55 protein-coding genes and 1 pseudogene (2 of these 56 cut by a window edge) are annotated in these 57671 nt (G+C 48.2%); 24 read left to right on the top strand and 32 right to left on the bottom strand.

The window, feature by feature from the left end; translation table 11 throughout:
• Positions 1 to 455 carry the final stretch of a ribosome biogenesis GTPase Der gene (gene der / locus B5E53_RS01480; protein WP_087312046.1) on the top strand. It extends 868 nt beyond the left edge of the window, so 455 of the gene's 1323 nt are visible here — the last part of the coding sequence; its start codon lies beyond the left edge, outside the window; its stop codon occupies positions 453 to 455.
• Complete coding sequence (plsY, locus tag B5E53_RS01475; RefSeq protein ID WP_242963469.1) at positions 452 to 1093, top strand: glycerol-3-phosphate 1-O-acyltransferase PlsY; 642 nt, start codon at positions 452 to 454, stop codon at positions 1091 to 1093. The genes der and plsY overlap by 4 nt, the downstream gene beginning before the upstream one ends.
• Before the next feature lie 430 nt (positions 1094 to 1523).
• On the opposite strand, the gene B5E53_RS01470 is transcribed toward plsY, so the two are convergent.
• Entirely contained in the window at positions 1524 to 3452 is a 1929-nt protein-coding gene (locus B5E53_RS01470; RefSeq protein ID WP_087312042.1) for an ABC-F family ATP-binding cassette domain-containing protein, read from the bottom strand.
• A 253-nt stretch (positions 3453 to 3705) separates the two neighbouring features.
• Between B5E53_RS01470 and B5E53_RS01465 the strand changes: the two genes are divergently transcribed.
• The 15 genes and pseudogenes from B5E53_RS01465 to B5E53_RS01395 all read left to right on the top strand — a co-directional run bounded on the left by B5E53_RS01465 (position 3706) and on the right by B5E53_RS01395 (position 16333).
• Entirely contained in the window at positions 3706 to 4368 is a 663-nt protein-coding gene (locus B5E53_RS01465; protein ID WP_087312040.1) for a redox-sensing transcriptional repressor Rex, read from the top strand.
• Positions 4369 to 4593: 225 nt separating this feature from the next.
• The gene (locus tag B5E53_RS01460) at positions 4594 to 6165 is read left to right on the top strand and encodes an NAD(P)H-hydrate dehydratase (protein ID WP_087312038.1); all 1572 of its coding nucleotides are present in this window, start codon (positions 4594 to 4596) and stop codon (positions 6163 to 6165) included.
• 243 nt (positions 6166 to 6408) lie between these two features.
• Positions 6409 to 6756, top strand: a complete 348-nt coding sequence (locus B5E53_RS01455; protein WP_087312036.1) for a type II toxin-antitoxin system PemK/MazF family toxin — start codon at positions 6409 to 6411, stop codon at positions 6754 to 6756.
• Between the two features lie 50 nt (positions 6757 to 6806).
• Complete coding sequence (locus tag B5E53_RS01450) at positions 6807 to 7979, top strand: aminotransferase class I/II-fold pyridoxal phosphate-dependent enzyme (RefSeq protein WP_087312034.1); 1173 nt, start codon at positions 6807 to 6809, stop codon at positions 7977 to 7979.
• A 215-nt stretch (positions 7980 to 8194) separates the two neighbouring features.
• Positions 8195 to 8926, top strand: coding sequence for a YebC/PmpR family DNA-binding transcriptional regulator (locus B5E53_RS01445; protein ID WP_087312032.1), 732 nt, complete (start codon positions 8195 to 8197; stop codon positions 8924 to 8926).
• Positions 8927 to 9229: 303 nt separating this feature from the next.
• Positions 9230 to 9901 carry a nitroreductase family protein gene (locus tag B5E53_RS01440; protein WP_087312030.1) on the top strand — a complete coding sequence of 224 codons (672 nt, stop codon included), beginning with the start codon at positions 9230 to 9232 and terminating at the stop codon, positions 9899 to 9901.
• A 30-nt stretch (positions 9902 to 9931) separates the two neighbouring features.
• The gene (locus B5E53_RS01435) at positions 9932 to 10381 is read left to right on the top strand and encodes a hypothetical protein (RefSeq protein WP_087312028.1); all 450 of its coding nucleotides are present in this window, start codon (positions 9932 to 9934) and stop codon (positions 10379 to 10381) included.
• 214 nt (positions 10382 to 10595) lie between these two features.
• Entirely contained in the window at positions 10596 to 11918 is a 1323-nt protein-coding gene (locus B5E53_RS01430) for a hemolysin family protein (protein ID WP_087312026.1), read from the top strand.
• A gap of 5 nt (positions 11919 to 11923) precedes the next feature.
• Positions 11924 to 12484 (top strand): GNAT family N-acetyltransferase, encoded by a 561-nt coding sequence (locus B5E53_RS01425; RefSeq protein WP_087312024.1) that lies wholly within the window; start codon positions 11924 to 11926, stop codon positions 12482 to 12484.
• Positions 12485 to 12499: 15 nt separating this feature from the next.
• Positions 12500 to 12997, top strand: a complete 498-nt coding sequence (locus tag B5E53_RS01420) for a GNAT family N-acetyltransferase (RefSeq protein ID WP_087312022.1) — start codon at positions 12500 to 12502, stop codon at positions 12995 to 12997.
• 19 nt (positions 12998 to 13016) lie between these two features.
• A complete protein-coding gene (locus B5E53_RS01415; RefSeq protein ID WP_087312020.1) occupies positions 13017 to 13472 on the top strand; it encodes a GNAT family N-acetyltransferase in 456 nt (151 codons plus the stop codon).
• A 135-nt stretch (positions 13473 to 13607) separates the two neighbouring features.
• Positions 13608 to 13832: pseudogene (locus B5E53_RS01410) on the top strand (flavodoxin family protein); the annotation flags it as partial.
• A gap of 28 nt (positions 13833 to 13860) precedes the next feature.
• On the top strand, positions 13861 to 14619 hold the full coding sequence (locus B5E53_RS01405; protein ID WP_087312018.1) for a nucleoside phosphorylase: 759 nt from the start codon (positions 13861 to 13863) through the stop codon (positions 14617 to 14619).
• A gap of 137 nt (positions 14620 to 14756) precedes the next feature.
• On the top strand, positions 14757 to 15434 hold the full coding sequence (locus B5E53_RS01400) for a helix-turn-helix domain-containing protein (RefSeq protein ID WP_087312016.1): 678 nt from the start codon (positions 14757 to 14759) through the stop codon (positions 15432 to 15434).
• A complete protein-coding gene (locus B5E53_RS01395) occupies positions 15431 to 16333 on the top strand; it encodes an IS3 family transposase (RefSeq protein WP_140401420.1) in 903 nt (300 codons plus the stop codon). The genes B5E53_RS01400 and B5E53_RS01395 overlap by 4 nt, the downstream gene beginning before the upstream one ends.
• A gap of 104 nt (positions 16334 to 16437) precedes the next feature.
• Here B5E53_RS01395 and B5E53_RS01390 read toward each other — a convergent pair whose 3' ends face one another.
• The 8 genes from B5E53_RS01390 to B5E53_RS01355 all read right to left on the bottom strand — a co-directional run bounded on the left by B5E53_RS01390 (position 16438) and on the right by B5E53_RS01355 (position 22814).
• Positions 16438 to 16809, bottom strand: a complete 372-nt coding sequence (locus B5E53_RS01390; protein WP_087312012.1) for an Hpt domain-containing protein — start codon at positions 16807 to 16809, stop codon at positions 16438 to 16440.
• 104 nt (positions 16810 to 16913) lie between these two features.
• Positions 16914 to 18119 carry a [FeFe] hydrogenase H-cluster maturation GTPase HydF gene (gene hydF, locus B5E53_RS01385; protein ID WP_087312010.1) on the bottom strand — a complete coding sequence of 402 codons (1206 nt, stop codon included), beginning with the start codon at positions 18117 to 18119 and terminating at the stop codon, positions 16914 to 16916.
• A 254-nt stretch (positions 18120 to 18373) separates the two neighbouring features.
• A complete protein-coding gene (locus B5E53_RS01380; protein ID WP_242963468.1) occupies positions 18374 to 18838 on the bottom strand; it encodes a transcriptional repressor in 465 nt (154 codons plus the stop codon).
• A complete protein-coding gene (gene feoB, locus B5E53_RS01375) occupies positions 18828 to 21020 on the bottom strand; it encodes a ferrous iron transport protein B (protein WP_087312008.1) in 2193 nt (730 codons plus the stop codon). Before feoB ends, B5E53_RS01380 begins: the two co-directional genes overlap by 11 nt.
• A gap of 91 nt (positions 21021 to 21111) precedes the next feature.
• Complete coding sequence (locus tag B5E53_RS01370; RefSeq protein ID WP_087312006.1) at positions 21112 to 21351, bottom strand: FeoA family protein; 240 nt, start codon at positions 21349 to 21351, stop codon at positions 21112 to 21114.
• A 52-nt stretch (positions 21352 to 21403) separates the two neighbouring features.
• Positions 21404 to 21616 (bottom strand): FeoA family protein, encoded by a 213-nt coding sequence (locus B5E53_RS01365; RefSeq protein WP_087312004.1) that lies wholly within the window; start codon positions 21614 to 21616, stop codon positions 21404 to 21406.
• A 168-nt stretch (positions 21617 to 21784) separates the two neighbouring features.
• Positions 21785 to 22216 (bottom strand): flavodoxin, encoded by a 432-nt coding sequence (locus B5E53_RS01360; RefSeq protein WP_087312002.1) that lies wholly within the window; start codon positions 22214 to 22216, stop codon positions 21785 to 21787.
• 4 nt (positions 22217 to 22220) lie between these two features.
• Positions 22221 to 22814 carry a DUF3793 family protein gene (locus tag B5E53_RS01355; protein WP_087312000.1) on the bottom strand — a complete coding sequence of 198 codons (594 nt, stop codon included), beginning with the start codon at positions 22812 to 22814 and terminating at the stop codon, positions 22221 to 22223.
• Positions 22815 to 23051: 237 nt separating this feature from the next.
• Between B5E53_RS01355 and B5E53_RS01350 the strand changes: the two genes are divergently transcribed.
• Positions 23052 to 23327 carry an AbrB/MazE/SpoVT family DNA-binding domain-containing protein gene (locus tag B5E53_RS01350; protein ID WP_087311998.1) on the top strand — a complete coding sequence of 92 codons (276 nt, stop codon included), beginning with the start codon at positions 23052 to 23054 and terminating at the stop codon, positions 23325 to 23327.
• An 18-nt stretch (positions 23328 to 23345) separates the two neighbouring features.
• Entirely contained in the window at positions 23346 to 23504 is a 159-nt protein-coding gene (locus tag B5E53_RS01345; protein ID WP_242963467.1) for a hypothetical protein, read from the top strand.
• 76 nt (positions 23505 to 23580) lie between these two features.
• Here B5E53_RS01345 and B5E53_RS19625 read toward each other — a convergent pair whose 3' ends face one another.
• Both B5E53_RS19625 and B5E53_RS19620 read right to left on the bottom strand, forming a co-directional pair.
• Positions 23581 to 24228 (bottom strand): MATE family efflux transporter, encoded by a 648-nt coding sequence (locus B5E53_RS19625; protein ID WP_242963476.1) that lies wholly within the window; start codon positions 24226 to 24228, stop codon positions 23581 to 23583.
• A gap of 35 nt (positions 24229 to 24263) precedes the next feature.
• The gene (locus tag B5E53_RS19620) at positions 24264 to 24584 is read right to left on the bottom strand and encodes an MATE family efflux transporter (protein WP_242963466.1); all 321 of its coding nucleotides are present in this window, start codon (positions 24582 to 24584) and stop codon (positions 24264 to 24266) included.
• Positions 24585 to 24755: 171 nt separating this feature from the next.
• On the opposite strand from B5E53_RS19620, the gene B5E53_RS01335 reads away from it, so the two are divergent.
• Positions 24756 to 25586: a MerR family transcriptional regulator gene (locus B5E53_RS01335; RefSeq protein ID WP_162611737.1), complete on the top strand. Its 831-nt coding sequence runs from the start codon at positions 24756 to 24758 to the stop codon at positions 25584 to 25586.
• 21 nt (positions 25587 to 25607) lie between these two features.
• Here the strand turns inward: B5E53_RS01335 and B5E53_RS20030 are convergent, their stop codons facing one another.
• From B5E53_RS20030 to B5E53_RS01290, 10 genes are all read right to left on the bottom strand, one after another.
• Positions 25608 to 25811 carry a hypothetical protein gene (locus B5E53_RS20030; protein ID WP_343215569.1) on the bottom strand — a complete coding sequence of 68 codons (204 nt, stop codon included), beginning with the start codon at positions 25809 to 25811 and terminating at the stop codon, positions 25608 to 25610.
• On the bottom strand, positions 25808 to 26944 hold the full coding sequence (locus B5E53_RS01330) for an MATE family efflux transporter (RefSeq protein WP_343215568.1): 1137 nt from the start codon (positions 26942 to 26944) through the stop codon (positions 25808 to 25810). Before B5E53_RS01330 ends, B5E53_RS20030 begins: the two co-directional genes overlap by 4 nt.
• Positions 26945 to 27285: 341 nt before the next feature.
• Positions 27286 to 29550, bottom strand: coding sequence for an EAL domain-containing protein (locus B5E53_RS01325; protein ID WP_087311994.1), 2265 nt, complete (start codon positions 29548 to 29550; stop codon positions 27286 to 27288).
• A 62-nt stretch (positions 29551 to 29612) separates the two neighbouring features.
• Positions 29613 to 30389: a heparan-alpha-glucosaminide N-acetyltransferase gene (locus tag B5E53_RS01320; protein ID WP_087312215.1), complete on the bottom strand. Its 777-nt coding sequence runs from the start codon at positions 30387 to 30389 to the stop codon at positions 29613 to 29615.
• A 61-nt stretch (positions 30390 to 30450) separates the two neighbouring features.
• Positions 30451 to 31932 carry a TrkH family potassium uptake protein gene (locus B5E53_RS01315; protein ID WP_087311992.1) on the bottom strand — a complete coding sequence of 494 codons (1482 nt, stop codon included), beginning with the start codon at positions 31930 to 31932 and terminating at the stop codon, positions 30451 to 30453.
• A gap of 11 nt (positions 31933 to 31943) precedes the next feature.
• Positions 31944 to 33332: a Trk system potassium transporter TrkA gene (trkA, locus tag B5E53_RS01310; RefSeq protein ID WP_087311990.1), complete on the bottom strand. Its 1389-nt coding sequence runs from the start codon at positions 33330 to 33332 to the stop codon at positions 31944 to 31946.
• A gap of 333 nt (positions 33333 to 33665) precedes the next feature.
• Positions 33666 to 34556 (bottom strand): Ig-like domain-containing protein, encoded by an 891-nt coding sequence (locus tag B5E53_RS01305; RefSeq protein WP_087311988.1) that lies wholly within the window; start codon positions 34554 to 34556, stop codon positions 33666 to 33668.
• Positions 34557 to 34679: 123 nt separating this feature from the next.
• On the bottom strand, positions 34680 to 35399 hold the full coding sequence (locus tag B5E53_RS01300; protein ID WP_087311986.1) for a hypothetical protein: 720 nt from the start codon (positions 35397 to 35399) through the stop codon (positions 34680 to 34682).
• A gap of 225 nt (positions 35400 to 35624) precedes the next feature.
• Positions 35625 to 36335, bottom strand: a complete 711-nt coding sequence (locus B5E53_RS01295; protein ID WP_087311984.1) for a response regulator transcription factor — start codon at positions 36333 to 36335, stop codon at positions 35625 to 35627.
• Between the two features lie 80 nt (positions 36336 to 36415).
• Positions 36416 to 38023: a HAMP domain-containing sensor histidine kinase gene (locus B5E53_RS01290; protein WP_087311982.1), complete on the bottom strand. Its 1608-nt coding sequence runs from the start codon at positions 38021 to 38023 to the stop codon at positions 36416 to 36418.
• A 204-nt stretch (positions 38024 to 38227) separates the two neighbouring features.
• Here B5E53_RS01290 and B5E53_RS01285 point away from each other — a divergent pair, with 204 nt between their 5' ends.
• Both B5E53_RS01285 and B5E53_RS01280 read left to right on the top strand, forming a co-directional pair.
• Positions 38228 to 38617 carry a BlaI/MecI/CopY family transcriptional regulator gene (locus B5E53_RS01285; RefSeq protein WP_087311980.1) on the top strand — a complete coding sequence of 130 codons (390 nt, stop codon included), beginning with the start codon at positions 38228 to 38230 and terminating at the stop codon, positions 38615 to 38617.
• Positions 38614 to 40416: a BlaR1 family beta-lactam sensor/signal transducer gene (locus B5E53_RS01280; RefSeq protein ID WP_087311976.1), complete on the top strand. Its 1803-nt coding sequence runs from the start codon at positions 38614 to 38616 to the stop codon at positions 40414 to 40416. Before B5E53_RS01285 ends, B5E53_RS01280 begins: the two co-directional genes overlap by 4 nt.
• A 15-nt stretch (positions 40417 to 40431) precedes the next feature.
• Here B5E53_RS01280 and B5E53_RS01275 read toward each other — a convergent pair whose 3' ends face one another.
• From B5E53_RS01275 to B5E53_RS01240, 8 genes are all read right to left on the bottom strand, one after another.
• Positions 40432 to 43212, bottom strand: coding sequence for a penicillin-binding transpeptidase domain-containing protein (locus tag B5E53_RS01275; RefSeq protein ID WP_140401419.1), 2781 nt, complete (start codon positions 43210 to 43212; stop codon positions 40432 to 40434).
• Positions 43213 to 43405: 193 nt separating this feature from the next.
• Complete coding sequence (locus tag B5E53_RS01270; protein ID WP_087311974.1) at positions 43406 to 45040, bottom strand: Na/Pi cotransporter family protein; 1635 nt, start codon at positions 45038 to 45040, stop codon at positions 43406 to 43408.
• Positions 45041 to 45088: 48 nt separating this feature from the next.
• Positions 45089 to 45778: a TrkA family potassium uptake protein gene (locus B5E53_RS01265; protein WP_087311972.1), complete on the bottom strand. Its 690-nt coding sequence runs from the start codon at positions 45776 to 45778 to the stop codon at positions 45089 to 45091.
• 14 nt (positions 45779 to 45792) lie between these two features.
• Entirely contained in the window at positions 45793 to 47091 is a 1299-nt protein-coding gene (locus B5E53_RS01260; RefSeq protein ID WP_087311970.1) for a potassium transporter TrkG, read from the bottom strand.
• Positions 47092 to 47122: 31 nt separating this feature from the next.
• Positions 47123 to 47830 carry a response regulator transcription factor gene (locus B5E53_RS01255; protein WP_087311968.1) on the bottom strand — a complete coding sequence of 236 codons (708 nt, stop codon included), beginning with the start codon at positions 47828 to 47830 and terminating at the stop codon, positions 47123 to 47125.
• Positions 47823 to 48881, bottom strand: coding sequence for a DUF4118 domain-containing protein (locus tag B5E53_RS01250; RefSeq protein WP_087311966.1), 1059 nt, complete (start codon positions 48879 to 48881; stop codon positions 47823 to 47825). Before B5E53_RS01250 ends, B5E53_RS01255 begins: the two co-directional genes overlap by 8 nt.
• 196 nt (positions 48882 to 49077) lie before the next feature.
• On the bottom strand, positions 49078 to 49764 hold the full coding sequence (locus B5E53_RS01245; RefSeq protein ID WP_087311964.1) for a carboxymuconolactone decarboxylase family protein: 687 nt from the start codon (positions 49762 to 49764) through the stop codon (positions 49078 to 49080).
• Positions 49765 to 49782: 18 nt separating this feature from the next.
• A complete protein-coding gene (locus tag B5E53_RS01240) occupies positions 49783 to 50223 on the bottom strand; it encodes a cupin domain-containing protein (RefSeq protein WP_087311962.1) in 441 nt (146 codons plus the stop codon).
• A gap of 318 nt (positions 50224 to 50541) precedes the next feature.
• On the opposite strand from B5E53_RS01240, the gene B5E53_RS01235 reads away from it, so the two are divergent.
• Positions 50542 to 50853: a metal-sensing transcriptional repressor gene (locus B5E53_RS01235; protein WP_087312211.1), complete on the top strand. Its 312-nt coding sequence runs from the start codon at positions 50542 to 50544 to the stop codon at positions 50851 to 50853.
• Positions 50854 to 50888: 35 nt separating this feature from the next.
• Positions 50889 to 53423 carry a heavy metal translocating P-type ATPase gene (locus B5E53_RS01230; RefSeq protein ID WP_087311960.1) on the top strand — a complete coding sequence of 845 codons (2535 nt, stop codon included), beginning with the start codon at positions 50889 to 50891 and terminating at the stop codon, positions 53421 to 53423.
• A gap of 176 nt (positions 53424 to 53599) precedes the next feature.
• On the opposite strand, the gene B5E53_RS01225 is transcribed toward B5E53_RS01230, so the two are convergent.
• From B5E53_RS01225 to B5E53_RS01215, 3 genes are all read right to left on the bottom strand, one after another.
• The gene (locus B5E53_RS01225) at positions 53600 to 55102 is read right to left on the bottom strand and encodes a hypothetical protein (protein WP_087311957.1); all 1503 of its coding nucleotides are present in this window, start codon (positions 55100 to 55102) and stop codon (positions 53600 to 53602) included.
• A 179-nt stretch (positions 55103 to 55281) separates the two neighbouring features.
• The gene (locus tag B5E53_RS01220) at positions 55282 to 56376 is read right to left on the bottom strand and encodes a hypothetical protein (RefSeq protein ID WP_087311955.1); all 1095 of its coding nucleotides are present in this window, start codon (positions 56374 to 56376) and stop codon (positions 55282 to 55284) included.
• Between the two features lie 66 nt (positions 56377 to 56442).
• Positions 56443 to 57671, bottom strand: the 3' portion of a protein-coding gene (locus tag B5E53_RS01215; RefSeq protein WP_242963465.1) for an amidohydrolase. It continues 370 nt past the right edge of the window; only the last 1229 of its 1599 coding nucleotides appear in the window; its start codon lies off the right edge, out of view; its stop codon occupies positions 56443 to 56445.

Below are 57671 nucleotides of genomic sequence, written 5' to 3'. Positions count from 1 at the left end.
GGATGATCATCGCCGTCAATAAGTGGGACCTCATTGAGAAAGATAATCATACCATGAAAGAGTTCACGGAAAAGATCTGGGAGAAGCTTTCCTACATGCCGTATGCGGAACTGATCTTCCTCTCGGCAAAGACCGGGCAGCGTCTGCCGAAGCTCTTTGATCTCATTGACGCAGTGATTGCCAACTGTGCGCTTCGGGTGCAGACCGGCGTGTTAAATGAGATTCTGACGGAGGCCATGGCCATGAAACAGCCGCCTTCCGATAAAGGAAAGAGACTTCGCATCTACTATATTACGCAGGTTTCTGTGAAGCCGCCGACCTTTGTAATGTTTATCAATGACAAGAATCTGACCCATTTTTCTTATACAAGATACATCGAGAATCAGATTCGTACCACATTTGGTTTCCGAGGAACACCGCTTAAGTTTATCTACCGGGAAAGAAAGGAGAAATGATGGCAGGGTATATAGGTTACTTCGTAGCAGCGATAATCGTGGGTTATTTTCTGGGATGTATTCAGACCGGATATTTTGTGGGAAGACTCTGCGGACTGGATATCCGTCAGTATGGCAGCGGTAATGCGGGGACGACCAACGTCCTTCGTACCCTTGGCAAAAGCCGTGCGCTGATCACCTTTCTCGGAGACGCATTAAAAGGTATGATCCCTGTGCTCATTGTGAAGCTGGTGATCGGACCGGCAATTCCGGGACTGAATTCTGAACTTCTGCAGCTGGTTCTTGGTTTTGCTGTGGTTCTCGGTCATGATTTCCCATTCTTCCTGCATTTTAAAGGCGGAAAAGGAATCGCTACTTCTGCGGCAGTGATGATGGGTTTTGACTGGAGAATGGGTCTTTGCTGCCTGGTTATTTTTGTGGTGGTCGTAGCCATTACAAGATACGTCTCTCTGGCGTCCACGCTGTTATCCGCGGCACTGATCGTGGAGATTCTTTTCTTCTACCCGGGACGCTGGGAGCTGTTTGTGATGATTCTTCTCTATGCGGGATTTGCCATCTACCGTCACCGGGCCAACATTAAGCGTCTGCTGTCCGGCACGGAGAGTAAATTGGGACAGAAGGTGGAAGTGAAAAAGTAAGGATTTGTAAAGGTGGTAACAGCTATCTGCTCAGACAGACAATGACGTAAGGACACATACGGATTCGCCCGGCTCGACCCTCAGTCGGACTGACCAGAGATATCCTTGTAAAATGACTATGTCAGTCCTCCCTCACAGCTCGCGGTCGAAAGCCGTATGTGTCCAAAACGTCATTTGCCTGTTGAGAAACCTTTGTTTCACCTTTACAAAAATCCTATGCTACGTTGACAAAACAGCAGGTTATGGCTACAGACGAATAGCTGATACCAAAATTTACGGTCGTATCTGTCTGGCATGAATCTGCAGAGCCAGCCACACAGGTAGCTTCCCTGACTACGTTTTTCTATGATATATACAAAGCTGCAAATCCCGTCTCTATGTCCATACCCGAATGATTTCAAAATCTATAGATTCCAATCGACAAATCTTATTATTCTTCAGAGAGTTCCTCCCATTTATCGTAAAGTTCCAGCAGAGCCGCTTCGTTCTGCTCGTATTGAGTGGAAAGTTCCATGAGCCGGCTTACGTTGCTGGATATCTCCGGATCGTTCATTTCATTTTTGATCTTTTCATTTTCTTCTTCCAGCCGGCTGATCTCGGCTTCAGTCTTTTTCAGTTCATTGGCACGTTTCCTCTGTCTGGCAGCTTCTTCCCGGGAACGTTTCCAGTCTTCTTTGGAAGAGGTGGAGGATACGGGTGTTTCTTCTGCTACTTTTATGTCAGCGACAGATTCGCTGTCCGCGGCGATATTGCCGGCTTCTTTTTGTTCCAGATAGTAAGTATAATTGCCTTTATAATTAACGATGCCCTCCGGTGACAGATCGAGAATCCGGGTGGCTGTCTGATTGATAAAGTACCGGTCGTGGGAGACATAGAAAACGGTTCCTTCATAATCGTTGATGGCGTCCTCCAGGATTTCTCTGGACTGGATGTCCAGGTGGTTGGTGGGCTCATCGAGGATGAGAAAATTGGCGTTGGAGAGCATCAGCTTGGCCAGGGATACCCGTCCCTTCTCGCCGCCGCTTAAAGTGCCGATTTTCTGGAACACCCGGTCTCCTGTGAACAGGAAGGCTGCCAGTACATTGCGGATGCGGGTGTTGGTCAGTTTCGGATATGCGTCGGAGATTTCGTCAAAAATAGTTTTCTCATCATTTAACACATGCTGTTCCTGATCATAGTATCCGATGGATACCTTGGCGCCGTAGTGGATTTTTCCACTGTCAGGACGCAGATGGCGGTTGATGATTTTCAGGAGCGTGGTCTTTCCGGTGCCGTTGGCGCCCAGAAGTCCGACCACTTCTCCCCTTTGGATGGAGAGATTCAGGTTGCGGAAGAGCGGTTTGTTCTCAAAAGATTTGGAAAGATTTTCAATGGTGAGAACATCATTTCCGCTGATAACCTCCGGCTCCAGGGAAATCCGCATTCGGCTGTTTAACACCACCGGTTTTTCGACCCGTTCGATTTTATCAAGCATTTTTTCCCGGCTTTCCGCCCGGCGGATGGATTTCTCCCGGTTGAAGGAACGGAGCTTTGTGATGACTTCCTCCTGGTGTTTGATCTCCTGCTGCTGGTTCAGATAAAGCTTCATCTGTGCGTCCCGCTGCGCTTTCTTTTTCTCCGCGTACTGGCTGTAATTGCCCAAAAAGGTCTGGCTGTTTCCACCCTCGATCTCAATGACCTTGGAGACCACCCGGTCCAGAAAATAACGGTCATGGGATACGATGAGCACGGCTCCGCGGTAATTGGAGAGGAAGGTTTCCAGCCACCGGATGGCTTCCATATCCAGGTGGTTGGTGGGCTCATCCAGAAGAATGATATCCGGCTGTGTCAGCAGAATCCGGCTTAATGCCACCCGGGTTTTCTGTCCGCCGGACAGCGTGTGAATGGGAGTGTCAAACTCTGATTCGGTGAAGCCGAGACCTTTCAGGACGCCCACGATCTCACTTTTCCAGGCGTATCCGTTGGCTTTCTCAAACCGGTCTGTGAGCCGGGAATAATTTTCCATGGTCTTTTCCAGTTCCTCGCCGGACAGACGGCTGATGTCCTGTTCCAGCGCATGTATTTTCTGTTCCATGTTGATGATCTCTTTTTTGGCGTCAAGCATTTCCTCGTAGATGGTGCGGTGGGAGGTCACATCGATGACCTGAGAGAGATATCCCATGCTGGCTCCCTTTTGCAGTACCACTTCGCCGCTGTCGGCCTCATATTCTCCGGTGATGATTTTTAGGAGGGTGGTTTTGCCGGCTCCGTTGATGCCGATGAGCGCGGCCTTTTCCCCCTCGTTTATGAGAAAGTTTATATCATTCAGGACAGTGTCGCCGCCAAAGGCTTTCGTTATCTTTTGACATGCTAAAATCATTAAAAAAACCTCCGTATATGTCATACATTTTCTATAAAAAATGTGAAATATTTATCTTTCACAGAATCAAAAAAAGATACAATACTTCCTTATTATATGGGAAAGAAAGTGAAAACCAAACATTGGCTATTTTATCATGAAAGAAATAAGAAGGAAAGAGGAAAAACGTATTTGACAAACCAATAAAATCTGGGTATAATTGACTTGCTGTGTAATAAATAGAATGCGAAAGTTTTGTCAAAGGAAGGATTATATGGAAGCCAAAAAAGTAAAGACGAAATCCGCCAATGAGAAAGTGATTTCGCCTGCTGTTATAAAAAGGTTGCCAAGGTACTATCGTTATCTGGGCGATTTGTTAAAAAATGATGTTGTCCGTATTTCCTCAAAAGAGCTGAGCCAGAAGATGAATGTGACTGCTTCGCAGATTCGTCAGGACCTGAATAACTTTGGAGGATTTGGCCAGCAGGGGTATGGATATAATGTAGAATTTCTCTATAACGAGATGGGAAAAATACTTGGCCTTGACAAAACGAATAATGTAATTATTCTAGGGGCCGGTAATTTGGGACAGGCTCTGGCTAACAATCAGGAGTTTGAAGAGAACAGTTTTAAGATTATCGGTCTTTTTGATGTGAATCCTCGCCTGGTGGGAATGACTGTGCGCGGCGTGGAAGTGTATGATATTGATATGCTGGAAGATTTTCTCTCGAAGCATGAAGTACGAATCGCCGCTCTGACTCTTCCGAGGAATAAAGCTCCGAAGATTGCCAGAGAACTGGTCGAGCTGGGAGTGAAGGCGTTTTGGAACTTCGCACCGGTGGATTTGAATCTGCCGGAGGATGTCATCGTCGAAAATGTACATTTGTCAGAAAGTATTATGACACTTTCCTATCGTATTCATAGCATAAATGACTAGCAGGCAGAAAGATGGAGGACTGAGGTTTTTCATCTTTCTTTTTATTTACAGGTAACGATTCAGCCATGCGCGATCCAGTGCAAAAAACAACGATAGTTGCGAATCCGGAGTGTATGGCTGAATAGTTACGTTTACGGGAAGTGACATGGTGCGTTTACCGGCCGGTATCTGAAAGCGCCGGAAGAAACGGCGGTGTGAAAGAAAACGGCAGTGAGGAGGGAAAGTATGCAATATATTGGTTCGGGAGATGAGATGCAGCGCATTGATGGGTACAGTATTGAGACCGTAGGGATACCGGGGATTGTTCTTATGGAAAAGGCGGCTCTTGCCATGGAGGAAGAAATTATCCGCCGGTTCCCGTCTCCCGTCTCCGTGACCATCATCGCGGAGCGGGGAAATAACGGAGGGGACGGACTGGCTCTGGGAAGACTTCTTCTTGCCCGGGGGTATGAAGTGTCCTTCTATGAGATCGGAGGCGTCCGCCACGCTTCGGAGTCCTATCAGACCCAGAGAAAGATTCTTGAGAATCTGGGCGTCCGTTTTTCTGATGGGCTGCCAAAGACAGACAGTGATATCTGGGTGGACGCCGTGTTCGGCGTGGGATTAAAACGTGATGTGGCAGGCGTGCAGCGGGAAGTACTCGAGGAGGTGAACCGCAGGAACGGTTTTAAGATTGCTGTCGATATCCCTTCCGGAGTGGATGCATCCAGTGGAAAGATATTGGGCTATGGTTTTCAGGCAGATCTGACCATCACCTTTGGTCTGTCAAAGATTGGACTGGTTCTCTATCCGGGGGCTTCTCTGGCGGGAGAAGTGGTGGTAAAAGACATTGGATTTCCCAAAAAGGCGGTGGAAGCTGTCCGGCCGGGGACAATAGTCTATACAAAGGAAGATCTGTGCCGTCTTCCAAAGAGAAAGCCATGGTCCAATAAGGGTTCTTACGGAAAGGTGCTCCTCATCGTGGGTGCTAAAAATATGGCTGGGGCGGCCTGTCTGTCGGCGTCGGCGGCTTACCGTACAGGAAGCGGTTTGGTGCGGATTTTTACCTGTGAAGACAACAGGGAAATCCTGCAGAGCCGGGTGCCGGAGGCCATTATGACCACCTACAGATCAGAAGAAGAAGCCCTTTTAAAGCTGCCGGAAGCCCTCGACTGGGCCAGTGTGGTGGGTATCGGTCCGGGCCTTGGGCAGAATGCTTTTACCGGAAAGCTGCTGTCCATGGTGCTTGACAGAGGACATTGTCCACTGGTCATTGACGCCGATGGTCTTAATACGCTGGCGGCATTGAAAAAAGAAGAGATGGGATCTGACGCAGAACTTAGGCGGGAGGAATCAAAAATGGCTGCGGCTTCAGCTGAAGATGAGCCGCGAACCATTACGGAGCTGTATGATTCCTACAAAGCGCCGATGATTTTGACGCCGCATCTGAAAGAAATGGAACGGCTCACCGGAAAGAAGGTGGCCGATATTCAGGTTTCCCTCATGGAGACGGCAAAAGAAGAGGCGGACGCGGCGCACATTTTTGTGCTCAAGGACGCCAGAACTGTTGTGTCTGACGGCAGCCTTCCCACATATATTAATATGAGCGGTAATCATGGCATGGCTACCGGAGGAAGCGGCGATGTGCTTACAGGTATCATCTGCGGTCTGCTGGCAGGCGGGCTGACGGCTCTGGAGGCCGCCCGGCTGGGTGCATACTGCCATGGCCTTGCGGGAGATCAGGCGGCCAAAGAAAAGGGATGCTACGGACTTATGGCCGGGGATCTGGTCCGGCATCTGAATGATGTGATCCGGTAACAGGCAGATACGGTGCCGCATACACCTGCAGAGCAGAGCGTCTTATTGCATGGAGAATCTCTGAGAAAACAGAGTATTCATCGAAAAGAATACTTACGGAAACAGAATACTCACGACATTTTTGGGAAATACTTCAATTAGCATACGTGAAGGATTTATCGGAAAATGATTTCCATATGATAAATGTTTTCGGAACGATGCAGAAAATACGAGTTGAAAAAATGTAAAATGGAGTGAGTGAAATTGATGATAAAAAGAGGCGATATCTATTATGCAGATCTCCGGCCGGTGGTCGGGTCCGAGCAGGGAGGCGTGCGGCCCGTGCTCATCATTCAGAATGACGCCGGAAACCGCCACAGCCCGACGGTAATCTGCGCGGCCATCACCAGCCGTATGAATAAGGCAAAGCTTCCGACTCATGTGGAACTTTCCGCGGCAGAGTGTGATATCAGCAAGGATTCGGTCATTCTTCTGGAGCAGATTCGGACCATTGACAAACAGCGGCTGAAGGAGAAAGTCTGTCATCTGGATATGAAAACGCTGCGCCGGGTGGACCGGGCGTTGAAAATCAGTCTGGAGCTGGTTACATAGGGGAAATCCTATGATACACAATTGGAGAAACAGGAAGAGAGGAAATACATATGATTATTGAGGCAGCCGACAAAATGAAGAATTTTGAGGCAGGAATCTTCAACATTCTTGATGATAAGAAAAAAGAACTGGAGAAACAGGGACGAAAAATTTATAATTTTTCTGTGGGAACGCCGGATTTTGAGACGGAGGAACACATCATGAAGACGGTGGCGGAAGCCTGTCTGCATCCGGAAAATTACCGGTATGCCTTAAGTGACCGGGACGAGCTTCTGGAGGCGGTGATCCGCAGATATAAAGATCGTTACCATACAGATATTGAGAAAAATGAGATCATGTCCGTCTACGGTTCCCAGGAGGGGATGACGCATATTTTCCTGCCGCTGATCAATCCGGGGGATGTGGTACTTCTGCCCAACCCGGGCTATCCGATTTTTAATACGGGAGCCTTTGTGGCAGAGGCCAGCCAGTGGCTGTACCCTCTGACGGAGGAAAACGGCTGGCTGCCGGATCTGGCAGCGATTCCGGACGAAGTGAAGAAGGCGGCTAAGGTCATGGTGGTATCTTATCCGGCCAATCCGATCTGCAAGACTGCACCGGATTCTTTCTATGAGGAACTGATCACATTTGCCAGAGAAAATCAGATTCTGATCATCCATGACAACGCCTATTCGGATATCATTTATGACGGCAGAGAGGGAAAATCCTTCCTCTCCTTCCCGGGAGCAAAAGAAGTGGGCGTGGAGTTTTATTCGCTGTCTAAAAGCTACAACTATACCGGGGCGAGAATGTCCTTTGTCATCGGCAATCCGGATGTGATCGCACTTTTTAAAAGGTTCCGTTCCCAGATTGATTACGGTATCTTCCTGCCGGTGCAGATGGGAGCCATCGCAGCCCTCTCCACCGATGACGCCGTCATCAAAGAGCAGTGCCGGAAATATCAGGAGCGTAGGGACGCTCTGTGCGGAGGCCTCCGCGAGATCGGCTGGAATATTCCGGACAGTGAGGGAACTATGTTTGCCTGGGGACCGCTGCCGGAAGGCTACACAGATTCCAACGCCTTCGTGATGGAGTTAATGGAGCGTACCGGCGTCATCTGTACACCGGGCAGCAGTTTCGGAAGTCTCGGGGAAGGACATGTCCGTTTTGCACTGGTGCTGCCGCCGGAGGAGATCCGGGAAGCCATCGCCAGTATCAAGGCCTCCGGAATTCTTGAAAAATAGACAGGGATATCTTCCGGAATTCATCCGGGCAAATGCTTGACGCTGGCGTAAAACGGTGATACACTTTAAAAGTATGCCATTTTCCCGGGAGTGCGTACATACAGGCAGCGGATGAGAGGAAAAGGCAGAGAATGGACACCTTTCCGGATTTCCACGGAAAGCGGGAAGGGTGCGGAAAAAGCAAAGAATACTATATAGAAGCGAGGAGATAAAAGATGTCTGGACATTCCAAATTTGCAAACATTAAGCATAAAAAAGAGAAAAACGATGCGGCTAAGGGTAAGATTTTTACCGTCATCGGCCGTGAGATTGCCGTAGCGGTAAAAGAGGGAGGACCGGACCCGGCCAACAACAGTAAGCTTCGTGATGTTATCGCCAAGGCAAAAGCCAACAACATGCCAAACGACACCATCGAGCGTGGTATCAAGAAGGCAGCCGGTGACGCGGAATCTGTCAATTACGTACAGAATACCTACGAAGGTTACGGTCCGAGCGGTATCGCCATCATCGTGGAGACCCTGACCGATAACAAGAACCGTACCGCGGCCAACGTTCGTGCTGCTTTCTCCAAAGGGAAAGGCAATATCGGAACCAGCGGCTGTGTGTCTTTCATGTTCCAGAAGAAGGGGCAGATCATCGTGTCCAAAGAGGATTATGAGACAGACCCGGATGAGTTCATGATGCTGGCACTCGATGCAGGAGCAGAGGATTTCGTGGAAGAGGAAGACAGCTATGAGATCACCACCGATCCGGATTCCTTCGGTGAAGTGCGTGAAGCTCTTGAGAAAGAAAATGTTCCGATGGCTTCTGCGGAAGTGACCATGATTCCGGATAACTACGTGAAACTGACCAGCGAAGACGATATCAAGAACTTAAACCGTATTCTTGACCTCCTGGACGAGGATGACGACGTGCAGGCTGTGTATCATAACTGGGAAGAAGAGTAGGCGGAAGAGTTTCGGTGTACGTCTCGTTTTAAATAATCAAAACTAAAATATAACTGATAAGGGTTGCTGCAAGACGATCGTTCTGTACTGCCACCGTGTATGCCCACTGAGAGATATATGGTGTTTTCTGAGACAGACAGTTTTACAGCAGCCCTTTTTTTAGATTATATAGGAAATTCCGCTCATTTCTGCGGGATATGGCGGATTTCTTGATAAATAAAGTTTTCTGGGCGGTTTTGTTCTGCCCTGGAGTTGATTTTTTCGGCAAATGCAATTATGCTGTATAAAGGAGGAATCATAAAAATGACAATATTAGAAGCTATAAAGAAAAGACATTCTGTGAGAAGTTATATTACCAAAAAGATTCCGGAGGATATCTGGCAGGAACTGACGGCGGCTATCAATGCCTGCAACAATGAAGGAGGGCTGCATATGCAGCTGGTCACCGATGATGCCGACGCCTTCCATACATTGCTTGCCCATTACGGAAAGTTTCGTAACGTGCGAAATTACATTGCCCTCATTGGTCCGAAAACTGCCGATCTGGACGAGAAAATCGGTTATTACGGCGAGAAAATTGTCCTGCAGGCGCAGATACTGGGCCTTAACACCTGCTGGGTGGCGCTGACCTTCGGAAAGGGCGCCGTCAGGAAAAAATGTGAGATAAAGAGAGGAGAGAAACTGGTGTGCGTGCTGGCCCTCGGGTACGGCGAGACCCAGGGAGAGTTCCATAAAGTAAAGAAGATCAGCGAAATCTGTAAAAACGAGATGGAAATGCCAAAGTGGTACAAAACAGGGCTGGAGTGTGCCCTTCTGGCTCCGACAGCCATGAATCAGCAGAAGTTTGCGTTCGCCAGGGACGGCAGTACCGTATCTGTGAGGTCCACCGGCGGTGTGTATTCCAAGATTGATCTGGGTATCGTAAAATATCATTTTGAGATCGGCGCAGGTATGAAAAACTTTCAATGGAAATAATAATAAAACAATAACAGAAGGAGAGCAGATATGAAAATCGATAAAATGATAGAAAAACTTATTAAAAAAACAGTGTATGTCGTTGATCCTCTTCCGGAAAAGGTTTCCAAAAAGAGCAGGGGACAGTTTCTGGAAATAGAGAACTTCTGGCACGAGAGCGGCGAGGCGAAAAAGATCTGCCGCAAATTTGAGAGAATCATCCTGAAACTCTACTGTTATTATGATATAGAGATCAAATTTAAAGGAACCTGTACGAAAAATCCTTCTCCGAAAAATCTGCAGACCTGGATTCGGAAATGTGTGTCCGGAAAGAAAGATTTTATAAATATACTTTTAAATGACGGAGAGGCAATGATCATCTTAAACGAAGATGATGTGATATTGAGTGTATATAACCCGGATGAAACGCTGCTTTTTCTGCTTGAAAAACTGGCGGCAGCGGAAGGTCTGTTTGTGCGTAAAATCTGGGATGTACAGTAGAAATACGAAATTTCTGAGATATGGTGTGAGAAAAATATAAATTGATGACTATGTTTGGGAAAAAATGAAAACTATTGCATTGCATGTCAAAAAATAGTATACTGTTTTCGTATCTATGTTATTTTTTATGCTGTCTTTCAGCATAATCTTATCAGAAAAGAGGCATCGTTTTCCGAAACAGATGCACATGAATTAAAGGAGTGAACACAAAACTGTGGATATCAGTGACAGTTTTCAATTTATCGTACTTGTAATTCTTTTGATGCTTTCTGCATTTTTCTCATCCAATGAGACAGCGCTTATGTCTGTGAGCAAGATTCGTCTTCGTTCTCTCGCAGAGGCGGGGAACAAAAGAGCAGCTCTCGTTCTTGACACAACGGAGAACCATACGTCGAAAATGTTAAGTGCTATTCTTATCGGCAATAATATCGTGAATCTTTCTGCATCCGCCATCTCTGCATCGCTGGCGTATGTGTTTGGCAGCTATATGGTGAGTATCGCTACCGCGGTGCTTACCCTTGCGATTCTTGTATTCGGTGAGGTTACGCCAAAGAATTATGCCACGATCAATGCCGAAAAGATCGCGCTTCGGTATATTGTGATCATCCGGGCTTTTATGACAGTAATGACTCCCGTGATTTTTATTCTTAATCTTTTTTGCAGAGCAATCATGTTTTTGCTGCGCGTGGACCCGACGGCGGTGAACAAGACCATGACAGAGGATGAGCTTCGGACGATCGTGGATGTGAGCCATGAGGACGGCGTTATTGAGACGGAAGAAAAGGAAATGATCTACAATGTGTTCGACCTGGGCGACGCCAAGGCGAAGGATATCATGGTTCCCATGGTTCATGTTACATTTGCGGAAGTCAATAATACATACGAGGAACTGATCGAGATCTTTCGGGAGGACAAGTTTACCCGCCTTCCGGTTTACGAGGGCAGCCAGGATAACATTGTCGGTATCATCAATATGAAGGATCTGCTTCTCTATGACCGCAATGAGAATTTCCAGATCAGAGATATCATGCGGAAACCGCATTTTACCTATGAATATAAAAGTATTTCCGAGCTGCTGGTGGAGATGCGCGAATCTACATTTAATATTGCCATTGTTCTGGACGAGTATGGCGATATGGCCGGTCTTATCACGCTTGAGGATATCCTCGAGGAGATTGTAGGGGAGATTCATGATGAGTATGACGAGCAGGAAGACGAGCGCGTGCGTCAGGTTGGAGAAAGGGAGTATATCATCGAAGGTTCCACCAGCCTTGACGATGTCAATGACGATCTTCATACCAACCTGGATTCCGAAGATTATGATTCGTTGGGAGGTTTTCTGATCGAGCATCTGAACAGACTGCCGGAGCTGGGCGACGAGGTTTGCACGGAGGACGGTATCCGTCTGGTGGTGGAGAAGCTGGATAAGAATCGTGTGGAGAGTGTGCATATATACCTTCCGGAGAATCTTGGAGAAGACACGGACGATCACGGGGAATCTGCAGATTCCACCGACAAAGCGGAGAAAAGAGAATAAACAGGATGAAGTTTTATTTAATTGAGGAAGATAAAAGGAAATATCTTCCTCTTCTTTTACTGGCGGACGAACAGGAAAGTATGATCGACAGATATCTGGACAGAGGGACACTTTATGTGCTGGAAGATGAAGATGAAAAAGCTTCCGATGCTGCCAGGGATGAGGAAGATAGAACAGGGAATGTGAAGGCTGCCGGCGTTGCCAGAGATGAGGAAGATAGAACAGAAAATGTGAAGGCGGTCTGCGTTGTCACAGACGAGGGCGAAGGCGTACTGGAAATTAAAAATCTGGCAGTGGAACCCAAAAGCCAGAGAAAAGGATACGGCAGGGCGATGCTGCATTTTATAAAGGAAATGTACAGGGATTCCTTTCCCATTCTTCAGGTGGGCACCGGAGACAGTCCTCTGACCATACCATTTTATGAAAAATGCGGTTTCCGCAGATCCCATGTGATCAAAAATTTTTTTATTGATAATTATGATCACCCCATTTATGAAGACGGGAAACAGCTGGTGGATATGATCATACTGCGGCAGAAAATACAGAACTATGATACAGTACACTAGAAAACGGAGGATTTTATGGCAGAAAATCTTACATTTCGCTATGCGGAAAGAAAAGATACCCAATTGATTTTACTTTTTATATTGGAACTGGCTCGGTATGAGAAACTGGAGCAGGAAGTCGTCGCTACTCCGGAGATTCTGGAAGAGTGGCTCTTTGATAAACAAAAAGCAGAGGTGATTTTTGCCATGCTTGGTGAAAAAGAAATCGGTTTTGCCCTGTTTTTTCATAACTTTTCCACATTTCTTGGAAGAGCAGGTATCTATCTGGAAGATTTGTATGTGTTGCCAGAATACCGGGGCAGAGGATACGGAAAAGAAATTCTTAAAAAACTGGCAGCCATCGCAGTGGAGAGGGGATGCGGCCGTCTGGAATGGTGGTGTCTGGACTGGAACCAGTCGAGTATTGATTTTTATCTGTCGTTGGGGGCAGAACCCATGAGCGACTGGACAGTGTACCGTATTGCGGGGGATACCCTGCATGAACTGGCAGCAAAGGAGCAGAAATCAGAATGACAGGGAAGCAGGAATCATAATGAAAATCGTAGATGGAAAACCGTACATTGATCAGATCAAAGGGCTGATTGAAGAATACACAAAGCGTCTGGGCCGGGACCTAACCTTCCAGAATCTGGAGGAAGAGCTGGCGGACCCGGCGAAAAAATATACCGCGCCGGAAGGCGAGCTGCTGGTGGCATTTGACGGAGATATGGTCGTCGGCATGGTGGCGTATCACAGACATTCCGCCGACCGCTGCGAGATGAAGCGCCTTTACGTCAGGCCGGAATGCCGGGAAGCCCATCTGGGAAGAACACTCGTCCGGGAGATAGTCGAGCACGCCAGCCGTGCCGGCTATAAAGAGATGGTACTCGATACCATTGAACCGCTCCAGGCGGCCATCCACCTCTACCGGGAGGCCGGATTCCAGGAATGTGAGCCTTATTATGACAATCCCATGGAGGATGTGATTTATTTTAAGAAAGAACTATAATAATCCTGAAAGAAAGGTTTTATGAAAAGAAAGTAAAAAAGCTGGAAGATGAAATATATACAGAGAAGAAAAAGAGGGGGAGACAAGTGAAAGTTTTAATTTTGATGGGGAGCCCGCGTAAACACGGTAATACAATCACTCTGGAATGGCAAAAAAATGGCAATCATAGCCACTTGCGGATATCGCCCGGAAAAAGGAGCGGATCTTTTTGAAGAAAGTATCCGGAGATATTGTAAACACTCACAACTTAGTTACGAAGGAATGCTGGCGGAACGGCACCTGGGTTACAAAACTACATTTGCCAGCGATGATAAAGAAGAACGAGCCAGGACATTTGCAAGACAGATTGTTGGGCAATGAAAAATGAGAATGGATAAGGAGCTATGATATGTGGCGTCATAGAGAAGATACAACGAAACCGGTTCTAACCGGAGAGAAGCAGATACAATCTGCCCATGGAAGAAGAGAAGATTTTCAGTTGCCGGAAACGGCGGTTCTTCTTTATATGAGTGGTTTGGATTATATCAGAGAACAATATAAGATAGAGCTGATTACAAAACGTTTTCCCAGATTTTTAAATGCCTGCCCGGTCTGGAGGATACAGGGAGAAAAGGACATTTGTCTTTTGGATGGAGGGCGCGGCGCGCCCATGGCAGCGGATACTCTGGAAATTCTGCGCGCATTGGGCGTCCGAAATGTAGTTTCCGTGGGACTGATGGGTGGATTTGCCAGAGACATCCATGTGGGTGATGTCATTATACCGAATCGTGCTTATGTGGAAGAGGGAACTTCGCTGCATTATTATGAGTCCATTGAGTACAGTGAGCCGGATACGGCATTGTTTCAGCAATTGGCGGACTATATTCCGAATCACAAAACTGCGCCCATTGTTTCGATGGACGCTATATACAGGCAGACTTTCTATAAAGAAGCATTATGGCGCCAGAAAGGCTGTGTTGGTGTAGACATGGAGACATCTGCTTTGTACAGTGTTGGAAAGTATCTGGAATTACATGTCGCATCCGTCTCTATGGTATCTGACAGGCATCCTGTCAGTGAAGCTGACGAAACCTGGGAGTGGGGGATGACAAAAGAGCTGAGGCAGAAGATGTTGAGACAGGTGATTGACGTTGCTTTGAGTCTGTAAAAATTAAAGATGATATAGGATGTGCCAGTATTTAGATAAAATATATAGAAAAGAAGAGGGGAAGTGCAATATGATATGCTCCCCTTTAGGTAGACAGTTGAAATAATAAAACTGTTTATCTGGAGGGGAGTTTTATTATGGCTAGAGGAATATTACCAGAAGTGAAGCTACGGGCCGTAAAAGATTACATTTCAGGAAACGGATCCTATCTATCACACGCCAGCGAACTTGGAGTGGGTAAAACCGTTTTTAGAAGATGGGTTAACAAGTATAAAGCATTCGGAGAATCCGCTTTCCTCAGAACAGGGCACAATCAATCTTATTCGGCCTCCTTTAAAAAAGATGTTGTTGAAGCGTATCTAAACGGGGAAGGATCTTACGGGGAACTGGCACTCACCTATAACATTCCTTCCGAAGATACAATCAGGAAGTGGGTTTTGAGGTATAATGGACATGAGAAGCTGAAAGCTTCCGGAACAGGAGGAAATGCTATCATGACCAAAGGAAGAAAAACCACCTTCGATGAACGGGTCGAAATCGTGCAATACTGCATCGCCCATGATCATAATTATGCCAAGACATCAGAACAGTTTAAGATTTCTTACCAACAGGCACGTAATTATACTATAAAATACGAGAAGCAGGGAGTGGAGGCTCTTCGTGACAGACGTGGAAAACGAAAACCAGAAGCGGAAATGTCAGAACTCGAAAAGCTGCGGGCAGAAAACCGGATTTTGCGGGCAGAAAAAGAACACGCGCAAATGGAGGCGGACTTCCTAAAAAAACTTGCAGAAATCGAAAGGAGGCGGGGCTGAGCCGGCAAAGAAACAAACACATTTATCAGGTAATCAAAGAGGAACATGAAGAACACCATTACTCGATCCGTTCCTTATGTAAGCTTGGCGGCATTACAAGAGCGGCTTACTACAAATGGCTGAACCGTATAGAAACAGCAAATGACCGGCTGAACAAACAGATTTCCGACCGGTTAGAAGCACTCCATCAAGAACATCCTGACATGGGATATCGGAGATTAAACGATAAACTCCGTCACGATAATGGCATCAAAGTAAATGATAAGAGGATCCTGCGTATATGTAGAAAACAGCAGATAAGATCAAACTTGAAATATCGTTATGACGGCTGCACCAGGCCATCGAAAAATCCAGCTTTTCTAGCAGAAAATATTTTAAACAGAGACTTTCATGCAGATGGATTAAACAAGAAATGGGTGACTGATGTAACAGAGTTTAAGTACGGTACTTCATTTGACCATATCCATAAACTTTACCTGAGTGTGATTCTGGACTTATGTGATCATCGTCCGGTTGCATATGTGTTAAGCGATCACAATAACAATCAGCTTGTATTTGATACTTTCGATCTGGCAGTAAAGAACAATCCGGGAGCTCATCCAATCTTTCATAGTGACCGGGGCTTCCAATACACTTCCCGCGCGTTTCACCAAAAGCTGGTAGATGCGGGAATGACACAGAGTATGTCCCGGGTAGCACACTGTACGGATAATGGACCTATGGAGGGATTCTGGGGGATACTAAAACGCGAAATGTATTATGGAAAGAAGTATCATACCAGAGAGGATCTTGTACAAGCGATAACGGCATATATAGACTATTACATAAATGACCGCCCGCAAAGGGGCCTTGATGTATTAACACCGTTTGAATTTCATGAACGGTTATTAGCCGCATAAAAATATTGCCCGGTACAAACCGGGCAACACAAAAATTTTATTTTTTTCATTGTCTACTTGACGGGTAGCACACCACTTTGTCAGCCGCGTCTCCTTTTCTTCTTTTATATGTACTTTTGTATTACAGAAACAATCCTCTTGTGTTCTTCAAACAGAGCCTCCACCGCTCCCTCCAGCTGATCCAGCTGCTCTGGCCGCTTATCTCTGGTAGCTTCCACTATCGGTACATCCATCTCGTACAGATGCTTCATCCCCAGATTCGTGTATACGCCTTTGAGCGTGTGAGAATGGAAAAATACGTCCTCCACGTTATGCTGCCGGAAGGCGTCCAGAAGCTCATCTATCTGCGGATCGTCCGCAAACAGACCAAGCAGTTCCACGTACAGATCCTCCATATCCATGCAGCGCGTCAGGGCGTCCTTCACATCGCATTGTTCTTTTTCCAGTGCCTCTATTACCTTATACTTGTCTGTCATCCCATCCGCTTTCCTTTCTCACCGGGGCCAGACGGCCCTTTTCCCAAAAAAGTATAACAAAAAAAGATGAAAAAACAAAGGTTTTTCGACAAAAAAACTCTTCCTTATTTTTCCAGCAGCCGCGCCAGATACGGAAATACTTCCACGCTTCTCTTTAAGATGCCATGAAGATAAGCGATGGCGATCCCGTAGTTGGTGATCGGCACCTGCTGGTCCCCGGCACATTTCATCCGGTAACGAACCTCTCTCTCATTTAACATACAGCCGCCGCAGTGAATGACCAGGGAATACGGAGACAAGTCTTCCGGAAATCCCAGACCGGAGCTGGTCTCAATCTCCAGGTTTTTTCCGGTATATTGCTTTAACCACCGCGGAATCTTTACAGTGCCGATATCGTCGCACTGGCGGTGATGGGTGCATCCCTCCGCGATGAGTATTTTATCGCCGTCTTTTAACCGGTCAATAGCGGCCACTCCTTCCACCGCTGTGTCCAAAAGTCCCTTGTATCTTGCCATCAGAATAGAAAAGGAAGTGAGGAGAATATCCTCCGGCACATCGGCAGAAACCTTTCCGAAAGCCTGGCTGTCAGTGATCACCATGGCAGGCTTCTCTGATAATTTCGGCAGAATCTCCGGCAGCTCCGTCTCTTTTACACAGACGGCTGCTCCTCCGGCCTCCAGAATATCCCGGATCACCTGCTGCTGAGGAAGAATCAGACGGCCCTTCGGCGCCGCGCTGTCGATCGGGATCACAAGGACCACCAGATCTCCCGCATGGATCAGGTCACTGACCAGCGGACGCTCTGCGCCGGCATCTTTGCCAAACTGCGCGATCTTCTCCTTTAATTGATAAATGCCCTCTTCCTTCAGGGCGCTCACATAAATCTCATTGTCTTTGGCCGCCGGCACATTTTCCAGCAAGTCCTCTTTATTGTAGACCACAAGATAAGGGATCTCTTTCTCTTCAAAGAGGGAAATCAGTTCCCGGTCACAGTCGGTGCGGCCTTCCACTGCGTCCACCACCAGCACTGCCACATCGGTGCGGTTTAAAATCTGCTTTGTCTTCTGTACTCTTTTTTCACCTAAGGCCCCTTCATCGTCATATCCCGGCGTGTCGATGATCATCACCGGACCGATGGGCAGCAATTCCATGGCCTTACGCACCGGGTCTGTGGTAGTTCCCTTAGTCTCGGAGACCACCGCCATATCCTGTCCTGTCACAGCGTTGACCAGGCTTGACTTTCCCGCGTTTCTTTTTCCGAAAAATCCGATGTGTACTCTCTCACCGGACGGTGTGTCGTTTAATCCCATACTTTTTCCTTCTTTCTATATTTTATCTCTTTCTTCTCATTACTTTTGACATCTCTGTCCCGGAATGTCTGCCCTTTCCGCAGACCGATGCCGGCACACACAACTTTGTGCACGCACATGAACTTATTATAAAAAAACCTCTGTTTTTTTTCAAGCTGGCAGTCTCAAGAGCTAAAAAAAGAAAGAGAAGGTATGCATTATGCTAAAAAAAGAAACCGTGTCTCCCATCGGAAGCAGGATACACGGTCTCACTTTTATAGAGGTTCCTCTTTATCACAGGAACGCACAAATATATTTTTAATTTTCTGACGATCAATATAGCCGCAGGCTTTCAGGCCTTCCTCCACCACGCTGCGCCAGTTATCATCATCCAGCTGGCAGACCTGGTCGTCGTCAAGCTCCACGGTGCAGATATTTTTTGCCCCGCAGGGATTTCCGCAGGAGACCCGGTACATGTTTCTCCGGCTGATGGCGCCGATTTCCTCCAGCGTATTGATCATCCGGTAAACGGTGGCCGAACCGATTTTTTCATCTTCTTCCAAAGCCTTATAATAAATCTCCTTGCAGCAGGAACAGTCTTCTTTCAGAATGATATCCAGAAGCATTTTCCGCTGCTTGGTGATCCGGCACCCGTTTTCCCGCAGTCTTTTAATGATGATCTCTTTTTGCATTTTTGTTCGCTGATAACAGTCCTCAGAAGATAATTCTTTATCGCGCATTAGCCATGCCTTTCATACTCACATTGAGCGTCTTGCTTTCCTTATATGGACGGAAGAGCAGGTAAATGAAACCAATGACCAGAATCACTGCCACTACTGTTCCGATCCCGAATCCGCCGCCAGTTAAGAAGGTTCCGATCTGATAGATGCAGAGGGAAGCCACATAAGCCAGCAGAGTCTGATATCCAATGGCAATAAAGAACCATTTGATATTATTCATCTCTCTCTTGATGGCGCCCATGGCCGCGAAACAAGGAGCACACAGAAGGTTAAATACCAGGAAGGAGTAGGCTGCCACTGCAGTCATGCTGCCTGCCAGCTGTCCCCAGATCTCTGCTCCGTCTTCTGCAACTTCCGCAAAGCCGAAGAGAATACCGAAGGTACCAACCACGTTTTCTTTTGCAATAAGTCCGGTAACCGCTGCCACTGCCATTTTCCAGTCACCCCAGCCAAGTGGAGCAAACAGAGGAGCGATGACATTTCCGATGGCGGCAAGGATACTGCTGTCAAGCTGTTCTGCTTCCAGCATGGTGAACCGTCCGTCCACCCATCCAAAGCCCTGCAGGAACCACAGTACGATGGTAGATAATAAAATGATGGTTCCGGCTTTTTTGATGAAGGACCAGCCGCGCTCCCACATGCTCCGCAGTACATTTCCCACGGTTGGCAGATGGTAAGCCGGAAGCTCCATGACGAACGGAGCCGGATCTCCGGCAAACAGTTTTGTTTTCTTTAAAATGATACCAGAGCAGATGATCGCCGCGATACCTACAAAATAGGCACTCGGTGCCACCCACCACGCGCCGTTAAAGAGCGCGCCTGCGATGAGGGCGATGATCGGCAGTTTGGCACCGCAGGGAACGAAGGTTGTGGTCATGATCGTCATCTTACGGTCTCTGTCGTTTTCAATGGTACGGGAAGCCATGATTCCCGGAACACCGCAGCCGCTTCCGATGAGCATCGGAATGAAGGACTTTCCGGAAAGGCCGAATTTACGGAAAATCCGGTCCATGATGAAGGCAACACGCGCCATATATCCGCATCCTTCCAGGAATGCCAGGAAAATAAACAGTACGAGCATCTGCGGAACGAAACCAAGTACTGCGCCCACGCCGGCCACGATACCGTCTAAGATCAGGCTCTGCAGCCATGCCGCGCAGCCGATGGCGTTCAGTGCACCTTCAATGAGAGACGGGATACTCGGCACGAAAAGGGCTTCGATACCGAAAAGATGCCAGCCGTCCGCAAACACGCCGTCATTCATCCAGTCTGTGGCCCAGGTTCCTACGGTTGTCACGGATACATAGTACACAATGAACATGACCGCCGCAAAAATCGGCAGAGCCAGGAACCGATTGGTTACGATCTTATCAATTTTATCTGAAGTTGTTAATTTCTCACCCTTTGCCTTTGTGACACAATCATGGATGATGGATGAAATGTATGTATATCTTTCATTGGTGATGATACTTTCCGTATCGTCATCAAACTTGTCTTCCAACGCTTTGATCTGAGCGGAAACATCCGGTACTCTGGAAAGCTGTTCACCGATCTTATCATCTTTTTCCAGAAGCTTGATGGCGAAGAACCGCTTCTGTTCCTCCGGGACTTCACTGCCGAGCATGGAAGCCACATCTTCGATGATATTTTCCACCTCGGAATCAAAGCTGTGTACCGGCATGGCTGCCTGCTTCCTCTGGGCCAGACCCACGGCTTTTTCGGACAGTTTCCTGATTCCGGTTCCCTTCAGGGCAGAAATCTCAACCACCTCGCAGCCAAGTTTATCGGCCAGCTTGTTGACATAGATCTTATCCCCGCTCTTTTCCAGAATATCTATCATATTCACTGCCATGATCACAGGAATACCCAGCTCCATGAGCTGTGTGGAGAGATAAAGGTTACGCTCGATATTTGTACCATCAATAATATTGATGATGGCGTCCGGTCTCTCTCCGATCAGATAATTCCGGGCAACCACTTCCTCCAGTGTATATGGAGATAAGGAATAAATTCCCGGCAGATCCATGATCACGACATCTTTATGTCCTTTTAATTTTCCTTCTTTTTTCTCCACTGTAACGCCCGGCCAGTTTCCCACAAACTGATTGGATCCGGTCAGTGCGTTGAACAGTGTCGTTTTACCGCAGTTAGGATTACCTGCTAACGCAATTTTCAATGACATTTTCATGCTCCTTTTCTCGATAGATTATTCATACTTAGAATAGATTGTTCATACTAAAATTAGTAAATACTAACCTCTGCGTCAAAAAAAATCAGCCAATCAAAATCATATCGGCATCTGCTTTTCGCAAAGATAATTCATATCCGCGGACCGTCACTTCCACCGGATCCCCCAGCGGCGCAACCTTACGAACATAGATATCCACACCCTTTGTGATTCCCATATCCATAATCCTCCTCTTCACCGGTCCGTCGCCCGTCAGCTTCTTCACTTTGACGGTCTGCCCGATTTTTGCGTCACGCAAAGTTTTTGTTCCAACATTCTTTTCCATTCATCCAGTCTCCTATCCAGTATAAAATTTCAGAGAATCTCTGAAGCCACGACTAAACCATAATCTTATTCGCCATGTCTTTCCCTATGGCAACCCTGGAATCTTTCACATTGACGATAACGTTCCCGCCCACCTGTGAAATAAGGGTCACGGTGCCTCCCGTCACAAATCCAAGATTCTCAAGAAACTTCCGGGTCTCTTCCCGTCCTCCCACGCGTTTGATTGTAATTGGTTCGCCGACATCGGCCATAGTCAGTGGCATCATCTCATCCTCTTTCTTTTTGTATGTATTCGCGATTACGCTTATCACAAAGTTAGTATATGCTAATCAAAATAAGTTGTCAATAACATAATTGAGAAAAATTATCAATAATCTACCTTTTTCTTCCTGCTGTCCATGACAGTTCTTTTTTGAAATTTCAGAAGAGGCAGATCAGATCTGCGCCATCTGTTTTCCAAGAGATTTCAGCTCGTCAAGCGCAGCGTCATCCGGCATCTCCTGACAGATAAATCCTTCACCGTTTACAAGCTCTGCGCCGGCACCGCTCATTCTCTCCTCCCAGTCTCTCATCCACTGGCCGTCTCCCCAGCCATAGGAACCGAATAAGAGAATCTTCTTTCCGGAAGCAAAGCCTTCCACTTCTTCCACAAACGGCTCCATCTCCATCTCTTCCAGCACTTCCGCTCCCATGGCCGGGCAGCCCAGCGCAAACACTTTTGCCGCCTTCAGATCATCCATGGATGCGCTCCCCACTTCCACAACAACAGCTTCCTTGCCGGCTTCACCGATACCTTCACCGATGGCCTCCGCCATAGCCTGTGTATTTCCTGTCTGTGACCAGTAAACAACATATAATTTTTCCATTGATTCATCCTCCTGCTACTTGTATTAATTCCTGAATTTCTTTTCCATCAAAGATGGCCCGAATCAGACGCTCCCTCGCCAGTTCAAACTTCTGAAACAGATTCAGCTTGGCCGCCGGATCAGCATACACCTGCCAGTAGCCCGTACAGAGATAGTTCCGCCCTTTATTATCCATATAGCCTTTCACATCTTCCGCCGGATAGCCCAGAAGAAGCCCCAGCTCATGGGGAAATTCCCCTTCCTTTTTCATGTAAGAGCGGTATTTCTTTCTGACGGAATGGAGTACTTCATAGAAGCCCTTCCCCTCATACCCCAGCACGCGAAGCAGGTCGGAAACTTCCCTGCTGGCTAAATACTCTTTCACCCACTGCTCATGATAAATGAGCATGGTGGTCTTCTTATCCATGCGCGCCAGACGGGCGCAGGAAATTTTTGTTCCATTTAAAATTCTCCTGGCATCCGCTTCATTCTCGCTGGCAATGATCAGCAGGTTGGATGCCTTTAACCCCGCGATCATCGGCGCGCATTGCAAAAGCAGCTGGACCTCCAGGGATTCCCGGTCTAATTTCTGTACGATTTCCAATGTTGCTCTGTTCATATGTTTTCCTCCTGGTTAGGTATTTCTAACTCAAATTAAATATACCTAATCAACGAGGATTCGTCAATACTTATTGTTGAGAGTTTTTTTCAGGAGAAGGCAGTAAAGTCCATCCTTCTGTTCATACTGACCCTGAAAAATAATTCCAACGGTTCACATTGATTTTTTACTTTTTCTGCGTATAATAAAAGTAGGGAAATCCCTACTTTCCATATTTCAGAAAGGTGGTGCAAAATCATGTTAACAAATGCATTTGTGGACAATGCCAAAGTTATGGCAAAGGGACAAATCACAATTCCAAAGGATGTCCGTGATGTACTTGGCGTATCAAGCGGTGACCGGGTCACTTTCATCGTTGAGGGCAACAGTGTCCGAATTGTCAATTCCGCTGTTTATGCTATGCAGATGCTTCAGCAGGAAATGGCCGGAGAAGCAGAACGCACCGGTTTGACCTCGGAAGATGATGTTATGGCTCTCGTCAAAGCATTGAGAAATGAGGACGAAAAAGAATGAGAGTTCTGATAGGAAAATATGACCGAAACACAAATCAGAGATGTTGATGACCGCCCTATTTTGAGAGCAGCCATTGAAGCGAAAACAGATGTGCTGCTGACCGGCGATAAGGATTTCTTAGAGTCCGGCGTAAAAAATCCGGCAATTATGACACCAGCAGAATTTTTGAACACCTGACTTACATCAAGGGGGCCGAGAGCTTTATACTCTCAGCCCCCTTGCGAATAGGGTCTCACATTTTCTTTGCTCCAGGCTACATCGACACCAGAAAGATTGCCGCTGCTTTTACGATGATACCTCTGCTTACCGCTATAATATTTGATTTCCAGGTCTGCTTCGTCGAATAAAAATAAGCTGTAAAAATCAAATTCACTGCCATGAACAGAAACGACAGTGCAAATACCGGAAGCGCACCAGACGCCATCTCAACCAGCTCAGCCTCACTGTTAAATAATCTTACAACCGGGATGCGGAAGACCACAAGGATCACATAGATAATCACAGATACCAGTAAATTAATCTTCATACCTGCGAGAAAGTCTGATTTTAGTTCCCCTTTGTCATTTTTACCAAATGCCTGTCCCCACAATGGCTGGAGGCCCTGCGCCACACCGGAAAGAATCGCATTTGCCAGCGAGTAGATAAAACTCAGCACACTGAAAGTTGCCACACCCATATCTCCCAGTGTGCCTGCCAGTACCCAGTTATAACAAAATGCAGTGACAGGTGTATTCAGCTGGGTGAAACACTCCGGCACACCACGGTTACAAATCTTTTTTGCCAAAGTGAAGGAACATTTATATCTGCATATCCTCAGGTCGCCTCTCTTGCGAATAAAATGGCTGATCAAAATCATAAAAGAAAGCAACTGCCCCAGCCCAGATGCAACTGCCGCTCCCATAATCCCCATCTTCATCGGAAAGATAAAAAGCCAGTCTAAAAAATGTTCGCGATCAGCAGAAGAACTGAAAGCAGGAAAGTCAGAACCAGCGCCGTCATGAACGCATCGTTCGCCCCTCTCTTATCACCCCGGCCCAGACGGATAGCAATTACCGTGGAGCTACCCATAGCAAATAAAGTAGATATTGCCACCAGTGTAGTGATAAACGGTACCGTAATATTAACTGCCGCCAGAGCAAGCGCCCTAACACCTCTTCCTACAAAGATTCCGTCAACGATATTGTACAAATAGGTAACGCACAGGCCGCCTGCCGATGGCAGAATATAGCGGGCCAATATTTTATTTTTTTCTCCCATACAAATGTACCTCTCTTCCTCTATATTTTCCTGTTCCTCAGGCGCACGCCGACATAAGTATTTTGCTCTGTTGACAACGTCCGTTTTCCACAGTATATTCTGTATAGTAACTAGATAGTCAAGGAAATATTGCGAAAAAAGAAAAATTAAAATGCAAAGGAAATGAAACATATGGAAAAGCATGAGAATGACAGTTATATGACAATCAGCGAGTTCTCCCGCATCTCAGAAATTAAACGAAAATCTTTGATTTTTTATGATAATACCGGAGTTTTTTCTCCTAAATACACCGCTCCCAACGGCTACCGATACTATACCCATGACCAGATTTATGTGATTTCAGTAATCAATGTTTTAAAAGAATTGGGGATGCCTCTGTCTGAAATCAAAGAATATACCTCAGACATCACTCCCGAAAACGCCATCTCACTTTTAAGAGAACAGGAAATAAAGCTTAATGATAAAATCGAAGAACTTCGGTCTATCCAGGATATGCTTGGAATCAAACTGCGGAAGCTGGAGGAAGGGGTCTCTTCTAAAACCGGTATCGTGCAGATACAATATTTTGACGAAATGCCCGTTTTCCTCAGCGATTCCTTTTCCGCCGACCGCCATCACATTCCCGATGATATCTGGCTGGATTTTTACATGAAATGTAAACAGCAGCATATTTCCTTCGGATACCCTGAAGGATACCTGATAGGGATGGAGAATCTTTTCCAGGCACAGACCTCCATCGTTTCCAACATCATTGCCTATGTACATGATGGAAAGTACGCCAACAGCACAATTCCCGCAGGAGATTATGTGACAGCTTATGGAGCAGGCGGTCTGGAAGATACGAAGAAAATATATGACCGTATATTTACCTTCATAAAAGAAAATAATTACCGCATCACAGGGGACGCTTATGAAGAACGTCTCATTGACGAAGTGGGCAGCTCCAGGAAAGACTGCCAGATGATAAGGGTGCGGGTCCGGGTCAGCACAGAAAAGAACTGACACGGACCCGGTGAAACAACTTTACAGAATCTCCTTCCCGGTGGGCAGATTCTTCGTATACCGTGCCATCATACACGCCACATAGATTGCCACCAGAAGCTCCGTCACCGGCATGGCAAACCAGAGCGCACCGGCTCCCGCAATGACCGGCAGAATCAGAATGAGGATGCCGCTGATGACAAGACCCCGGGATACGGAAACCACAAAGGCCGCCTGGGGTTTCATGACCGCCTGGAAATAATAGGTGGAAAAGATATTAAACGGCAGCAGCAAAAAAGACAGACCGTAGGTGCGGATGATGGCCGGCGCCATGGCGAGGACCGCTTCTGTCGGATCCATGAAGATGTAAATAAACTGGTTGGGAATCGCCAGGCAGAGAACCAGCCAGAACACGCCACGGTTCCCAGGGCATACCGGAGGGTCTGCCGGATCCGTCCGCTCTTTCCCGCACCAAAGTTAGTAGAAATGATCGGCTGGGAAGCCTGACCCACGCTGTAAGCGCAGCACTGGGCGAAGGTGCTGACATTGACAATAACCCCATATACGGACAGGGCGTTGGTTCCCAGATACGCCATGATCTGACGGTTAAACAGAATGGTCAGGATTCCCATGGCGATGTCGATAAAAAATGTGGAAAATCCTGTCACCGAGATTTCCCGGACTTTGTGTAAAATGCCTGTCGGGCGAACCAGCCGCAACGTATTTTTCTTCGTGAGGAAATGTGACGCCATCACAAGGATAGAAATTACCGTACCGATGGCCGTGGCAAGTCCCGCGCCGAAAGCTCCCATATCACAGGTAAACACGAAGAAATAGTCGCCAAAGATATTGAAGATGCCGCCTGCCAGCACTCCGGCGGTGGCAAGGGCCGGATTCTTATCATTTCTCAGATAGGCCGCCAGCGCCTGGGTAAACAGGAAGCAGGGCACAACAAACTTGATCGGCCGGACATATTCCCTGGCCAGAGCGAGGGTCTCTCCTTCCGCCCCAAAGAAAATCAAAAGCTCTCTGTCAAAAAATGCAATGGCAATCCAGACGATGGCTGCCAGAATCACCGCCCCGATCATGGATGTGGTGAAATACTCATTGGAGCGGCTGATTTCTTCCTCGTCATCGCTCCGTCCACGGATGGTGCTGAACAGCACAGAACCGCCGATTCCCATCAGAAGTCCCAGGCTGTAAATAATATTCCAGATGGGTGCCACCACCGCCAGCGCCGCCGTGCCCTCCGGTCCATGGTACTGGCCGACCATAGCCATATCCACGATGGAATAGATGGAGGTGATCAGCGCGCTGCCAAAGGCCGCCGCCAGATACTTAAAATACAAGGTGCGTATTTTCCCGTTTAAAAAATCCATAACAACTTTCTCTCCCTCTCAAAATTTCTCCTACTCCGGGCGCAGTCACTTTCCTGACAAAATTTTACTTCACGCCGGTATGCCCCTGTCCGGAGACGTTTTACCCCATGGCACTTCGTTGGAAATTCTACGAAAAAAAGCCGGATAAAGTACAGACATCTCAGTCCGTGCCTTTATCCAGCTCCTCATTTCCACCGAATGATTTACCCTCCGGGCAAGTGTCACTATTCTAGCATATCATTATTTTTGTGTCAATTTTTTTAACTTTCGCTTTGACTCTGCCCGCCAACCCTTTTCATTGGCTGTGCCGCTGCCTTTGCCGCACCTGGCTTTCTCCGGTTTCACTGTACCTGTTCCATGTATTTACGGTTAAACTCCTCCCTCGGTATCGGCCTGCTGTAATAGTATCCCTGCCCCAGATCGCAGCCCATATCAGAACACAGCTTTTCGTTTTCCTCGGTCTCCACACCTTCCACCACCGTGGAAATCTGAAGACGTCTGGTCAGCTGCACGATCTGTTCCATGATAATGCGGGCCCGGGCATCCCTGCCATCGCTGACTTCCATGAGAAATCCCCGGTCCAGCTTCAGTTCATCGATATGAAGGTTGCCGAGAATGTTGAGCGAAGAATAACCGCTTCCAAAATCATCCATGGAGATGCGAAATCCCTGCTCCTGCAGCAAAGAAATCTTATGATTCAGTTCATCCACATGATCCGCCGCCAGTCCTTCGAGAATCTCCAGCGTAATGAGATTGCCGGGGATATCGTATTTCTGAATCAGATTCGTCAAGGTCGTAATGTAATCATTTTCATAAAAAAGAAGTTTCGACTGATTGACCGAAATCCCCACCGGCTCCGTGCCCTCATTCATCCACTGGCGAATCTGCCGGCAGGCACATTCCACCATATAACGATCAAGCTTCGTACAAAAACCATTCTGTTCAAAAAGCGGAATAAATTCATCCGGATAGATCATGGAGCCATCCGCTTTCACCCATCGTACCAGCGCCTCAGCGCCCTTCAGCTGCCCTGTCCTAAGATCAACCTTCGGCTGCAGATAGAATTGAAATTCTCCGTCCCGCAGAGCCTGATGCATGTGACTTTCCACGTAGTTTTCTTTCTTTTCTTTCTCGTGCAGATCAGAATCGTAAAACCAGACATTATTCTGATAAGATCCTTTCGCCGTGGTCAGGGCAAACATTACATGGGTCATCAGCGGTGTCACATCTTTGTTATTCTCCTCGTTGGACGCTACTCCACAGTAAAGAAGAATCTGATAGTTATTGTGATGATGACTGGAAATATTGACAATGGCGCTCATGATATCCTGCAGCCTTGTCAGAATCTGCTCCCGGTCTGTGTCCAGGAGACACAGATAAAAGAGATCCGCCTTGTCTCTGGCAAAGAATTCCCCTTCTCTCATTTTCTGATCCAGAACTTCCTTCACTTCTCTAAGAAGTGTATCCCCGTATTCTCTGCCGAAAATCTCATTGATAAATTTAAACTGATGGATATTCAGAGCCGCCACCGACAATTTCCGGCCCTCCATCAGCCGCTTTGCCAGCTCCTGATTGAAATAAGGAAGATTTTTGGCTCCCGTGAGAGAATCATGATAAGCCCGATGCCAGAGCTCCCGGTTATTCCTCTGCACCATACGGAATCCGTAGATGAGCAGAAACAAAATGATCAGGGCCACACCGACAAGCGCCACGCCCATGATTCCCAGCACAGGATAAATGGACGAGTTGCTGTCCTGAAGAGTATCGACACACAACAGATACCAGCCGTTTAACCCTACCGGATCCAGAAGGACCTGATACCGCTCTCCCTCGTACATAAAAGAGGAAAACACCTTCTTCTGGTCTTTCATTTCCTGCTTTAACACATCCACTTCATCCGGATCAAAGTACGGCCCGTCAAAAATATTTGATATTTTTTCTTTTACCACAGAATTCTGAGACCGGACCAGGAAATTTCCCTCCGTGCCGACCATATGCAGATATCCGTTTCCTCCAAGAACTGTATTGCCGTTGATGATATCTGAAAAAATCTCAATCTGATCACTGGCCATCAGCACGCCGCTCAGCTCACCGTCAATGTAGACCGGAATGGCGTAAGCGAAAACTCTCCCGTCGATGGCGTCGCTTTTAAAAAGGCGTGACACACTCTTCTCACCCTCAAAAGCCTTCTCGATCACCGGATGAACCGCCTCATTGAGATCTTTATAACTCATATTCTTCTTCACACCCAGTCCCAGTGTGGATACAATACCGCTGCCATTCCCGTAAAAAAATGCCATGGTCCGAAAATTATTCTGTTTGTTGGACGTATCCAGCCGCCGGGCAAAAGAATCCCTGTCCTCGATCATTTCGCTGGTAAAAAAACTCGCCAGCGTATCCAGGCTCTGAAAATCCGACTCAATCTGTTTATTAATCCTGTTCTTATATTCTTCTGTCTCAATGGTCATCTGCTTTCTCGCAGAATCATTCATCGTCTGTGAGAGAGAATAAATGAGAAAACCTGTGATGATCACCATGATAAAGACAACTCCAATGATCAGTTTCACCATCTTTTTTATCTGCAAACGTGTCATTTTCTCATTCATATTTCCATCTCCCCCTGTCCTGTGCTTCTTTATCTCTATTATACACTAAAATCCCATGATTTCTATCTGTAAAATAGTACCTGCAGCAGCTGAAGCAGTACAAAAATCACCGGCTGATGCAGCAGATAAAGCAAAAGGCTGTGCTGTCCGATCCACCGCAGCAGGGGAATCCTCCCCTTTTCCAGAAAAGAGAGAAGCTTTTCCGCTTCCCGCCGCTTCAGGACACACCGGTACAGAAAATAACCGCTCAAATATAAAAACAGCCAGGGAATCAGAGAAAAGTAATCCGTGGAATAAAAATTTTCCGGGGGAAAACCAAAGAATGTCGTGGCAAGATTCTGATACCAGCCTTCCGGCAGACGCAGCAAACGCCATCCTTCAAAACCGAGAAACCCCTGGTTCACATTTCTTGCGAGTACAAAAAGAAGGGCACTGACCACAAGTCCCGGCACCGGACGGCACCGGGAAAGAACAGGCTGCAGCAGCGTCGTGACAAAGGCAGCTGTTCCCAGCAGGGTCAGAACCCCGAATATTACCCGGTCTTCCGGCAGGAACACGCAGGTGACCAGAGTCACCAGCAGTCCGCCGCCGAATACCAGACCGGCATGTCTGTATTTTTTCCGGCCAAATGTCCAGCAGAAACCAGACAGAAGGATGAAAGACCAGCAGATACTCTGCTGCCATATATATCCGGCAGTTCCCTGATACCACTGCGCCTCATATCCAAACATATAGACCAGATCCCACATTCCGTGGTAGAGCACCATACTGAGGAAGACCAGTCCCCGCAGTTCATCCAGAATCTGATACCGCACTCTCTTTCCTGTTTTTTCTGTCATCGGATCCTTCCTTTCTGTTTTGCCGTCCACAAAAGAGTTCTCCCCTCAGTCCTCTGCCGGTCTATCTGTCCGGCTGATGTTTTACTTTTCCGATGCCCTGCTTTAACGCATCCTTCCACAACGATGGATGGAACAGGATCAACAGAGGAAACAGTTCCAGCCTGCCGGCCAGCATATCAAACATGAGCACGACTTTCGTTAAATCTGTCAGATGGGCAAAATTCTCCATAGGACCTACCTTGGCAAGACCGGGACCCACGTTGTTGATGGCTGTAGCCACAGCCGTAAATGTGGTCACCAGGTCCTGGCCTTCCAGAGATACCAGAAAAACAGAAACCACAAACAGAATCATAAAAGTAATAAAATATACATTCGTGGAACGGACAACCTCGTGTTCCACCGGTTTGCCATCCACCTGGATCTTCTTGATACTCTTCGGGTGAATATAAGAAGTCAGCTCTTTTTTCACCGTCTTTATGAGCAGCACAAACCGGGATACCTTGATACCGCCGCCGGTGCTGCCGGCGCAGGCGCCGATGAACATCAGGATGACAAGCACCGTCTGACAGCTTTTCGACCAGTAATTAAAGTCCGTGGTGGCAAATCCTGTGGTGGTGATGATGGATGCCACCTGAAAGGCCGCATGCTTTAACGCCTCGGCAAATCCCATGGCTGTCCGGCAAAGAGACCAGGTGATAAACGCCGTCGCCGCGATGATAACCAGGAAGTAATATCGCACCTCTTCCATGGCGGCAGCCTTTTTAAACTTCCGGAATAAAATCAGATAGTAAGCGTTAAAATTCACGCCAAACAAAATCATAAAAATGGTGATCACCCACTGCAGATAGGAAGAATATCCTGCTATGCTGTCACCCTTGATGGCAAAGCCTCCGGTTCCCGCCGTTCCAAATGTAATGGTCAGGGCGTCGTATAAAGGCATATGTCCGATCAGAAGGAGCACGATCTGCACCAGGGTCATCCCCACGTAAATAATATACAGAATCCTCGCCGTGTATTTAATCTTCGGCACCAGTTTGCCCACCGATGGTCCCGGGCTCTCCGCCCGCATCAGATTGATGTGCGAACCTCCGCTCAGCGGGATCACCGCCAGCAGGAAGACCAGAACGCCCATACCGCCGATCCAGTGGGTAAAACATCTCCAGAAATTGACCGATCTGGACATGGCCTCCACATCGGTCAGAATACTGGAACCGGTGGTGGTAAATCCGGAAATCGTCTCAAACATCGCATCCACAAAGGATGGAATCTCCCCCGACAGATAAAAAGGAAGACAGCCAAAGATACTCATGACGATCCAGCTTAACGCCGTCGCCACACAACCTTCCTTTAAATAAAAGATCTGACTTTTCGGTTTCCGGATGGTCGCCGCTGTTCCCAGGAAGAAACACAGGGCGGCCACCCCGAGAATGACAAAGCCTTCCTTCTCCTGATAAATAACTGCCACAATACAGGGCAGGAGCATCAAAAGACCTTCGATCCTGAGCACCTGTCCCAAAATGTACCGAATCATTGATGTATTCATGATGCCCTCCGCTAAAGTAAAATATCCTGTATATCTTCAAATCCTGTGTTTGTTGTAACCACCAGCACTGCGTCACCCACATGGATGCAATCCTGACCGCTTGGAATCCGTATTTTTCCTTCACGGTAAATACAGGAAACCAGCAGATTCTTCTTTAAAGAGAGATCCTTCAACGGCACATCTGTCACCGCCGACGGAGTATCTACCCGGAACTCAATGGCCTCCACCTGAGAATCATACATATGGTAAAGAGACTCTATGTTACTGTCCATGGAATTTTTCTTGGCACGGACATAGGCGATGATAGCTTCTGATGTAATATAACGTGGATAAATCACGCTGCCCAGATCCAGTCCATTAATCACTTCTTTAAAGGTGATCCGGTTGATCTTCGTGATCACCTTCGCGTTTGACACCTGCCTTGCATACAGCGTCAGCAGAATATTCTCCTCGTCAATACCCGTGAGCGGCACAAAGGATTCCACCCAGGAAATGCCCTCTTCCTCCAGAAGCTCCTGATCGGTTCCGTCTCCGTTGATAATGACTGCCTCCGGCAGAAGTACGCTGAGTTCCTCACAGCGGGCCTTGTCCTGTTCAATGATCTTTACGGAAATGCCCACACGGATCAGCTGTTTGGCCAGATAGAATGCCGCCTTTCCGCCCCCGATGATCAGTGTATTTGCCACCTGGTTTGTCTGAAAACCAATCTGTTTTAAGAACGGTTTTGTCCTTTTTCTCGGAGCGACAAACGAAAGAATATCCCCTTTGACGATCTGAAAATTTCCGTCAGGGATATAGACTTTCTTTCCTCTTTCCACCGCGCAGACCAGCACTTCCGACGCCAGCTTCTCTCCCATCTGAGCGATGGTCATTCCGTCAAGAATATTATCTTCCGGCACAGCAAATTTGATCAGTTCCGCCTGGCCACGGGCAAAGGAATGCGCCTCCAGCGCCGACGGCAGGAACAGGATACGGGCTGCCTCCCTGGCTGCCTCCAGCTCCGGATTGATGATCATAGCCAAACCAAGCTTTTCCCGGAGGTAGGCCGCTTCCTGGCTGTAATCCGGCGTACGCACTCTGGCGATGGCCGCACAGTCACCGACCTGTTTTGCCACAGTACAGCAAAGCAGGTTCAGCTCATCGGACTCTGTCACAGCAATGAGCAGATCCGCTTCCTCAATCCCCGCTTCCATCTGCACACTGAAACTGGCTCCGTTGCCCGCCAGTCCCATGATGTCATAAAAGTTGGCGATCTCCTGTATTTTTTCGGCATTTTTATCCACAATAGTGATGTCATGCCCTTCTTTGGATAACTGTTCCACCAAAGTCACGCCGACCTTTCCACAGCCGACAATGATGATCTTTAGTCCCCTCCTCACAGAACTTTTCTTCCCGAACATTCTGCAATCCTCCTATGTTGTTCTTAATATAGTTCCCTGAGATTATACAACGAAAGCAGGAAAGACTCAATGCAAAAAAAATATCATTAAAGAACAAGAAATATCCTGTTTTCTAATGAAAAATAAACAAAACTTTATAAAACAAAAAAAGAACCAGGACATCTGTAAAAGAATCCTGGTTCCTGCAGCTATTTCCATGCTTTACACATTCGTCATTATGCCCGAAAGAACAACAAAACATCTTTTTTTATATAAAGGGACATCTTTCTCATCTGGCACCGGATGATTCCCGCGCTATAGAAAGAATCAATCCCTCTCATCCCACTGGTCTTCTCAGTCTTCATCATCCCAGTCGTCGCTGTCAAAAGGATGATCTTCTCCGTCCGGATCATCATCATCATCGTCGTCATCGTCATTCCAGGACTCATGCCGATCATTATTCCACTGATGATTTCCGGAGTTATTTCCCGGATAACTTACTTTATTACCGGTCCAGCGGTCGTCGTCATGTTCATCCCAGTCGTCGTCATCTCCCCAGTCGTCCCAGTCATCATCCCAGTCAAACCGGTCTTCCAGATAATCTTCCACATCATCCAGATAATCTTCCACGCGGTCGATGGCGTCATCCATTCTCTCGGCGGTCCATCCCCAGCGGTCATCCCACTTATCATTCAATCTGTCCAGCTTATGGTCGATGACCTTCAGCTGTCTTGCATAAGTATAATACAGATTTCTGCGCTGGCTGGCTCCGACATTCCAGTTGACCTTTTTGATCTGCCTGAAAATCTTTTTGATCTGCTTTCTGTATTTTGCCAGCTTTTTAGTATCGGAATTACTTCCTTTGGAAGTATTCCATTTGCGGGACGCATGGGATGTCTTCTTCACCTTAAGCTTCATGGTTGCCTTCAGGCTGGTTCCCTGTATGCGGACAGTAATCTTTGCAGTTCCTGCCTTACGCGCCTTGATTCTCGTATCGTCGCCTCTTTTGCGGATCACCTTTGCCACAGACGGCTTGCTGCTTTTCCAGACGATCCTGCTGTCTCTGATATAATCATCATTGAACGCTCCGTCCACATCCAGCTCGATGGTCCGTCCCACCCAGGCGGTTCTGGAGCCGTCAATATAGATTCTCCGTGATGCTGCCTCCGTGTCTGTGTTCACTGTCAGCATAACGGCCGCTGCTGCGGCAAAGGTAAGCGCGCCTGCCAATACTTTTTTCTTCATATTTTTCCTCCCTCTTGTTTTCCTGTGTCATAAAACGTTTCTCTTTTTCCAATCGGTGTCACAATTTACAATATGTGCCACACTCTCCATGGTCAATGGGAACCATTTCCATGTAAACCGTCATTAATCATCCCAGTCATAACGATCGTCGTCGTAACGGTCATCGTCGTAACGATCATCATTCCAGTCAAATCTGTGCTCCAGATAATCCTCTACACTTTCCAGATAGTTCTCAGCGACATCCACTGCTCTTTCCATGGAACGTGCAGTGCTTCCCCAGCGGTCATCCCAGCGGTCGTTGATCACATCAATCTTGCGGTCCAGCTTATTTAACTTACTTTCAAACTTCAGGTAAACAGCCCTGCGCTCCGCTGCCGTTGCCGGAACCGCCGTCTTCGCGATCTGCTTTCTGATCTTTTTGATTTTCTTTTTGTACTTGTTGAGCTTCTTCTTATCGGAAGCGGATTCACTGGAAGCAGATACATTTTTCTTTACAGTGATGGTCTTTGTTGCCTTGATATTGGTTCCCTTGATCTTAACAACAATCTTGGCCTTTCCGGCTTTCAGTCCCTTCACCCGGGTATCTTCGCCTCTCTTGTTGAGAACTTTTACCACGGAAGGTTTCTTACTCTTCCACACGATGTTCCAGCTGCTCACCAGATCATCATCCGGATAAATATCCGTGTCCAGTTCAATGGTCCTTCCCACCCGTACGGAGCCGGCTCCTTCGACTCTCATTCCCTGCGGCGGAAGGGCTGCACTGGCCGGAACCGCTGCCGTCACTAATATAGCCGCCGCCATTGTCGTTGTCAACAATCCTGCAAAAATTTTTTTCTTACTCATAATTTTTCCTCCTTGTTGTTTTTGTTTCGTACGAACAGTTTTGCCACGACATTTCTGTTCTTCTGAACTTTATTGTATGCTCCTGTCTTGTTTTGATGATGCCATTATATAGGCCATCATTCAACTCCCTATAAAGGAAAAATAAACTTTTCATAAACTCTATCTGCTCTATAGGAAATATTTTACAGTTCCTTTTCTCTGCCTCCCGGAAATTTTGAACCGTTTTTATTTCTGGCGGAACCGGTATCCGGCTCCCCAGACAGTTTCAATGAGTTTGAGTGTTTCCTCGTCCGGACCGATCTTTTCACGGATGCGGTTGATATGCACCGCCACCGTCGCCGTATCTCCGATGGCGTCCATGCCCCAGATACGGTCAAACAGAGTATCTTTAGAAAATACAATATTCGGATTGGACGCCAGGAAATACAGAAGCTCAAATTCTTTATTGGCAAGCTCCACTTCTCTGTCTCCCACAAAAACCTGTCTGGACAGCGGAAGGATCTTCAGCTTGCCCGCCTGGATACTGCCTTTCTCAAAAGCTTTCCGGTCGGGACTTTCATTATTTTTTTTCAGGCGTTCATGGATATTGATATGCGCTTTGACCCGGGCCACCAGCTCGCTGGGACTGAACGGCTTTACAATATAATCATCCGCTCCCAGTCCGAGACCTCTGATCTTATCCAGATCTTCTCTTTTTGCCGTCACCATGATGATCGCCACATCTTTCTGCTTGCGGATTTCCCGGCAGATGGTAAAACCGTTGACGCCAGGCAGCATGACATCCAGCAAAATCAGATCATATTCATTCTCCAGAGCCAGCTTCAGGCCCTCCTGCCCGTCCTGACAGATGGTCACCTCATAATCTTCGATTTCCAGATAGTCTCTCTCAATCTCCGCAATTAAAATATCATCCTCCACGATCAGTATCTTTCTCATAACACGCCTCTCTCCTTTATCCATATTGATTTCCATTATTTATATTTTCTCTGATTTTATCGATCTCTTTCTTTTCACTTTCATCGGTCGTCCTCATCCCGATCCAGCGGAAACTCCATCACAAATTTAAGTCCTTTTCCTCCGACGCCTTCTTCCGCCCGGATGCTTCCGCCGTGCCCTTTCATGATCTCTTTTACGATGGAAAGTCCAAGACCACTTCCGTTGCCCGGATTCTGCCGGGCTTTATCTCCCCGGAAAAAAGTATCAAAAATCTTATCTCTCTCTTCCTCCGGCACTCCCGGCCCGTCATCGGATAATTCCAGGTACAGCCGGCCGTCCGCAGTATACAGCGCCGCCGTCACTACAGATTCCGGTTTTTCTCTGTATTTTATTGTGTTGTCGATCAGATTGCCCAGCACCCGCTTCAACTGCTGCCGGTCCCCCTGTATGAAAAGATTTTTCCTTTCCCATACCGTTTTTACCAGAGACAGCCGGTTATTTTTAAATTCAATCTCATGCTCTTTGAAAAAAGAATTTACAAACCCGCCAAAATCAATCCGTTCCATGGAATAATGATACTCTCCCCGGTCAAAACGGGAAAACAGCGAAAGATTATCGATCAGCTCCGCCAGATCTTCAGTCCTGGTCCTGATGGCGTCATAATACCGGCGCTTCTTCTCCTCCGTATTGGCAATGCCGTCTCGCAGACCTTCCACATAGGCTTTGATGGAAGTGAGCGGTGTGCGCAGATCATGGGAAATACCGGCCAGAAGCTGTTTTTTGGCCTCCTCATACTTCTCTCTCTCCCGGACGGAATTCTCCAGGTATTCTGTCATCTCATCAAATTCCTGACAGGCCTTTCCCAGCTCATCCTTTTTTTTACTGCCAATGCGGTAAGAAAGATTGCCGTCCTGTACCTGGCGAACCCCTTCCGACAGCTGATTCAGCGACTTTTTCATGCCGCTGCTCAGCCACCGGGTGAGAATAAAGATGCTGATGACAATGGAAACCACCAACACTGCCACAAACAGTCCGAGAATGGACAAAATATCCCGGATCACCTGAGAACTGGAAGAACTCCCCACATAATTCTCACAGTATGCCAGGATACTCAATGTGCCTTCCTCCAGGATATAAGAACGCTTGACAGCCGAGCTGTTCCCGTCCGCCACCGCAAAACTGGCCAGCTTCTCGTATCCCTCGCCCGCGATATCCGTTATTTTTTCCGCCGCATCTTCCGGCAGATCGGAGGCAAGCACCACATGGTCATAATAGATTTCATAATAATATCCGATATTGGTCAGCTCCCTGACCACTCCTCCAAAAGCGCTGTTCTGACGCCGGATTTCTTCCTGGAGAAGCGCATTATAATCCACTTCTTCCTCCTCATCATCGTCATCCCAGTCATCCTCATCCCAGTTTTCCCAGGCGTCATTACTCTCCGTGTTTCCCGTTTCCGCCTCGATAATCTCTTCCACCGGTTCATAAGTCAAAATCTGATTCTGATAATTATATAAAATTGTCTGCACATTGAGAAGTCCGTTATCATTATCATAGAGTTCTTCCAGCCGGTTCAGATTTTCGCTGCCGTGAAAAAAAAGCACCATCACACAGAGCATCACTGATACGGCAATGGGAAGCAGAATCATCAGCAGGCTGGCCAATGTTAATTTTTTACGTATATTCAATGGACATTCCCCCTCTCACTGTCACATGCAGGCATGATTTTTTTGATTGTACCACGAATTTATAAAGAAACTTTAAATTAAACAACAATTTTCTTTTTTCCGGAGACTTCCGTCAATGATTGACCTTTTTTCTCTCCTGCCGTATAATAATTTCAGTTCGCCTACATAAGTAAGATTTCAAAAACAAAACAGGAGGAAATAACTATGAGCCAGTTGCCACAGATATCCGAAGCCGAATACGTCATCATGAAGATTCTCTGGGAAGATCACCCCTTAAGCACCAACGAAATCTGCGAGCGCGCGCAGCAAACGCACAGCTGGAACCAGAAAACCATTCACACTCTTTTATCCAGACTGAATCATAAACAGGTGATCTCCTACGAGAAACGTGGACGCATGTATTATTATTTCCCTGTGATCGCCCAGGATAAATATCTGGAACAGGAGAATCATCATTTTCTGGATCGTTTTTACGATGGAAAAGCAGCGCCGATGCTGTCCGCTCTCCTGTCCAATGAAGAGCTTTCGGACTCGGATCTCAGGGAAATGTACGACATGATCTACTCTAAAATCAAAGGTGGTGACAACCAGTGATCTCCCCGGTTCCTTTTCTTTTTTGTAATCTCTTTGTCAGCGTCCTGCTGGGCGTTGTGCTGCTGGCGCGCAGGCTCAATACCAGACACCTGTCCATTCCGGCGCGGTATCGCCTGTGGCATCTGTTCACCGTCGCCTTGTTCCTGCCTTTTTTCCCGTGGAAAAGACTGTCCGCCCAGGAGTTTCTCTTCCGGATACAGGAACTGCTGACCGGGGATAAGGCTTCGGCAGCTCTCCCGGCGGCCTCCGGCGCCACGGCCCAGGCAGCCGCTTCCGGCACAGTGATCCGGGATTTTTCCACGGCTGTGACTGCCTCGGACACCCCGCTCTCCCGGATTCTCTGGATCATTTGGATTGGCGGCATAACGGTTGTGGCTCTTTATTTTGCCGGCACTCTGCTGAGAATCCATACGATGAAAACCAAAGCCTTCCTTATCACTGCGGAATCAGAACCGGAATTGTACCGTCACTTTACTTCCTGTGCCCGTGAAGTATCACTCCGGCAGAAGATCCGGCTTTATGCTTCCTGTGACATTCAAAATCCCGTGTCCTGCGGCTGGCTGAGACCCGCCGTTATCATTCCTCAGGATCTGGATATCGTTTCTTCGGAAGAAGAACTCCGGTTCATCTTCCTTCACGAACTGCAGCACTGCAGACACAGAGATGCCCTTCTGAATCTGCTGGTCTGTATACTGGAAACTCTGTACTGGTTCAACCCGCTGATCTGGTACGGCTTCCGGCAGTTCCGGAACGACCGGGAAATCGCCTGCGACCATGCGGTCATTGACCACATAGGCACCAACGAACGGATGAATTACGGGCTGACTATCCTCCGTTTTGCCCAGCATGCAAAAAGAGGCGCGTTTGCCTCTCCGCTTTCCGGTATCAGCAGCAGCGCCTCCACCACAAAACAGCGGATTGTGGAAATCACGGAATACCGAAGGACATCTGCTGCACAGCGGCTTAAGAGTATGGGCATCTTTTTATTGGTTCTCCTCTTTTTCTTTGGCGCCAGCCCGCTGCTCTCCGCCTACGCTTCCGGATCTCCCGCCCCGCATCTGTCTGACGGAGAGTGGCAGGCTGCCGATGTATCTGACAGCTTTGACGGAAAAGAGGGATCCTTTGTGCTGTATGATACGGACACCGGCGGATATTACATTTACAATAAAGAAAAAAGCGAGGAGAGAACCGCTCCCGCTTCCACCTTTAAAATTTACAGCGGACTTTTCGCTCTGGAAGAAGGGCTCATCACCCCGGAATCTTCCACACAGCCGTGGGACGGCTCGGCGCAGCCCTTTTCTCAGTGGATGCAGGATCAGACCCTGTCCACAGCCATGCAAAATTCCGTCAACTGGTATTTTCAGAATCTGGACCAGGAAGCAGGACTTGCCTCTCTTGCTTCGTACTACAGCCGGATTTCCTACGGAAACTGCGACTTAAGCGGCGGCGTCCAAAATTACTGGGCCACCAGTCTTGCCATCTCTCCTCTGGAACAGGTACAGCTTTTATCCGGTCTGCTGCAAAATCAGTGGAATTTTGATCCGGAAAACATTCAGGCCGTCAAAGAGTCCATGCTCCTGTCGGAACATTTCCTCTCCGGCGGCAGACTTTATGGCAAAACCGGAACCATCGGCGGCGACGGCGGCCAGCAGACGGGCTGGTTCGTGGGCTTCCTGGAAACGGACGAAAGTACCTGCTGTTTCGCCGTAAACCTGCAGGGCAGGGGCTGCGACGGAGGCGCCGCCGCCGATGTGGCGGTGGACGCCCTTTCTAAGCTGGTCCCGACATTGGCGCACTGATACAGATACTATCTTTTATTCGTTGTGGAAATACGCGGCGAGGATCTCCCGGCCGCAGGCCACAGCATTCTCAGACGTATAACCGTTGACGATCCGGACCGCCAGAGAGATTTCCGGATCATCCGCCGGGGCATAGCCGATAAAAAGGCCATGGTCCGGCCTTGTTCTGCTCTCCTGAGCAGTTCCGGATTTGCCTGCCACCGGGAGAGCATATCCTTTAAAGACACCGGTACTTTCCACATACATCTGCATTCCTTTATGAATGCTGTTCCAGGTACCCGGTGCCAGTGCGATCTTACTTTCCGGCTCCGCCTGTTTTTTCTCCCCCGTGTTTTGTCCTATGCTGTGAATCAGCGTGAGCTTATAGCAGCTGCCCTCATTGGCAAGGGTATTCACATACCGGCCCAGCTGTACCGTGGCGTAGTTGTTGGTTCCCTGACCGATGGCGGACGGGATCGCATAGGAATCGGTGACCTGCGGACTGCTCTCCGTAAGCTCAAGGCCGCTCTTTTCATCCAGATGAAAGAGTTTCGCGTATTTCTGCAGATATCCCAGCGCCTGAGCGTCGGAGAACTCCCGGTTTCCTTTCATACCCAGCCGGTAAGAAACTTCACACAGATAGTCATTACAGGAATGGCGCAGAGCGGCGGCCACCGAGGTCACCGGCCCGTGACCGGCATGGTTCCAGCACCGAAGGGCCGGGGAAACCTTATCAAAAATACCATCGCAGACCACCGTAGTATCGGTGTCGATGACGCCCTCTTCCAGACCGGCAATGAGAGTGACCGGCTTAAAGGTGGACCCCGGCGCCGACAGCTGCTGGGTGGCCCTGTTGTAAAGAGGCAGGGAGGCGTTTTGCGACAGACTGTGATAATAAGCGTTATCCATGTTGTTGGCCAGTCGGTTGTTGTCATAGCCCGGGTAGCTGACGCAGGCCAGCACCTCGCCGGTGTCAGTGTCCGTCACCACCGCGGATCCGGAACAAGGATCGAGAGCCAGATTGGCCGGAGTGATCTCCAGACTTTGAATTTTGGCCCGGATAAATGCATAGGAAGACATTTGTCCCGCTTTCCAGTCCCGGTAATCATCATCTTTTTTCGTAAGGACTCCCTGATCATAGAGAAGCTGACAGAGTTCTTCCGGCGAAATCTTATCATTCATGACCATACTGTCATAGACAACGATATCAAAATCACTGCTCTCCCACAGAGCTTCCGCAATATAATCCACCGCGCTCTCAAACATTTCTTTCTGGGTCAGATACTCTTCTTCTCCCTCAAAAACTTCGTCCCTCACCCATCCTTTGGAAATGACTGCATTGAGATAATCCGCCAGGGTATAACTGCCGTCCGACCATTTTTCGTAAAAAGCCCTGGCATCCTCCTGGTATTCATCATAAAGGAGATCGATATTTTCCAGAATAAAAGACTCATACTCCCGCAGTTCTTCTGTGCCGCTGCCCTTTTTAAGCTCCCGGGAAATCTCCTGACAGATGGATTCCTTCTGTTTTTCATATCGTTCATGCACTTTTTTCTCCAGTTTTGTGGCGTCATCTTCCGCAAAATGTTCCGTATTCAAAACATGATTATCAAAAAACGCGCAGTATACATCATAAATCGGAATACGGATTTCCGTACTGTCGGAAATATTTTCCTTGTCAAACGTTTTCGCATCAATGATGTTTTCCAGCAGGATCTCTGCAATCTTCTTTTCCAGGATATCATACACGTCCTGCTGCAGTTCCATATCAATGGTCAGATACACATCTTCCCCGGTCTGCGGCTGTATGTTCTGGCCGGTTTCACTCAGAATCCGTCCCATATTATCCACCAAAACTTCCATCTCCCCGTCTTCTCCATGGAGATATTCTTCCAGATATTGTTCCATACCGGCCTTTCCCACCACGGAATTTCCGTTATAGCCGTCTTTTTCTTTCGCCTCCAGCTCCTCCGGAGAAATCTGCCCTGTATAGCCGATGATGGAAGCACAGGCCTCCCCGCCGTCGTAAACCCGCATGGTATCCTCCTCAATGGCAACGCCGGGCAGCTTCTCCTGATTTTCCGCGACAGCCGCCACCGTGGCATCCGATGCGTTTTCCGTCACAGTGACAGCGAGATATTTCTGATAGGCCTGCAAAGAAAGGGCGTAGCGTATGCCGACCATGCGGAGAACCTCTTCTCTGGAAAACGCTTCCGGCAGACCGTACTGTTCCTTTTCCTCCCTGGTATACGCTTTCCCGTTCTGAGAAAAGAGACAGAACCGTTCTTCTCCGGCCAGATATTCTACGATCGTTTCTTCATCCGCGCTTCTCTGCTCCTGATTCATGTCGCTGGCAGAAGCTTTTCCGTAGACATCCGCCCGGAACCGGTCGAGAGAAGTTCCCTCCACAGAAAAGCAATACTGCCCCTGCTCATCCAGGCAGATTTCCAGGTATTCCACCGGCGCGTCTCCATTGGCCTCCAGAATTTTTAACAGCCGGTAAATCGTCCCGTTCAGGGAAAGCTGTCTTTCCCGGCTGGTATCATAGGTCTCGCTGTCGCTCAAAGTGACAGCGTATACCAGTTCGTTCCTGGCCAGGGACTTTCCATTTCTGTCATAGATATTGCCCCGGACGCCTTTTTGCTGAATCTCCCTCTTCGTCTTCATGACAAAGTTCTCCGCGTACTCCTCCCCGTGAAGGATCTGAAGCTCATAGAGCCGCCCCACCAGCGCCGCGGCCATGCACAATAAGAGGGTGCCCAGAACGGTGATCCTTGTGGGCCTCCATTTTTTTATTTTTCTCAGTATCTCTTCCATTTTTTCATCTCCTACATATGTAATATTTATATCTTACATATGTAGGATTAATATGTCAACCTATTTTCTCGCGGAGCGTTTTTTATTTCATAGGAATGCAATTTCCTAATGAAATAAAAAAACGGCGCATCCGCAGCCGAAGCTGCGGACACGCCGCATGTTGTTTATGTTATATAGGGTATGTTTTTTGCAGTTACGCACGGATCGTCGCCAGTTCCTGCCCGATATTCAGGGCATGGTCACCAATGCGTTCAAAATCCGTCAGCATCTCAGAATACAGAATGCTGGCCTCTCCCTCGCAGGTCACCTGACGCATTCTGTCCATCTGATTCTGACGGTATTCCTCCGTCATCTGGTCGATCTGCTGTTCGATATCCGCAGCTTCCGCCAGACTTTCCTCCGACATGCTGTCCAGATTATGCAGATGATCAAGGGCTTTCAGACTGATTTCCTGCATATTCCGGATCTCCTTCTTTGCCTCCCTGGAAAATGTGATCTGCTTGTCCTCCATCATTCTGGTGTACTCGCAGATATTCATGGCATGATCGCCGATCCTTTCCAGATTGCTGCATATCTTGAAAAATGAGCTGAAGTTCGAAGAATCCTTACTGCTGGTCTCATGGGCGATGATCCGGGAAATATATTTGGATATCTCTTTGTTGAGATAATCGATATAATCCTCGTTCTCCTCCACCTTTTGCAGGCGTCTGGTACTGCCCTCTATCACCGCTGTAAAACTCTCCTCCACATTTTCTCTGGTCATCTTCTCCATTCTTCTCAGTTCATTCCAGATACCGTTAAAAGCAATGGCTGCATTTCCCATCTGGTACTCTGCTCCTGCCTCCAGAGGCTTGATATACATAAGTCCCTGAACATCCGGCTCGACTCCCTCCCGGTCCGGCAGGATTTTTACTGCCAGTTTCGCAAGTTTTGTGCCAAATGGCAGAAGCAGCAGCGTGGTCACCACATTAAACAACGTGTGCATGTTGGCAATCTGTGCCGCCGGATTGTCCGGGGTAAAATTCTGCACTATCGCAGTGAGCGGTGTCACAATGCAGACAATAGTAAAGAGAATCGTTCCAATAATATTAAAGGTCAGATGGATAATAGTCGTGCGCTTAGCGTTTCTGTTCGTTCCAATGGCTGCCAGAACCGCTGTGATACAAGTACCGATATTCTGTCCGAAAAGCACAAAAACTGCATTTGGCAGATCAATGAGTCCTCCAATGGCCAGTGTCTGTAAGATGCCGACAGACGCGGATGAGGACTGGATAATCGCCGTAAAGACTGCGCCCACCAGGATTCCTATGAGCGGATTACCAAACTGTGTCATCAGATTGATAAACGCTTCGGAATCCCGCAGCGGAGACATAGAACTGCTCATCATTTCCATTCCCAGGAAAAGGATACCCAGACCAGCTACAATCTGTCCATAATGCTGTACCGTCGCCTTCTTACTGAACGTAATGACCGCCACGCCGGCAAAAGCCAGCAGCGGAGCGATGGCTCCCACGTCCAGCGCAATCAACTGTCCGGTTATGGTCGTTCCGATGTTGGCACCCATGATAATCCAGACCGCCTGCTGTAAACTCAGCATTCCGGAATTGACAAAACCGACAACCATCACGGTAGTTGCAGAGGAAGACTGGATCACTGCTGTGATACCCGCTCCGACGATCACGCCCAGAAAACGGTTCGCCGTCAGTTTCTCCAGAATTCCTTTCATTCGGTTTCCGGCTGCCGCTTCCAGACCGGAACTCATCATCTGCATACCGTAAAGGAACAGGGCAAGACCGCCCAAAAGTCCTAATACGATGCTAATACTCATACCTTCGTTTTTCCTCCATTTTCTCTCTCATAACATTCTGTATAAAGATCAGGAGTTCTTTTCTTTTTCAATCCATTCTGTAAAGTGGATCAAACCTTCCTTACTGCCCGATAAATACAAAATGTCATTTTCTCTCAGTACATATTCCGGGCGAACGTCTTCCATAACAGACTCATTATTTTCTATGGCAATGATATTGAGACCCAGCTTGGCACGAATGTCCAGACTCTTGATGGATCTGCCCACCATTTTGTCCGGAACGACCACCTTCGTGATATTGAGTTTTTTGCTGAGCTGCACAAAGTCAAGGATTCTGGAGGATTCCAGCCGGTGCGCAAGACGAATCGCCATATCCCTCTCCGGATAGACAACTTCCGCTCCCAGTTTCTCAAGAATTTCTCCATGTTCCGCACTGTTTGCCTTGGAAATGACCACCGGCACGCCGATGCTCACCAGATGCAGTGTCGCGAGAATGGATGTTCCCATCTGCTCACCGATACAGACCACTGCCACATCACAATTTCGGATGCCTGTTTCCAACAGTGATTTTTTATCAAGATTTTTGACTACATATGCATTTTCCGTAATATCGCGGAGCTCTCTTACCTTTTCTTCATCCCGGTCAATCACCAAAAGCTCCGCACCGGATTCCGCCAGCTCCATGGCCAGCGCATACCCGAATCTTCCGAGGCCTACAATACCATATGTTGTATTTTCTTTTTTCTGTTTTCCAAACATAATATCCTCCTGCTTTAACCAATCGCAATATTTCCTTCCGGATAGCTGACCCTGTCTCCTCTGGTAAAGTACCACAAAGAAGCGATGGTCAGAGGTCCCAGTCTGCCGATATACATGATGACAATGGACAGGAACTTGGCACCGTCACATAAATCCGGTGTGATTCCCGTTGACAGTCCGACGGTTCCAAAGGCACTGGTGATCTCAAACAAAAGATCTGCCAGAGGAATGTCCGGTTCCATGATCGTCATCAGATACGTTCCCACGATGACAACCCCCACTGCCAGCGTGGCAATGACCGCTGCCTTGCGGAATGCGTTTTTCGGCACCGCATAGCGGAACGCCTTCTCATCTTTGTTGGTTGCCGCCGACTTAATGCCCTGCAGCAGCACAAAAAATGTACTGGTCTTGATACCGCCTCCCGTGGATCCCGGTGACGCACCGATGAACATCAGCACTGTCAGCACCAGAAGTCCGGACTGGGAAAAGGTTCCCAGCGGGTAAGTGGAAAATCCCGCGGTTCTCGCTGAGATACTGTGGAAAAACGCCGCCATCCAGGTAATGTTCTCCGTGAACTTGAGCATCACTGCTCCCACGATGATGAGGACAATACTCATGGAAATGACCACCTTGGCATGCATGGACAGTTTCTTCCAGCGAAATCTCTTTGCGCAGACTTCACGGATCACCAGAAAACCGATACCGCCCAGAATGATCAGCGCACAGGTCACCACATTTAACAGTACATTATCCCGATAAGGGATCAGATTCTGAAAATTACCCAGAATATCAAATCCTGAGTTATTGAAGGCAGCCACGGAATGGAACAAACTGATTCCGATGGCCCGGATTGGCGGATAATCCCGGATAAACACCAGGAAACTCAATACTGCGCCGGAAAGCTCAATAATGACCGTCGTAATAAAAATATCCCGGACGAAAATGACAAGCCCTCTTCCGGAGTCCAGATTCATCGCCTCCCGGATGAGGTTTCTCCCCTTCATATTGACCTTCTTGCCAATGGCTATGATCACGCCGGCTCCCACCGCCGTGACGCCCAGCCCGCCGATCTGGATCAGAAGGGCCAGAAAGGTCTGTCCCAGAGGAGTAAAGGTATCTCCCGCATCCACTGCAATAAGTCCCGTCACGCACACGGCGCTGGTGGATGTATACAGTGCGTCGATATACCGCAAAGTCACGCCGTCCTTTACGCTGCACGGCAGCATGAGAAGTACGGAGCCAATCAAAATCACAGAAAGAAATCCCAGGGCGATGATCCGTCCCGGCGATTGTCTTTTAAGCAACCTAAACATTGTAATATCCTCTTTCTTTTCTCAAGTCTCGTCATGATTCGTCCTGCATTCGATATCCAACGCCCAGCTCATTGACAATATAATTATTCTTTCCCGGTCTTGAGCCTAATTTTTTTCGGATATTTGCCATATTTACCTGCAGCTTTTTGATGCTTCCCGCGTCGGAGCTTCCCCACACGGCCTGGATGATGGCCGCATATGTCAGCACCCTTCCCGCGTGCTGTGAAAGCAGGGCTACTATATTATATTCCGTCTGCGTCAGTTTAATCTCTTTTTCCCGCACACGGACGAGGCGTCTGGCATAATCGATCTCCAGATCATGGAGTCTGTATTTACCGCTCATATCCTCTTCTCCCTGCAGTCCCTCATAGCGTCTGTTACGTAAAGCTGCCCGTACCCGTGCCAGCAATTCGGCCGTCCCAAATGGTTTGGTAATATAGTCGTTGGCGCCGGAATCCAGAGCCTCCACTTTGTCACTCTCCTGTGTTCTGGCGGAGAGTACAATGATCGGTGTGGAATCCGACTGGCGTATCTTTTTGATAAAAGACATTCCGTCTTCATCCGGCAGTCCTAAATCCAGCAGCACCAGATCCGGATGATGGGAAGAATACACGAGGACTCCCTGCCCTGAACTTCCCGCGGTCAGGACCTGATATCCGTTGGTCTCCAGGATTGTCTTGACAAAGCTGCGGATGTTGGTCTCATCTTCAATTACCAGCAGTTTATATTTATTATTCATCCATTTCCTCCATTTCCAATGAGAAACTGAAACGCGCCCCTCCTTCTCTGCGATTTTCAGCCTTGATTTTTCCACCATGTGCTCTGATGATGGTCGCACAGACGGAAAGGCCGATACTCATGTTGTTTCTCTTCCCATCCGTAAGTTCTCCGGCTCTGTCATGATATCCGTCAAACATTTTGCCCAGAATATCCGCCGGTATTCCGCACCCGTCATCCTCAATGGAAAAGACCGCCCATTTTCCGGATTTTTTCACCGTAAAACGAAGACTGGTCATCCCTTCCGCGTGAAGGACTGCGTTCTCCAGAAGATTCATGAGAACCTGCACGATCAACAGGGGATCCATGGGGATACTGATGAATTCTTCCGGGATCTCCACCTCCACCTTCTGGGCCGGATAACGTTTGTGAAATTTGATCAGGGTATCATCAATGAGTTCCTCTAAAACCGTCGGGGTCTTTATAACCTGCACGTTCTTGCTGCCGATCTTTGTGATAGACAGCAGATTCTCCACCATCCGGATCAGCCACTCCGCATCCTCTCTGATCTCTCCCAGCAGCTTCACCTGCTGTTCTTTCTCCAGAGAATCATAGTTCTCAATGATGGCGGAACAGGAACCGTAAATGGTAGTAAGCGGTGTGCGAAGATCGTGAGAAATCGCCCGCAGCAGATTCGCTCTGACCCGCTCTTTTTCATTCTCCGCCTTCGTCCTCTCCTGCGCCTTGATCTTGGTGGTAAGAGCGCTGGTGGCCACAGCGACGATCAGCATGGCAATCGCTGAGGACAGGCTCTCCGCCGCCATTAAATTAAAGGTGAAGAAAGGGAAGGTGAAGGCAAAATTCTCAGCAAGCACGCTGAGCAGCGAGGCGAGAATTCCCCACAGGTACCCTTCTGTTTTCAGAGATATCAAAAATACTCCCAAAATAAAAACATCCGAAGAAAATGACTGCGTTTTAAATATTTTCTGCAGGACCAGATTAATAAGGAAGGTTACGACCAGAATGAATATGGTAACAAATATATCCCGTATATATGTCTTACATCTGCTCATCTTCTTTAGTAACCTCCGCTAACGACTATAACATTTTTCTGGCTAAGATGTAGTAAAGATTAAGGGACAGCCCGGTTAATAATATAACTGGCTGTCCCTATTATATACCTTTTTCCTTTATTTTGTTAGCCTAATGTAAAATTTATCAAATAAATGTAAATTTATTTGTGTTTTGCGTAAAATTTCTGTAAACATGTCACATTTCCGCCGCTTTATTGATGCAGCTCACCGCATTGAGACTTCTCGGATATCCGATGTACGGAAGACACTGCGATACCACCTTCATCAGAAACGCCTGGTCATTGCCCAGATTCATATTTCCCTTCGCATGGGACGTCAGCTGCGGCTCACATCCGCCCTGAGCGGCCAGGAAACAGAAAGTGATCATCTCTCTCTGTTTTAAGTCCAGACCGGTTCTTGTATAGTAGTCGCCAAAACAGTTGTCAGCCAGCCAGCGGTTGATATGACCGCCCTTCCATGCCTCGCGCATCTGCTCGCCGAAAATCTCCGCCTGGGCATCCACACCTTTTTCCAGACGATCCTCCATGGTGGTGGTCGCCTGTCCCGGCAGCGGCAGCTTCACGCCTCTGTCTGTCAGGATCTCATTAACTGCACGAAGGAACGGCAGCACCCGTCCCATACCCAGATAATCCACTGCCTGATAGACCATTTCCTTTACCATTACCGGAGAAAGTCCGGCGTCAAGGGCCTTCGGCAGCACTTCCTTAAAAGTATCCACACCCTGGCATCCGGTCAGAGCCGCCAGAATCGCCAGATATCTGGTGGTATCCTCAAGCTCCTGTCCCGGTTCATTGACTACCTCATCAAGAGCAAAATGGTCAAAACGTTCCATAAATTCCGGATCTGTTTCATATAAACTCATTCCAGTACACCTCCTGTTTTATTCCGGCAGTTTCGCATACTCTTCATCGGACACCGGCTCACACCACTCATTGGATGTTTCCTCACCCGGCACCTCCACAGCGATGTGGCTGAACCAGGAATCCTTCTTGGCTCCATGCCAGTGTTTTACTTCCGCCGGGATCGTGATCACTGTTCCCGGTACAAGGCTCACCGCCTCTTTGCCTTCTTCCTGATACCATCCCTCGCCTGCGGTACAGATCAAAAGCTGTCCGCCTCCGCTCTTCGCATGATGGATATGCCAGTTATTGCGGCATCCCGGCTCAAAAGTCACATTTGCCAGGAAAACGTTCGTCTCCTTCGGATCGGTCAGTGGATTTAAGAAAGACTGCCCGATAAAAAACTGTGCGAACGCGTCGTTCGGCTGTCCCATACCAAACATATTCTGTTTTTCAAATTCTTCTCTGCTATTGATTTTCATAACTTTATATCCTCCATTCTCATACTGCGGCTTTGCCGCCAGGATTCTGTTTCCCTCACTGTATCTATGAATAATCGCTCCATTTCGATACCGGAAATTTACTTCCTGAGATAATAGTAGACCCTGAACAAAAAAAAGTAAAATGCTTAGTTGGAATGTAAGATTATGCCTGCACTGCATAAAAATATTATAAATATGCATCAAAAAAATTTCAGAAAAAAATTTTTTCAAAAGGGGGTTGAAAAATACCCGCACAGGGTATATAGTATAACCGCAAAGAGAAAATACCCCCATGGGGTTTATGAAAGGAGCATAGATTTGGAAGAGAAAAAAGAATGTAGTTGTAAACACAGGACTAAGGAACGTTCCGAAAAAGAACGAAAAGATATGCTGAACCGCCTGAGCCGGATCGAAGGGCAGGTCAGGGGAATTCGCAAGATGGTGGAAAACGACGTATACTGTCCGGAAATCCTGATCCAGGTCTCCGCCGTCTCCGCCGCTCTCAACAGCTTCAATAAAGTGCTGCTGGCGGAGCATCTTCACTCCTGTGTGGTAGATGATATTAAGAAGGGCAAGGAAGATGAGGCCATTGATGAACTCGTCAAAGTCCTTCAGAAACTTATGAAATAATCGGTTGAAACTTATTTTACCAGGAGGAATGTATCATGAAACAATATGATGTAACAGGTATGAGCTGTGCGGCATGCAGCAACCGGATCGAAAAAGCCGTCTCCAAAGTACCGGGAGTGACTTCCTGTTCCGTCAGCCTGCTGACGAATTCCATGGGAGTGGAAGGCACCGCTTCTCCTGAAGCTGTAATCGCCGCCGTCGAAAAAGCCGGATATGGAGCTTCGGAAAAAGGAGCCCATGACAATCAGACCGGGGGAAAAGGAGTTTCCATAGCTGCAGAGGAAGAATCCCTGAAAGATAAGGAAACCCCGAAGATGAAACGCAGACTGATCGCCTCCCTGTGTTTCTGGATCCCGCTGATGTATATTTCCATGGGACATATGATGTGGAACTGGCCTCTTCCATCCGTCCTGGCTGAGAACCACATGGCCATTGGACTGGTGGAACTTCTGCTGACAACGATCATCATGGTGATCAACCAGAAATTCTTTATCAGCGGCTTTACCAGCCTGATCCACGGAGGGCCGAACATGGATACGCTGGTAGCTCTGGGTGCAGGCGCTTCCTATGGATACAGTCTCTACGGCCTGTTCGCCATGTCTGCCGCCATGACCCGCGGCGATATGGCAGGTGCCATGTCCTATATGCATGAGTTCTACTTTGAATCGGCCGGTACGATCCTGACGCTGATCACCATAGGAAAGCTTTTGGAGGCAATCTCAAAAGGACGTACGACAGACGCCCTGAAAGGTCTGATGAAGCTGGCCCCAAAGACAGCGACCGTCATCCGGGACGGGAAAGAAGAAGTCGTATCCGTAGATCAGGTACGCAAAGGTGATATCTTTGTTGTAAAACCAGGAGAAAATATTCCGGTGGACGGGATTGTGGTGGAAGGAACCAGTGCCGTCAACGAATCTGCGCTGACCGGCGAAAGTATCCCGGTGGATAAAAATGCAGGCGATGCTGTATCCGCCGCAACTTTAAACCAATCCGGTTATCTGCGGTGCGAGGCATCCCGTGTCGGTGAAGACACCACACTGTCTCAGATCATCCAGATGGTCAGCGATGCGGCTGCCACCAAGGCTCCTATCGCAAAGATTGCGGATAAGGTATCCGGTATCTTCGTTCCGGTGGTGATCGGGATCGCTGTTATCACTCTGATCGTATGGCTGCTGGCCGGAGAGGCGATCGGCTTCTCATTGGCAAGAGCAATCTCTGTACTGGTGATCAGCTGCCCGTGCGCCCTCGGACTTGCCACGCCGGTGGCGATCATGGTGGGCAACGGTATGGGTGCAAAGAACGGAATTCTTTTCAAAACAGCGGTCTCTCTGGAGGAAACAGGAAGAACACAGATTGTCGCACTGGATAAGACCGGAACCATTACCAGCGGCGAACCAAAGGTAACAGATATGATCCCTGCAGAGGGAGTTTCCGAACAGGAACTTTTAAGCTATGCTTACGCGCTGGAACAGAAAAGCGAACATCCCCTTGCCCGTGCTGTCGTTATGAAGGCACAGGATACCGCTTCCTTACAGAAATATGATGCAGATGAATTCCAGGCGGTTCCGGGCAATGGCCTTTCCGGAAAAGTAAACGGCTCCATGGTCCGGGGAGGAAATATGAAATTCATCAGTCAGGACACTGAGCTTTCGGAAGAGATAAGGAAAACAGCCGACCATCTTGCAGAAGAAGGAAAGACACCTTTCTTCTTTGCCAAAGACGGAAGACTGATCGGCATCATCGCAGTGGCGGACGTAATAAAAGAAGACAGTCCGGAGGCTATCAGAGAGCTTCGGAACATGGGTATCCACGTAGTCATGCTCACCGGCGACAACGAGCGCACCGCAAAGGCCATCGGAGCCCAGGCCGGCGTCGATGAAGTGATCGCAGGGGTACTGCCTGACGGAAAAGAAAGCGTGATCCGTTCTCTGAAGAAGAAAGGCAAAGTCGCCATGGTAGGGGATGGCATCAATGATGCCCCGGCTCTCACAAGAGCAGATATGGGCATCGCCATCGGAGCCGGCACAGATATCGCCATCGATGCCGCGGACGTTGTCCTGATGAAAAGCAGGCTGACCGATGTGGCAGCTGCGATCCGTTTAAGCCGGGCAACCCTGCGCAATATCCACGAGAATCTGTTCTGGGCATTCATCTATAACGTCATCGGTATCCCACTGGCTGCCGGCATATGGTATCCGATCTTCGGATGGCTGTTAAATCCAATGTTCGGAGCCGCAGCCATGAGCCTTTCCAGCTTCTGCGTGGTAAGTAATGCATTGCGTCTTAACTGGTTCAAAATGTATGACACCAGTAAAGATAAAAAAATCAAAACAAAGAAAACTAACAAGGAGGACAAAACTATGACAAAAACAATAAGTATTGAAGGTATGATGTGTGGACATTGTGAGGCAACTGTAAAGAAAGCCCTCGAAGCTCTCAAAGGAGTGGAAAGTGCAGAAGTCAGCCATACAGCAGGTACAGCAGTGGTAACTCTGGATGCTGACGTCAGCGACGACGCACTCAAAAAAGCTGTGGAGGATCAGGATTACAAAGTTACAAAAATCGCATAAATCCAACTGATTCATAACCGATAAGTAAGACATTTAAAACAGGTCAGAGGCTCAGGCTGATCGCAGCTGGCCGCTGACCTGTTCACTTTTCAGGAAAGGTGGCCGCTATTGTGCTGCGTATTATAAATAAAAAAACAATATTTTAGTTAACGCATGACATTGCCCGGATGCCTCGTCTACTCCCCGGACACAGTCTGTATCCCGGCATACTCCCAGGTGGCGCCATCATCCGCCGAGGTAAAGAGCAGTGCGTAAGTTCCCACGTCCGCCGCGCTGGTGGACACCCGTACTTTCAGTTCTCCATCCTCTTCACAAGGAGTCTCTATATAATCCATATCGTCGGTGGTAAAGGAGAACTCGTTGCCCTCCATATCTGCCGCCGCTTCTTCCACCGGAAGAGCCGCCTGCTGAAAACTTGCTCCTCCATCGTTGGTGTAATACATGGACGAGGAATCCCGGGAAGCAAAAGACAACAGAATAAATCCGGTCCGGACATCTGTAAAATATATGCCCTCCGCCACACCGATATTTCCGTCAAAAGGATCAGCATTATGGATATCTCCATTGTAAAATTCATAGAACCGGCTGCCGGCGGCGGCATCCGTCACCACCAGTCTCATGGCGTCATCCGCGTCCAGATAGAAAGTCATACTGCCGTCCTGATCTGTGAGGAGCGTCTGTCCCTGTTCCTGCGCTTCTTCTTTCTTTGTTGCTGCTTCCTTCTGTTCTTCTTCCTGCTGCCGGGTCTGCATAATCCCTTCTCCGCAGAAAACCGCCGCTATTTCCGTATTTCCCCAAGAAATGGTCAGAAAAAAGGCGTCTTTATTCTCGCCATAATTATTCCAAAAATATGAAGTAAGATCTCCTGTTTCTGTGAGCTGGTACCAGGTACTCTCGCAGACTTTCGTTGTGTAACCACTGTAACGCATGGTCCAGGCGCTTTGCCCACCGGAGATTTCCGGCAGTCCCTGTTCCCGCACAGCATCAGCCATGGCAAACATCGGTGAAAGCTGCTCCTGTTTTCGGTAGTCCGTATTCACCGCGCCGTTTAGCCGGACCGTCATCTTCTCACCGGCGGACGCATCGTAACTGATCAGCCAGCTCTGTTCCTGCTTCCCTTCTTCTGTTCCATTTTTTTCTGTTCCAAAGGAATACAGATAACCGTCGACCCTCTCGATCATGCCGTCAGCAGAAACCGTCACAGAAAATGTATTGGCCGTATACAGCTCACTGCCTTCCGCAAGTCCTGCTCCATCCTCCAGGGCAGTCACAATCCCATCCAGACCATATTTGAAAAAATCCCTCTGTTCAAAAGCAATCTTTCTGGTATTGCGCCAATCATCCAGCACCCAGGCCAGCTTTCCGTTATAGGGCTGGGCGCTGTGATAGATCTGCCTGCCGTAAACTCCCGTGAGGATTACAAAAACGATCCCTTCTGCCGCCAGCAGAACAGACAGGACAACGTTGTTCTTCATCACTTTTCTCTTTTTCTTTCGGAAATAGACGATGGTCCAGATCACAAACCACAAAATCCCCGCGCCGCCCAGCAGAGCGATCAGCGGAAGCCGCCGGGCCACGCCTCCCCACTGGAAAAACCGTGACAAAGTCCTAAGCCCCAGGGCATAAACCAACAGAAATAAAGGATTCAATAAAATCAGCCAGTAATGTTTTCTTTTCATGCCGCACCTCCCGTATCGATATCATATTTTAATACTACACTTGTAAGACTTATCCGTCAAGTGCTTTTCCGGTGCCGGCGAATCTCCGACGCGAAATGAATCTCCGGTATACAATAAAAATCGGCCGCGGAAATCTCTCCCACGGCCGATTTTTCATTTTTATATTTTGTTACCGTCTTTTACACGATACCCAGTCCCTTTGCCACGATCATGATAAAGTCCTGCACATTTGTGACGATGGTGGTTGCCGCTAAGCTTCCGCGGTCCAGAAGTTTATTGACCACAAACTCGTCGGCATCCACTGTGTAAAGGAAGACCGGACGCACGGTTCCATCTTCTAATACCCGGTAGGACGGCGTCATATTGCCGGTGGCGATGGTATGAAGCATAGTCGCCAGACAGACAACGGTTGTTGCCTTCTTTACCATGTTCCGCATGGCGGTCTGACCCTCGTAGGCGTCGCCGATGACCTCCGGCAGCGGGCCGTCGTCACGGATGGAGCTGGTCAGTACGAACGGTACCTTTTCTTTCACGCAGCTGTACATGATGCCGTTGTCAATCTTATAGTCTTCGATAAACTGTGGAATGGAGCCGCTCTTTCTCACGCGGTTGATCACATCCAGATGATTGTAATGTCCGTTGGGATGAGACTTCTGGGTATAAATGTCCTGACCCAGCGCAGTGTGGAACATGGCTCCTTCCAGATCGTGGGTCGCCAGCGCGTTTCCTGCCATCAGTCCGTCCACATAGCCATTCTCGACCATGGCCTGCATAGCTCTTCTGGCGTCGGCGTCAAAGGAAAAGGCCGGTCCCATGACCCAGAGAATATTTCCATGTTCTTTTTCATATTTTAACAGTTCAAAGAGGCGGTCATAATCTCTGGCATAGGACGTCTCCCGGCTTCTGCCCTGACGGAACACAAACTGATCTCCCTCTTCTTCTTCCGGATTCTCAAATCCTCTGCTGTGCAGGTAGATGCCCTCCTCGGCATTCTCAGTCCTTCCGAGAATCACCTTATCGCCGACTTCCAGATTCCGGTTCTCCACCACCCGGAGTTCTCCGTCTTCTCCGAGGACCACGCTGGAATCCATACGGCTCTCTTTGGCCAGCTTCCACTGACCGTCAATCTTAAAATACTCCGGGTACATGGAAGTACTGTGGTAATTTTCCGGCGCCACTCCTTTGATGGTCACTGCCTCCCACGCCGCATCCGGCGCGTTTACAAATTTATCCTGGGTAAAATCCGGTTCTCTGTATTCTGGTAAATGAAACATGCTGTTACCTCTCTTCTATTTTTTTATTCATACATTTCTTATTATCCATGGTCAGACGCTCTGCCCCTATCTGCGATACACGCAGGCGCCGTCCACATAAGTCTCCATTACACGTACCTTATCAATGTCATCGGACGGAATCTCCATGATATCCCGGTCAAGCACCGCAAAATCCGCATGGTATCCCGGCTCCAGTACGCCGATATCCGGAAATCCCGCCGCCTGAGCCGCCCCTTTTGTATACAAAGTGACAGCCGTCTCAATATCCACGGTCTGCTCTCTGCCGCAGTCGGTACCGTCGGCGGCAATCCGGGTCACTGCCTGTTTCAGTCCCGGGAACGGATCTGAAGGCACAGACCAGAAGGTGGCCGGCGCATCGGTGGAAAATCCTGTCACTACGCCTTCTTCCAGCATAGTCTTTACCGGATAGCACTGCCGCATCCATTCTACGCCCAGATTCTTCCGGTAACTGGCGGACTCCGCGTACATGAAAATTGGCTGCGTCACAAAAGAAATGCCATGGGACGCTGCTTTTTTGATGCTGTCCGTCTCCGGGTCCGTCACATGTTCCACCCGCACATAAGGGATGCCCTCCGCAGTCCACGGTTCTTCTTCTGCCGCCCGGTCCACCATGCGGCTGATCGCCCTTCCTCCCATGGCGTGCATGGAAAGCTGGCAGTGGTGCGCTTTACAAAACGCAATGGCGGACTCCACCAGAGCGTCGCTGCACACGGATATTCCATACTCATCGGTGGACCCTTTAAACGGACGGTTCATCCACGCGGTCCTGCCGGAAATACTGCCGTCGCCGATCAGCTTCAGGCCGGCAGCAAAAATCTGCTGATTCCGGTTCAGATCTTCTTTTGACAGATCAAATTCCTGATCTCCGTCGAAGAAATCCCACATATAGTAAACGCCCACCTTCTGGCAGAAGCCTTTCCGGGCCGCGGCCCGGTAAATCGGCAGGTTATCCGTGGCGTCCAGATTGCCCATATCACAGATGGATGTGATTCCCTGAGAATTGAGAAGACTTCCCAGTTCCAGCAGGTTCTCCACCTTATTCTCCCGGGATTCCACCGGCAGAAGCGGCGCCAGAAGATTTCTTGCATTTTCTTTCAAAACTCCGGTCGGTTCTCCGTTTTCGTCCCTCTCGATCTCTCCTCCCGGCGGGTCCGGCGTATTTCTGTCAATACCAGCTATGGCAAGGGCCATGCTGTTGACACAGCGGATATGAGCGCAGGTACGCATCAGAGACACCGGAGCATCACTGCAGACCTCATCCAGATCATATCGGT

It is taken from the genome of Eubacterium sp. An11 (genome assembly GCF_002161065.1).
Taxonomy (GTDB): domain Bacteria; phylum Bacillota; class Clostridia; order Lachnospirales; family Lachnospiraceae; genus Anaerobutyricum; species Anaerobutyricum faecale.
The sequence above is the reverse complement of the archived record's forward strand: the minus strand, read 5'-3'. Positions and strand labels throughout refer to the sequence as shown.

Excerpts from the sequence above, each read along its gene's own strand:
- B5E53_RS01460 (WP_087312038.1), top strand. The coding sequence starts at position 4,594 with ATGCAATATATTGGTTCGGGAGATGAGATGCAGCGCATTGATGGGTAC.
- B5E53_RS01390 (WP_087312012.1), bottom strand. The coding sequence starts at position 16,809 with ATGACAGACAAGTATAAGGTAATAGAGGCACTGGAAAAAGAACAATGC.
- B5E53_RS01255 (WP_087311968.1), bottom strand. The coding sequence starts at position 47,830 with ATGAATAATAAATATAAACTGCTGGTAATTGAAGATGAGACCAACATC.
- B5E53_RS01265 (WP_087311972.1), bottom strand. The coding sequence starts at position 45,778 with ATGTTTGGAAAACAGAAAAAAGAAAATACAACATATGGTATTGTAGGC.
- hydF (WP_087312010.1), bottom strand. The coding sequence starts at position 18,119 with ATGGGATTAAACGACACACCGTCCGGTGAGAGAGTACACATCGGATTT.
- B5E53_RS01260 (WP_087311970.1), bottom strand. The coding sequence starts at position 47,091 with ATGTTTAGGTTGCTTAAAAGACAATCGCCGGGACGGATCATCGCCCTG.
- B5E53_RS01405 (WP_087312018.1), top strand. The coding sequence starts at position 13,861 with ATGTGGCGTCATAGAGAAGATACAACGAAACCGGTTCTAACCGGAGAG.
- B5E53_RS01445 (WP_087312032.1), top strand. The coding sequence starts at position 8,195 with ATGTCTGGACATTCCAAATTTGCAAACATTAAGCATAAAAAAGAGAAA.
- B5E53_RS01365 (WP_087312004.1), bottom strand. The coding sequence starts at position 21,616 with ATGATGCCACTGACTATGGCCGATGTCGGCGAACCAATTACAATCAAA.
- B5E53_RS01305 (WP_087311988.1), bottom strand. The coding sequence starts at position 34,556 with ATGAAGAAAAAAGTATTGGCAGGCGCGCTTACCTTTGCCGCAGCAGCG.
- B5E53_RS01355 (WP_087312000.1), bottom strand. The coding sequence starts at position 22,814 with ATGAACAGAGCAACATTGGAAATCGTACAGAAATTAGACCGGGAATCC.
- B5E53_RS01245 (WP_087311964.1), bottom strand. The coding sequence starts at position 49,764 with ATGAGTTTATATGAAACAGATCCGGAATTTATGGAACGTTTTGACCAT.
- B5E53_RS01350 (WP_087311998.1), top strand. The coding sequence starts at position 23,052 with ATGTTAACAAATGCATTTGTGGACAATGCCAAAGTTATGGCAAAGGGA.
- B5E53_RS01230 (WP_087311960.1), top strand. The coding sequence starts at position 50,889 with ATGAAACAATATGATGTAACAGGTATGAGCTGTGCGGCATGCAGCAAC.
- B5E53_RS01300 (WP_087311986.1), bottom strand. The coding sequence starts at position 35,399 with ATGAGTAAGAAAAAAATTTTTGCAGGATTGTTGACAACGACAATGGCG.
- B5E53_RS01400 (WP_087312016.1), top strand. The coding sequence starts at position 14,757 with ATGGCTAGAGGAATATTACCAGAAGTGAAGCTACGGGCCGTAAAAGAT.
- B5E53_RS01470 (WP_087312042.1), bottom strand. The coding sequence starts at position 3,452 with ATGATTTTAGCATGTCAAAAGATAACGAAAGCCTTTGGCGGCGACACT.
- B5E53_RS01370 (WP_087312006.1), bottom strand. The coding sequence starts at position 21,351 with ATGGAAAAGAATGTTGGAACAAAAACTTTGCGTGACGCAAAAATCGGG.
- B5E53_RS19625 (WP_242963476.1), bottom strand. The coding sequence starts at position 24,228 with ATGGGAGCGGCAGTTGCATCTGGGCTGGGGCAGTTGCTTTCTTTTATG.
- feoB (WP_087312008.1), bottom strand. The coding sequence starts at position 21,020 with ATGTCATTGAAAATTGCGTTAGCAGGTAATCCTAACTGCGGTAAAACG.
- B5E53_RS01295 (WP_087311984.1), bottom strand. The coding sequence starts at position 36,335 with ATGAGAAAGATACTGATCGTGGAGGATGATATTTTAATTGCGGAGATT.
- B5E53_RS01380 (WP_242963468.1), bottom strand. The coding sequence starts at position 18,838 with ATGCGCGATAAAGAATTATCTTCTGAGGACTGTTATCAGCGAACAAAA.
- B5E53_RS01465 (WP_087312040.1), top strand. The coding sequence starts at position 3,706 with ATGGAAGCCAAAAAAGTAAAGACGAAATCCGCCAATGAGAAAGTGATT.
- B5E53_RS01315 (WP_087311992.1), bottom strand. The coding sequence starts at position 31,932 with ATGAATACATCAATGATTCGGTACATTTTGGGACAGGTGCTCAGGATC.
- B5E53_RS01360 (WP_087312002.1), bottom strand. The coding sequence starts at position 22,216 with ATGGAAAAATTATATGTTGTTTACTGGTCACAGACAGGAAATACACAG.
- B5E53_RS01420 (WP_087312022.1), top strand. The coding sequence starts at position 12,500 with ATGGCAGAAAATCTTACATTTCGCTATGCGGAAAGAAAAGATACCCAA.
- B5E53_RS01320 (WP_087312215.1), bottom strand. The coding sequence starts at position 30,389 with ATGACAGAAAAAACAGGAAAGAGAGTGCGGTATCAGATTCTGGATGAA.
- B5E53_RS01440 (WP_087312030.1), top strand. The coding sequence starts at position 9,230 with ATGACAATATTAGAAGCTATAAAGAAAAGACATTCTGTGAGAAGTTAT.
- B5E53_RS01275 (WP_140401419.1), bottom strand. The coding sequence starts at position 43,212 with ATGGAAGAGATACTGAGAAAAATAAAAAAATGGAGGCCCACAAGGATC.
- B5E53_RS01435 (WP_087312028.1), top strand. The coding sequence starts at position 9,932 with ATGAAAATCGATAAAATGATAGAAAAACTTATTAAAAAAACAGTGTAT.
- B5E53_RS01220 (WP_087311955.1), bottom strand. The coding sequence starts at position 56,376 with ATGTTTCATTTACCAGAATACAGAGAACCGGATTTTACCCAGGATAAA.
- B5E53_RS01250 (WP_087311966.1), bottom strand. The coding sequence starts at position 48,881 with ATGAGCAGATGTAAGACATATATACGGGATATATTTGTTACCATATTC.
- B5E53_RS01330 (WP_343215568.1), bottom strand. The coding sequence starts at position 26,944 with ATGGATTTTTTAAACGGGAAAATACGCACCTTGTATTTTAAGTATCTG.
- B5E53_RS01415 (WP_087312020.1), top strand. The coding sequence starts at position 13,017 with ATGAAAATCGTAGATGGAAAACCGTACATTGATCAGATCAAAGGGCTG.
- B5E53_RS01335 (WP_162611737.1), top strand. The coding sequence starts at position 24,756 with ATGGAAAAGCATGAGAATGACAGTTATATGACAATCAGCGAGTTCTCC.
- B5E53_RS19620 (WP_242963466.1), bottom strand. The coding sequence starts at position 24,584 with ATGGGAGAAAAAAATAAAATATTGGCCCGCTATATTCTGCCATCGGCA.
- B5E53_RS01345 (WP_242963467.1), top strand. The coding sequence starts at position 23,346 with ATGACCGAAACACAAATCAGAGATGTTGATGACCGCCCTATTTTGAGA.
- plsY (WP_242963469.1), top strand. The coding sequence starts at position 452 with ATGATGGCAGGGTATATAGGTTACTTCGTAGCAGCGATAATCGTGGGT.
- B5E53_RS01240 (WP_087311962.1), bottom strand. The coding sequence starts at position 50,223 with ATGAAAATCAATAGCAGAGAAGAATTTGAAAAACAGAATATGTTTGGT.
- trkA (WP_087311990.1), bottom strand. The coding sequence starts at position 33,332 with ATGTTCGGGAAGAAAAGTTCTGTGAGGAGGGGACTAAAGATCATCATT.
- B5E53_RS01270 (WP_087311974.1), bottom strand. The coding sequence starts at position 45,040 with ATGAGTATTAGCATCGTATTAGGACTTTTGGGCGGTCTTGCCCTGTTC.
- B5E53_RS01425 (WP_087312024.1), top strand. The coding sequence starts at position 11,924 with ATGAAGTTTTATTTAATTGAGGAAGATAAAAGGAAATATCTTCCTCTT.
- B5E53_RS20030 (WP_343215569.1), bottom strand. The coding sequence starts at position 25,811 with ATGAAACCCCAGGCGGCCTTTGTGGTTTCCGTATCCCGGGGTCTTGTC.
- B5E53_RS01225 (WP_087311957.1), bottom strand. The coding sequence starts at position 55,102 with ATGAAAAGAAAACATTACTGGCTGATTTTATTGAATCCTTTATTTCTG.
- B5E53_RS01325 (WP_087311994.1), bottom strand. The coding sequence starts at position 29,550 with ATGAATGAGAAAATGACACGTTTGCAGATAAAAAAGATGGTGAAACTG.
- B5E53_RS01450 (WP_087312034.1), top strand. The coding sequence starts at position 6,807 with ATGATTATTGAGGCAGCCGACAAAATGAAGAATTTTGAGGCAGGAATC.
- B5E53_RS01285 (WP_087311980.1), top strand. The coding sequence starts at position 38,228 with ATGAGCCAGTTGCCACAGATATCCGAAGCCGAATACGTCATCATGAAG.